We start from the raw sequence: 55,135 nt of genomic DNA on the forward strand, positions 1-55,135 counted from the left end.
CTGGTCGAGGAAGCGGCCGCGGCGGCGGGTTCGCTGCAGGAGCAGGCGCAGCGCCTGGCCGAAGCCGTGGCGGTGTTCAAGATCAATACCGGCGAAGTCATCGAAGTGCCCGCGCAGCAGTTGAGCGGCTACGCAGCGCCCATGGTGGCGCAGGGCTAAGCCGGGCGTGCCCCGCGCGATGCGGGTGCGCGCCACGGGTGCCTGGCTTCCGTGAAGTCAGGCACCGCCGGCACAATGCCCGTCATGGGCAGCGCCGGTCAGCCCAAACCGGCCAGCCTGGCCACCACTTCACCCATCGTATGCAGGCCGTCCCGTATCAGGCCTTCCAGGAATCCCGCAGACTGGGGCAGGACGGCGGTCAGCAGCAACAGGCCGGTGATGAGACTGACCGGGAACCCCACGGCAAAAACCGACAACTGGGGAGACGCGCGATTCAGTATGCCCATCGCCAGGTTGATGGTGAGCAGCGCGCATATCAGCGGCAGGGCCAGCAACAGTCCCGATACGAAGATGGTCTGGCCCCATTGCGCCACGACCGCCCAGCCTTCCCGGTGCAGCGACAGGTCGGCCAGGGGCAGGGTATCGAACGAATGAACCAGCCCCGCCAATACCAGCAGGTGTCCATCGAGCGCCAGGAACACCAGCATCGTCACGATATTGAACAGGCGCGACAGCACGGCAGTATTGGCGCCCGTGCCCGGATCGAAGAACGAGGCGAAGGACAGCCCCATCTGCAGCCCTACGAACTCGCCCGCGGTCTGCACCGCAGCGAACACCACGCGCATGGTAAAGCCCATGGCCAGCCCGATCAGCACCTGCTGCGCCAGCAGCCACAACCCGGCAAACGACCCCGGCGGAATGGGCGGCGGCGCGGGCAGGCCGGGCACGATGGCGACGGTCAGCACGAATGCCAGTCCCACCTTGACCCGCACGGGCACGCTGGATTCGGAAAAAAGGGGAGCCGTGCCCACCAATGCCAGGATGCGCACGAAAGGCCACAGGAATTGCAGCAGCCAGCCATCTAGCTGTTGCTGGGTGAAGGCAATCATCTCTACAGCGCGGACGGCGTGGCGGCGCTACGACACCAGCAACGGAATCTGGCCGATCAGCTGGCGGATGTAGTCCGTCATCAGGCCGAGCAGCCACGGGCCCAGCAGCACCAGTACGCCGCACATGGCCACCAGCTTGGGAATGAACGACAGTGTCATTTCGTTGATCTGCGTCGCGGCCTGGAATATGGCGATCACCAGGCCGACCACCATCGTCACGAGCAGCAGCGGGCCGGCCATGGCCAGCGCCACCTTGAGCGCCTGGTAGGTCATGGACATGACGGTTTCAGGAGTCACGGCTTGCTCCGGTCATTGATAGAAACTGCCGGCCAGCGATCCGAGCAGCAGGTTCCAGCCATCGGCCAGCACGAAGAGCATCAACTTGAAGGGCAGCGCGACCGTGACGGGCGGCACCATCATCATGCCCAACGCCATCAGCACGCTGGCCACCACCAGGTCGATGATCAGAAACGGAATGAAGATCGTAAAGCCGATCTGGAAAGCGGTCTTGAGCTCGCTGGTGATGAAGGCCGGCACCAGGATCTTCAGCGGCACCTGCGAGGGATCCTCCAGCGCGGGCAAGTTGGCCAGATTGGCGAACAGCGTCAGGTCATTCTCGCGGGTCTGGTGCAGCATGAAAGTATGCAGCGGCGCGGCGGCGCGATCGACGGCCGTCTCGAACGGGATCGTTCCCTCGGACAACGGCTGATAGGCCTCGGTATAGATGCGGTCGAACACCGGGGACATCGTGTAGAACGTCAGGAACAGGGCCAGGCCGATCAGCACGTGGTTCGGCGGCGACATGGCGGTGCCCATGGCGCTGCGCAGCAAGCCCAGCACGATGATGATGCGCGTGAAGCCCGTCATCATCAGCAAGGCCGCCGGCAGGAAAGACAGCGAGGTCATCAGCAGCAGCGTCTGCATGCTGAGTGAATACGTTTGCGCGCCCCCGGGGCCCGGCGTGGCGGTCAGGGCGGGCAGGGTGGCCTGCGCTAAACCGCTGGCCGGAAACAGCGCCAGGCCGGCCAGCGCCAGGGCTGCGAGTGCCGGCGGCAGGCCGCGGCGGCGGAGTGAGAATTGCTGCATCATGAGCGGGGGGCCGGCGTCATGCGCGGCGTTTCAATGCCTGGGCCAGTTTGCCGGCGAAAGCGCCGAGTTCGTTGGCCGCCGGCGGCAGTGCGCCGGCTGGCAAGGTGTGCAATGTGGAGATCTGGTTGGGGGTTACGCCCACTACCAGCCAGGTATCCTCGACCTGCAACAGCGCGACGCTCTGGCGCGGCCCGAGCGTCAGGCTGGCCACCTGGCGCAGCGGTCCGCCCTGGGTGCGGCCTGCAAGGCCAGCGCGGCGCGCCAGCCAGGCCGATAGCAGAATGGCGGCCAGGACCAGCAGCAATCCCAGCACCACGCGCAGCACGCCCGATTCGGTCATGGCGCTCAGCGGCGGTTGTTCAGGCGGTTGATGCGCTCGGACGGCGTGATGATGTCCGTCAGGCGTATGCCATATTTGTCTTCGACGACGACAACCTCGCCCTGTGCGATCAAGTAGCCGTTGACGAAGATGTCCATGGGTTCGCCGGCCAGCCCGTCGAGTTCGACGACCGAGCCCTGGCCCAGTTGCAGCAGGTTCTTGATTGTCAGGCGAGTGCGTCCCAGTTCCACAGTCAGTTGGACGGGCACGTCCATGATCAGGTCGATGTCGCTGCCCTTGCCGCCCATGTCGTTGGCCAACGGCTTGAACACCGACCCACCTGCGGGTAGTGCGGCGGGCGACCCCGCGGCCGGCGACCCCGCGGGCATCGTCGCCGGCGCGGCGGCCTGCTCTGCAAGGGCGCCGGCCCAGTCGTCCTGCGGTTTCAGGCCGTCGGCCTGGGTGGGAGGCTGCGCCGCCGCGGATTGCTCGGCGAGCGCATCGGCCCAGTCGTCGGCCGGGTTGGCGGACGAACCGGCGCCGGTCTGGCCGGGCGTGTTCGTGTCAGTCATGATCGGGAGCCTCGTTTGTATCGGTATCGTAGGAAAACAGGTTTTGCACGCGCAGCGCGTATTGCCCGTTGAAGACGCCGTAGGCGCATTCCATCAGCGGCACGCCGTCGACGCTGGCGATCACGGTCTCGGGCACTTCGATGGGCAGTATGTCGCCCACCTGCAGGCGCATCAGTTCGCCTATGGACGAAGGAATCGTCGCGAATTCGGCCGCAAGATCCACATCGGCGCTGCGCACCTGGCGCGACAGCTGCTGAGTCCAGCGCTGGTCGACTTCTTCCAGCGTGGTTTCCTGCAGCGGCCGCGTCAGCAGGTCGCGCACCGGCTCGATCATGGAATAGGGCAGGCAGATGTTCAGCTCGCCGCCCGTCGCGCCGAATTCTATGTGGAATGAAGACACCACCACGACTTCATTGTTGCCGGTGATGCTGGCGAACTTGGTATGCATCTCCGAGCGCACATACTCGAACTCGACGGGGTACACCGCTTCCCACGATTTGCCGTAGCTCTCGAGCGTGAGGTTGAGCAGCCTGCGGATGATGCGCTGTTCGGTCGTCGTGAAATCACGCCCTTCCACCCGCGTGTGATAGCGGCCGTCCCCGCCGAACAGACTGTCGATCACCAGGAAAACCAGCGTCGGGTCGTAGGTGAACAGGGCCGTGCCGCGCAGCGGCTTCATCTGCACCATGTTCAGGTTGCTGGGTACCGGCAGGTTGCGTTCGAAATCGGCGTACTTCAGTATCTTGATCGACCCGACCGTGATGTCGGCGTTGCGCCGCATGAAGTTCAGCAGCAGGCTGCGCAAGTGCCGCGCAAAGCGTTCGTTGATCAGCTCCAGCGTCTGCATCCGCCGGCGCACGACACGATCGGGCGAACTCAGGTCATAGGCGCGAGCGCCATGCGGGTCGGCGGCCTCGCGTTCTTTACTGTCTGCCTCGCCGGTTACGCCCGCCAGCAGGGCATCGACTTCGTCCTGCGAAAGAAACGCCTCGTAGGCCATGCTTACTGAACCACAAAAGCGGTGAACAGGGCGTCGCTGACGTGCTGGCCGTCGGGCAGGGGCAGGAACGGCTGGTTTACCGCGTTGACGATGGCGCGCGCCATATCGGCCTTGCCCTGCAGGGTCTGGACGGCGGCCGGTGACTGCGACGACAGCACCATCAGGATGCGGCTGCGCACTTCCGGCATGTACTTCTCGATGCGCATGCGCGTCTGCTCGTCATTGGCGCGCAGCGTGATGCCCACATGCAGCAGGCGTTCGGTGTCGCCATTGAGCAGCGTCACCGTAAACGCTTCCAGCGGGATGAAGATGGGCGCCGGCACCTGAGCGGGCTTGGCCGGCGGGGCGACGAACACGGTCGGCGTCGGCGCCGATCCGGCGTCGGGCTGGCCGACGCCAAGCCGTACCTGCGCCAGTGTGTCGGCATGCTGGCGCTGCATGATGAACCAGGTCACGGCAACGCTGGCCGAGGCCACGATGGCCAGCGCCAGCAGCCAGAACAGGCCTCGCATGATGGAGCTGCCGCCAGTGGTGCGCAGCGGCAGGCTGGAGCGCGCCGGCATGGAAGGATTCTTGGAAGTGGCCATCAGGGTATCGATGCTAGGAATTGAAGGGATTCTGCCGCAAAGTCCAACGGCGATTGCCCGGGAAAAACAGGATGAAACCCGCGTAACTCAGCCTATTGCGCGCCGGACTGTCATCGGGTCATGACGGGGCCGGCAGCGCCCGCGCCGTGCGCGCGGGCCCGCGCACACGCTAGGCGAAGGTGTCCACCAGTCCATCCGCGCGGTGAGAGGTGACGGGCGCCGTCTGCGTCGTTGCAGGGCCGTCGCCAGACGCAGCCATGGCGTCTCGGCCTTGTCCGCGCTGCTGCGACTGTTGCTGCATGTCGAAACCAGGCTGGCTGCCGTGTTCGCCCACACTGGCCTGGCCGAGCGACAGCCCGGCCTGGGCAAGCGCCTGCTGCAGCTGAGGCAGTGCAGATTCCACCGCGTGGCGCACGGCCGCGTGGGCGGAAACAAAGCTGGCGCTGGCTACGCCGTCGCTAACGCTGAGCGTGACGCGCAGCGGGCCCAGATCGGGCGGGTCCAGCCGAAGCTCGGCGGTGTGGCGGCCTTGCCCCGCGTCGTGACTCAAGGTCACGAGCTGACGCCCCAGGTCGGCTCCCCAGGCAGGCGTGGCCGCCACCGGCGTGAACACGCCCAGCGAGAGCGGCCCGGAGTGGGTCGCCTGGTTCCAGGCCTGGCCAGGATCCGGGCGGGCAGCGGCCTGGCCGGCGCCGACGTGGCTCGCCATTAATTGGTAAGCGTCGGTATTTGCCGGGCCGGTATCCTGCCAGGCGGGTTCCAGCACAGGCGCACGCGCTGCATGGGCCAATTCGGCATCGGCAGCGGCTTCGTCGGGGCCCGGCGGCAAAGGCGTGGGCACGAAGCCGTGCTGCGCATCGCGCGGGGCGGTGACGCTGCGGGCGTCGATAGCAGGCGGCGTCGCCGGCATCACGGGTGGGGCGCCGGCTGCATGCCCGGCCTTCGGTGCCGGGGCGGGTGATGCAGCCGCGGCCGCCAGTTGCTCGGGCCTGGTTGCGGCCGTCTCGGGCGCGGCGGTGTCTGGCAGCGCCATGACGGTTGCCAGGGCCGTATCGCCGCCTTGCGCGGCGGCTGGCAGCGGCGCCGCGGCCAGCTGCTGCAGTTGCGCGGCCTGCGCGGCGATGTCGAGCGCCTGGCCGGGCAACTGCACAGGCAAAGCAGCCGGGGCCGCCGCGGCGGCCAGAGCGCCAAGCTCGGCGGGCGGCGCGACAGCTGCGTCGACGATAGAGTCATGCGGCGAGGCGGCGGGCGCGGAGTCGGCCGCCGGCAGGCCGCTATCCGTCCTGGCAGGCGCGGAAGGCCCGGCCGATGCCGCGGCGCGAGCGTCTTCGTCGGCCGCATGGCGCCGCCGCGCCAGCTGCTGGGCGAAGCTCTCTGCAGTCTTCGCTGCGGCCGGCGTGCCGGGGCGCGATGGCGCGGCCGGGGCGGCGCCGGTAACGGGCAAAGGAGAGGGCGAGGTCGCGGTCATTGATGCATCCTGATCGACGTTCGGTTAAAGCGGAAAGTGGCGGTAGGCCCGGCGTGCGGCGAATTCGTCGCTGGCGCGCTGTTCGCGCCGCGTCTCGCGCAAAGCATGCGCGCGCCGCTCGCGCTGGGCTAGCGCGTCGAATGAGTTCAGTCTCCGCTGTTGCTGCTGCCAATGCAGCTTGCCCTGCGCCAATTGCGCGTCGGCCTGGCGCAGCACGGCCCCCTGCTGGCTGATGGCATCGTCCAGCGTGCCGATAAAGCGTTGATAGTTGTGGCAATCGGCTGCCGACATGCCCGACTGCATTGCGGCCTGCAGGCGTTGCAGGTAGTCCTGGCGGTAGTCCTGCAACATGGCCAGTTGCTGTTCGGCCCGATTGCGTTCGGTGCTGAGGCGGCCCAGCGCGCGGGCGGCATCGTCGGCGTTTTCCTTGGCCAGTTCGATCAACGTATCCAGCGGCAGTTGACTAGACATACACTTCCTTGGTCTCGAATGTGGCGCGCAACTGGTCGATGGCGTCTTCGTACGAGACGCTGTCGCCGATGTTCTGCTGCAGGAAGGCTTCCAGGCGCGGGTACCGTGCGATGGCGTCGTCGAGCTGCGGGTCATTGCCCGCGGTGTAGGCGCCCACCGCGATCAGGTCGCGATTGCGCTGGTAGCGCGACAGGGTCTGCTTGAAGCGCCGTACGGCGGCGTACTGTGCATCGGGAATCAGCGAGGTCATGGCGCGCGATATCGAGGCCTCGATATCGATGGCGGGGTAGTGGCCGGCTTCGGCCAGGTGACGCGACAGCACCACGTGCCCATCCAGGATCGCTCGCGCAGAATCCGCAATGGGGTCCTGCTGGTCGTCGCCCTCGGCCAGCACCGTATAGAAAGCGGTAATGGAGCCCGCCTTGCCCCCCGGGCCCGCCGCGCCCATGCCGGCGCGCTCTACCAGCGCGGGCAGCCGCGCGAACACCGACGGCGGGTATCCCTTGGTGGCCGGCGGTTCGCCAATGGCCAGCGCGATTTCCCGCTGTGCCATCGCATACCGGGTCAGCGAGTCCATGATCAACAGGACGTCCTGCCCCTGGTCGCGGAAGTGCTCCGCCAGGCGTGTGGCATAGGCCGCGCCCTGCAGGCGCAGCAAAGGCGATACGTCGGCGGGGGCAGCCACCACGACGGACCGCGCCAGCCCGTCGGCGCCGAGGTTATGTTCGATGAATTCCTTGACTTCGCGGCCGCGCTCGCCGATCAGGCCGACGACGATGACATCGGCTCGCGTATAGCGGGCCATCATGCCCAGCAGCACGCTCTTGCCCACCCCCGACCCGGCGAACAGGCCCATGCGCTGGCCTCGGCCCACCGTCAGCAGTCCGTTGATGGCGCGCACGCCTACGTCCAGCACCGTGTCGATAGGCGCGCGCGACAACGGGTTGATGGGCTGCGCGGAAAGAGGCGCCAGTTCCGCTCCCGCAAGCGGACCAAGCCCGTCCAGTGGCCGACCCGCCCCGTCCAGCACGCGCCCGAGCAGCGCGTTGCCCACCGGCAGGTGCCGCCCAACCTGCGGTTTGGCATTGCCATTGAGCTCGGCGGTGCGGGGCAGGGGGATGGCGCGCTGCACCGGCGGTTCGCCCGGCACCACCCGGGCCCCGGGCGGCAAGCCGGAAATGTCTGCCTGAGGCATCAGAAAAAGCGTGTGGCCGTCAAATCCGACCACCTCGGCGTCGGCCCACAGATCGTGGCCGCGCGCCAGTTCGATGCGGCACGCCGCGCCCACCGGCAGTCGCAGGCCCGTGGCATGCAGCACCAGGCCCGTGGCCCGGGTGATGCGGCCGCTGGCGAGCCAGGGTTCCGTCGCGGCGGCGCGTATCGACCCGATGCGCAGCTGGGCATCCCAGCGCTCGATCGCCGGCACGCTCGCGGCGACGGCGCTCATGGCGCCGCGTCCCATGTCACGCTGCGGCCAAGCGACGCAGCGATGCGGCGCCAGCGGGTCTGCAGGGTGGCGTCGATATCGCCATACGGCGTTTCGGCGCGGCACCCCCCGCGCGTAATGGACTCGTCGGCCACCACGCGCCAGCCACCCTCGCGCAGTTCGTCGGCCAGGTGCAGGCGCACCAGTTCCAGGTCGGCGGGATGCACCCACAGGCGCATGGCGCCCGTGGACGCCGGATTGATGTGCAGCACTTCGCGCACGCCCGCCAGCATGGCTTCGGGCTGCTCGGCCAGCGTGGTGCGCAGCACCTGGCCGGCAATATCCAGCGCCAGCGTCAGCAACGCCTGCCCCATTTGCGCTTCCAGCGCCGCCACAGACTTCGCGCAGGCATCGGCCAGGCTATGCAGCTGCAGCGCTTCCTGGCGGGCCTGCTCGCGTCCCTGGGCCAGGCCCTCGTCGTAGCCGGCCCGACGGCCGGCCTCCAGGCCTTCGGCGTGGCCCGTCTCGCGCCCTTCGCGCAAGCCCTGTTCCCGGCCTTGCGCCATGCCTGCGCTCAGGCCTTCTTCGCGGGCCTGCGCCAGCGCTTCACGCAGCATGGCTTCACGGTCGGGGCCGGGATCGGGCTCGGGTTCGCTGGTGGCGACCTCGACAATATCCTCGACCGGCAGGTCGAACGACGACATCTGCCACCGCCGCCAGGCAGCGCGCGGCAGCACGTCGTTTCCCGGCCGCCGGGCCTCAGACATACGCGTCGTCTCCCTGGCTGCCCAGCACGATCTGGCCGCTCTCGGCCAGGCGGCGGGCAATCTGCAGGATTTTCTTCTGCTCGCCCTCGACTTTCGACATGCGGATCGGACCTTGCGCCTCCAGGTCTTCGCGCAGGATGTCGGCGGCGCGGCTCGACATATTGCGCAGGAACTTGTTGCGCAGCTCTTCCGATGCGCCCTTGAGCGCCACCATCAGGCTGTCGTTGTCCACTTCCTTGAGGATGAGTTGCAGCGCACGGTCTTCGACATCGATCAGGTTGTCGAAAACAAACATTTCGTCGACGATCTTCTGCGCCAGGTCGCTGTCGCGCTCGCGCAGGCTTTCCACCACGGCTTCTTCATCGGCCGAATTCATCATGTTCAGGATCTCGGCCGCCGTGCGCACGCCGCCCATCTTGCTGCGCTTGGCGCCCTGGCCGGCCAGGACGGCGTTGAGCACATCGGTCAGCTCCGACAGGGCGGCAGGCTGCACGCCGCCGAACGTTGCGATGCGCAGCATGACGTCGTTGCGCAGGCGGTCGGTAAGCAGCGCCAGCACACCGGCGGCGCGGTCGCGTTCCAGGTGTACCAGGATGGTGGCGATGATCTGCGGATGTTCGTCGCCGATCAGCTCGGCCACCGTATGAGGATCCAGCCAGTTCAGTGCGTCGATGCCGCTGGCGCCTTCGCCGGCTTCCAGGATGTCTTCGATCAGCCCCGCCGCGCGATCGCTGCCCAGCGCCTTGGTCAGCACGGTCCGGATGTATTCGTCCGAACCCAGTGTGACGGCCATGAACTGGTCGGCCTCCTGGCGGAACTCTTCGAGCACCACGGCCACGTCCCCGCGGGTCACCTGCTTCAGGTTGGCCATTGACGCGCCGACCTGCTGGACTTCGCGTGCCGTCAGGTACTTGAAGACTTCCGCAGCGGCGTCTTCGCCCAGCGACATCATCAGCACTGCGCTGCGCGTGATGCCGTCCAGCGGTTTTCCATCATTTCTCATCTTTGGTCATCCATGCACGCATCACCATGGCAACCGCGCGCGGGTCCTTGGTGGCCATATCGCGGGCGCGCTGCAGGTTGTCTTCGTAGCGATCCACTTCCTTGGCGCGGGCGGCCGCCTGGGCTTCGCGCTGGGCCTCCAGGCGCCGGGCTTCTGCTTCCTCGGGGTCAACCGGGGGGTTCAGATAGTTGCTGACCATCGGCGCAAACCTGCGGTACAGCCAGATAGCCAGTGCCAGGCCCAGCACCCATGCCAGTACCGTCTTGACCAGATCGATCAGTTCGGCGTCGCGGTAGAAGGGCGGCTGGACAGGCTGGTCGTTGAACTGGCTGTTGACCAGATTCAGGGAATCGCCGCGGGCCTCGGAATAGCCCATGGCCTCGCGTACCAGGTTGGTAAGCTTGCTGAGCTCTTCGGGCGGCAACGGCTTCGGTTCGCCCTGGTCATCGGGCAGGTAGTTCACCACGACGGCGACCGACAGCCGCTTGAGCTGCCCGACGGGCTGCTTCACATGGCTGATGGTGCGGTCGACTTCATAGTTGATGGTGGCGTCGCTGCGGTTGCTGGTGGGCAGCGCCGTGGCCGCCGGCGTGGCGACGGCCTGAGCGGCATTGGGTGCGGCCTGGCCGGGCTGTGCCGGCGGCGGTGGCGGGTTGACGATGGGAGCCTGGGCAGCGGCCGGCGGCTGGTTGCTCAAGGCGCCCGGCACACCGCGCGCCACGTCGTCGCCGGTTTGCAGCGAATCGCTGGTCTGCTTGCTGCGCACCGCAGCCTGCCCGGGTTCCTGATTGGGCCGATAGACTTCGGACGTCTGTTCGCGCCGTGCGAAATCCATTTCGGCGCTGGCCTGGGCCTGCACGTTGCCCGGACCGACCAGCGGATTCAGGATGGTGAGAATGCGCTCGACGGTGCGCTGCTCGATGTCGCGCCGCAGCCGCGACTGGTCGGCGTCCATGCCGCGGCCTTCACCCAGCGGAGCGGACAGCAGGCGGCCATTCTGGTCGACGATGGAAATGTTCTCGGCGGTCAGGTCGGGCACGCTGGAAGCCACCAGCCATGCCACCGCGGCGACTTGCGCGTCGCTCAGGCTGCGGCCCGGATGCAGGTGCAGCAGCACCGAAGCGGTGGGGGCCTGCCGGTCGCGCACAAACAGCGACTGCCGGGGCAGGGCCAGATGCACCCGTGCATTCTGGACAGTATGCATGGCCTCGATGGAACGTGCCAGCTCGCCTTCCAGGCCCCGCTGGTAATTCACTTGTTCCGCAAACTGGCTCGCGCCGAAGCGCGTGTTGTCCAGCAGTTCGAAGCCCACGGAGCCGCCGCGCGGCAGGCCTTGGCCGGCCAGTTGCATGCGCGTGGCATATACGCGTTCGGCGGGCACCATCAACGCGCTGCCATCCGCGCTGAAGCGGTACGGGACGTTCATTTGCCCCAATGCGCTGACAATGGCGCCGCCGTCACGGTCGTCCAGGTTCGAGAACAGCACCTTGTAGTCCGGTTCCCGGCTCCATAGCGCAAGCACGGCAATAACGGCCACCAGCGCGGCCGCCGCGCCCAGCAGCAGGGGCTTGGGCAGGGCGCGCACTTTGTCCAGTGCGGGAAACTTGGTAAGCAGCGAGGCGCCTAGAGTAGCCTGCTGGTTCATCGGGGGCTCCGGCAGGCTTCGCAGAGCGTGAAGTCGGACAACATGGGCAGGTGTGGCAAGTTACGCATGCAACGTGCTTGGTATCGGGGGAGCGTGAATTATGGCGGCGAGCCATCCCCTTCCAATCGACGAAAACAAGCGTTTTTTGGCGTTACTTGTGCCGCTATGCCCTGCATATTTCCGGGGCGCGCCCACCCGGGCGCAACCCCTGCTGCATATGCTGAAGTGCCGGGTGTTTTGCCGGCTATTGCACGCTATGGCGCCAGCCGCGCAGGCGTACCCTTGCAATCTGTTTTGTTATTGACCAGCAAGGAAGCGAGAGGCCATGGCCGTATCGGGTTTGTCAGGTATCGAAAGCATGTTGCAGCAGATGCGCGCCGTAGTGCAGGCTGCCCAGAGCAACGGCGTCACCGCCGCAGACTTGTCGCCCCAGCCCGCCAGCTTCGCCGCCGAGCTGCAACGTTCGCTGCAGCGGATTTCGGCGACGCAGACCTCGGCCAGCAATCAGGCCAAGGCATACGAACTCGGGGCGCCCGACATATCGCTGAACGACGTGATGATCGACCTGCAAAAGAGCTCCATCGCGTTCCAGACGGCAGTGCAGGTGCGTAACCGCCTGGTTGCCGCCTATAAAGAAATATCGTCCATGGCGGTGTAGCGGGGGTTGGGTCGTCAGGCCTCGACCGGTCGTTCGGCGGGCAGATATTGCACGACGTCCGGAAAGCCGCTCAGCAGGGCGGCGCTGCTATCCGGAAAATGCACCGTCATAGAGCGGGCGACGCGGAAACGCACCTCGTCGCCCTGCGGCGTCACTGCCGAGAAGTCCAGCAATATTTCGCCCGCCGGCAGTAAGTCGCGCAGATGGGCCGGACAGTGCCGGATGTCCTCCGGGCGCCAGAAAAAGTGAGGCAGGCGCCAGTCGGGCCCCAGGATGCGCGACTCGCACGCGTCGCTGTCTGGCTCGGCCAGCGCGTTGCACACATATACACGGCTTTGCCGATGCGACAGCGTTCGCAATATCGAGCGTATCTCGTCGGTGCGGCGAAGCAGGGCGGGGGCTGCGGCCGGTGTCATGGATGGGCGGCGGAATCTGGGCCGGGAGGGGCAGGTGCAGCGGGGTCGTCGTCGGCGGCGGCCCCGGTCTCCAGACGATACAGCCAGGCGAGCAGTTCTGCCACTGCGGCGTATAGCTGCGGGGGGATGTGCGCATCCAGGTCCACCTGCATCAGCAAGCTGACCAACTCGCGCGATTCATGGACATACAGCCCATGGTCGCGTGCAGTGCGCACGATGGCGTCCGCGACCCGTCCGTACCCTTTTGCGACCACGCGCGGCGCGGCGTCTTGTTCGCCGTAGCTTAGCGCGACCGCCGAACTGCGCGCGGCGCCGGGATGGTCGTTCGTGCCTGCGCTCATGGCGTGGCCTGCGGCGTGTGCGCGGCCACCGCATCCACCGACAGGTGGGTCAGCGTCAGCCCGGCGCGCTGCAAGTTTGCACGCAGCGCCTGCGCGGCCGCGTTGATCTCGCGCGCACTGCGGGGCGCCAGCAATTGCAGGACCAGCTGGTCATTGGCCAGGGTCAGCCGGGCCTGCACTTGTCCGAGTCGGGGCAGGTCTAGGGTCAGACGGGTGGCCCAGTGCGTGCCGGCCTCGTCGGCCTCGCCATGGCGGTCGCGGCGGACCTCCCATTCCAGGGGCGTGCCCGGCCATGCCTGGCCCTGCCAGACCAACGTCTGATTGGCGAGGATATCGAGTTGCTGGCGCACCAGCGGCGCGGCTTCCGGATGAATACCCGTCGGCCCAGGGGAAGGCGCCTGCGTGCTTGCCGGCGCATCGCCCGGTGTGGCGCCTTGCGCAGGCAAGGGCGGCCGCCCGGCGGATTCATGGGGCGGCAGGGCCGCGCGGGGCAGCAATGCCTGCGGCTGCGCACGCAGCTGGTCGGCGGTGCGCTGGCCGTAGGCCAGATCGCTCAGGTGCGACTCATAGAACAGGCCGCTGTTCTGCAAGGCATGGCGCAGGGCGGCCGCCAGCGTTGCCGCGGCAGGCAGGCGCAGGCCGGTCATGGCCGGCGCCGCAACGCCCGCAACGGGATGGCCGGGCCGCGCGCCTGGCATGGGAGCATTGCCCGCAGCGTCCGGCCGGGCTGCCGCCAGTCCGGCGGCGCCACGAGCCGGTGCGTCGCCGGGCAGCGGAGCGTGGCCGTCGGCCAAACGTGGGGGGGCGGCGCCCTCCGCGGGCGACGTGGGTCCGGGCCATAGCGGGGCCTGGCCCCGCGCCGGCGGCGGCCGGTCGGGGTACTGGGCCAGCAGCGCCAGGATGGTGCGGGCCGTCTGGCCCAGCGTGGTGGGCGCGGAGGCAGTCGCATCGGTACGCGTGACCTGGCTGCGCGCCGGCTGCCCGGATGCTTCCGCGTCTTTCGAATTTGCGACGGTGGCATCCCGCTGTCCGCGCGCGGCGGGGTCCAGCGGCTGGCGGGGCGAGCGGCCGGCATGCTCTGCCTGCCCGGGCCGCACGGCCTCGCCGGGCTGGGCGACGGCATCGGGCCGCGCGCCGGAAACCAGGTTGGCATGCGCGGCCATGGTGGTGCCCAGCACGGCGTCCAGCCGTTGCACCAGCACTGTGCCCAATGCAGATGGGCCGATACTCATACAGGCCCCCGGTCATGCCGGTATGCGACCGCCAGCGCGCTCATGCGGCCGGGGCGCGCGTGCCGTAAGCCGACAGCAGCGATCGCTGGCGCTTCAGGCGACCCAGCAGATCGCTCAGGCGCGCCATCTGGGGAATCGCCAGGTCGCGTGTCGCCGCGTCGTTTTCCAGGATGCGCACCAGCAGTTCATATTTGGTCTCCCGGCCAGCGTCGTCCAGCGGGGGCTTGGGTTCGAGGCCGCGCAGTCGTTCGACACATTCGCAATAGCGTTGGCCCTGCGCCAGCACAGCGCTCCAGTCGCCCGACTGGGCCGACGAGAGCATTGCGTCTGTGAGATCGGCGATCTCCCGGTAAATGTCCAGGATCGATGGGTGCTGGGGGGACGTCATAGAGGTCTCGCGCAGGTGGCGATACGGCCGTGGGAAGCGGCCCTGCGGGTCAGGCCGGCACGGGGCCGGCAGAGGTGTCGGTGGCGGCTTGCCAGGCTTGCGCCAGGTCTGACAGCAGGCGGTCGGCTGTTTCCAGCTGAGCCGCGTCGCCCTTCAAGTTGGCCTGTAGCAGAGCGCGGACGATATAGTCGTACAGATCGGCCAGGTTGGCCGCCATGTCGCCGCCGGCCTCCATGTCCAGGCCCATCTTCAGGCCTTCGTCCACGATGCGGATGGCCTTGGAAATGGCCGCGCCGCGCTCGGCGATGCGGCCCGATTCCAGATGCAGGCGGGCCTGCGCGATGGCTGCCCGTGCGCCATTGAACAACAGGGTGATCAGACGTTCGGGGCTGGCGCTCATGACCTGGGTTTCCAGGCCGATATCGGTGTACGAGCGGGCCGAATATCCGGCAGGGCGGCGTGCGGCGTAGGTCATGGTTGCGGACCCGAAAGGTTACTTGTTGCTGTTGCCGCTGAGCGCGGCAAACTGTTGGGTCAGGTACGTGCTCATGCTGTTCATCTGGGTGACCAGGGCGTCCAGGCGCGTGAACTGGGCTCGATAGATGCTCATCGTCGCCTCGATCGATTCCTTGGTGCTGTCGTACTGGCTCTGCAGGGTGTCCACGGTTTTCTGCAGGCCTTCGCTGCGTGTCTTGATCGATCCGTTTGCGCCCAGGATGCCGTCCGTGGCGGCCTTGAATTTCTCAGCCAGGCCGCCCGTGCCGCTCAGCACGCGCGCCACATCCCCGGGGTTGGCCGCCAGGGCTTCGTCCAGCTTGGCCTGGTCCAGCTGCAGGTTGCCCGAGGTCGGATTGGTGGTCACGCCCAGCTGGGTCAACGTGCGCAGCGCGCCTTCGCTGGTCGCCACGCGCAGCGCCGCGGCCAGCGACGACTGAATCGCGCGCGTGGTGCTGTCGCCGGTGAGCGCGCTTTGCGTCTGTTCTTCGACATCAAATGCCGTCAGGCTGCCGATCGTGGCTTGCAGGCCGTTGTAGGCATCGACGAACCCCTTGACGGCCTTGGACAGGGCCGCAGGGTCGCTCGTGACCGACACGGTGACGAACTCGCCAGGCTCGGTGGTATCCGCGAGTTCCAGCGTGACGCCGTCGATGGCGTCGGCGATGGTGTTCGACTGGCTTTCGACCGCAATGCCATTGATCGTGATAAGCGCGTTTTTCGCTTCCTGCTGCTCGCTCATGGGCGAGGCCGCGCCAGCCTGATAACCCACCACCCCCTGTACGGCGGTGTTGTCCGAGGTGATGCTCTGCACGGCCGCCTTTTCGCCGGTGGCCTTGCTGGTAAGCATGAGGTAGCTTTCGCCGTTGCCGTCGGTAATGATGGTGGCGCGCACGCCCACGTCGTCGCTGCCGTTGATGGCTTTGGCAATCCCGTTCAGGGACGTGTCGGTGCCCAGCTCTACCTTGGCGCTTTCGCCATTCTGCAGAGCGATCTCGATGGCGCCTCCGGAACCCAGCTGCGTGGTGCGGCTTTCCACGGCGCCCGATTTCAACGTCTGGGCGACAGCCAGCTGGCTGATGGCGATCTTATAGTCGCCCGCTACGGCGCCGGCCGCCGTTTTCACGGTCAGGCCATCGCCGCTGACGGTATGCTTGACTGCGCCCAGCGTCGCCGGATCGGCCAATGCCGCAGCCGCCTTCTGTACGGCCTCGACGCCTCCCTGGATCTTGCTGAACGCCGAAATGCGCGATTTATAGCTGTTCTGTTGCGACGTGATGCGGTTCAGGCGCAGTTCTTCGGATGTGCGGAGATTTTTGAGCAGGTCTTCCAGGTTGGTCAGACCCGAACCGACGCCCAATGAGGTAATAGAGGCCATATCGTTCCTTGCGAGCTAGCTGATTGTTTCAAAGCGGCGCGTCATGCGATTGGCCGGGCAAAGGCCGAACGCCTGCCTAATTTGGCGTTTCACGCCGTGGTCTGCACGGCGTTGCCCTGCATCTGCACGATCATCCGGGCGACCCGCAGCAGCGTTTCCGAAGGGATGGTCCGGATGGCTTCGCCGGTTTCCGAATCGACGATGGTGACCACCACCTGGTGCACGTGGGGGTCGATCTCGAACTGCAGCTGGGTTTTCCAGGCGCGCAGCTGGTCATTCAGTTCGTCCAGCACACGCTCCAGGGGCAGTGCAGGCCGGCCAGGATGTGCCGCCGCATCCTGCGCGCCGCCGCTGTCGGCGGACGCGGCTGCCGGCGTGACAGCAATGGCCGGCTCTGCCGGAGCCGGCGGGACAGTCACGGTGGGCAGCGCAACAAGCGCGGGGGCGAGCGGGCTGACAGCCATGTTCACTCCATTGGACCGGCGCGTATGCGCCGCGCGGGGTTATATGGGAAATTCTCAGCTACCATTACGGCACCCCCACGGGGAACTTTAGGCCGCGGCCCCTTTTTTCGGTTTGATTCACCCATGAGCGTCAAGACGGCCCTGCGCGTCATCGAAATCATCGAGACCTACGCCCGCGAACGGCGGCCCCTGCCGCTGTCCGAGCTGGCGCGGTTGCTGGGCGTGCCGGTATCCAGTTGCCTGGCGCTGATCCGCACCCTGTCCCAGCTGGGCTACCTTTACGAAACCGGCCGGCGCCAGGGCTATTACCCCACCGGCCGCCTGCTGGCCATGGCGCAGCGCATCGCGCGCGCCGATCCGGTGCTCGACCGCGTTTATCCCAGCCTGTTGGAACTGCGCGACGCCACCCAGGAAACCATTGTGTTCGGCAAGCTGAGCGAAGCCAGGGTCGTATACCTGGATGTGCTCGATTCCCCGCACACCATCCGTTATGCGCCCGTGGCGGGCGAGTTCCGGGAATTGCACGCCAATTCCCTCGGCAAGGCGCTGATGTCCATGCTGGAGCCGGATGCGCGTCATGCCCTGCTGGGGCGCAGCCCCCTGACGCGCCACAACGAACGCACGCTGACGACCGTACAGGCCCTGGAGGCCGATCTCGAGTTGTCGCGCCAGCGCGGCTGGTTCATGAACCTGGGCGAGTCCATCCCCGACGTATGCGCCATTTCATGGCCCGTGACGCTGTCCGGCGAAATCTACGCCATATCGGTGGGCGGCCCCATCTATCGCATCGAGCCGCAACAGCAAGAGTATGCGCGCATTCTGCGCGCGGCATGCACCGCGCTGGAGCAACGCGGTTGACCCGCGTGCGATACCCGCTGCCGGTCAATACGACTTGGGCAGGCCCAGCACCTTTTCCGCAATGAAGCACATGATCAGTTGCGGACTCACGGGCGCGATGCGCGCAATGTAACTTTCGCGCAGCAGGCGCTCCACGTGATATTCCTTGGCATAGCCCATGCCACCCAGGGTGAGTACGGCGGTCTGGCAGGCGTTGTGGCCGGCTTCTGCGCCCAGGTATTTGGCGCTGTTGGCGTAAGGGCCGCAGGGCAGGCCGGCGTCGTACAGGCTCGCCGCCCGGTACACCATCAGATTTGCGGCTTCCAGCTGCATCCACGCCTGGGCCAGCGGATGCTGCACCCCCTGGTTCTGCCCGATGGGCCGGCCGAATACGGTGCGCTCGCCGGCGTACTGCACCGCGCGGGCCAGCGCCGCCTGCCCGATTCCTACCGCTTCCGCGGCAATCAGGATGCGTTCGGGGTTCAGGCCGTGCAGGATATATTCGAAGCCCCGGCCTTCCTCGCCGATGCGGTCGGCAACCGGAATACGCAGCCCGTCGATGAACAGCATGTTCGAATCGACGGCCTTGCGGCCCATCTTGTCGATTTCGCGGACCTCAACCTTGTTCCGGTCCAGGTCGGTATAGAACAGCGACAGCCCCTCGGTGGGTCTGGATACCTGGGCCAGCGGCGTGGTGCGCGCGAGCAGCAGCATCTTGTGGGCGACCTGCGCGGTCGATATCCATATCTTGCGGCCATGCACCACGTATTGGTCACCCTCGCGGCGAGCCAGCGTCGACAGCCTGGTGGTGTCCAGCCCGGCATCGGGCTCGGTGACGGCGAAACAGGCCTTTTCGCGTCCGGCGATCAGGGGCTCCAGCCAGCGGCGGCGCTGCGCATCGGTGCCGAACACGACAACGGGGTTAAGCCCGAAGATGTTCATGTGCACGGCTGAGGCACCCGCGAACCCTGCGCCCGAGGCCGCAATGGTCTGCATCATGAGCGCGGCTTCGGTCATGCCCAGGCCGGCGCCGCCATACTCCTGCGGCATGGCGATGCCCAGCCAGCCGTCGCTGGCCAGCGCCGCATGGAATTCGTGCGGGAAACCGCCTTCGCGGTCGCGCGTGAGCCAGTAATCGTCGGGAAATCGTTCGCAGACCCGGCTGATCGCATCGCGCAATGTCAGCTGGTCCGAAGAAAACTCAAAATCCATCAGGCAGATCCTTCCAGAGTGGCGCGCGCGGCAATCATGGCGTCGATTTCTTCGTCGGTACAGCCGGCCTCGCGCAGAATTTCGCGGCTGTGCTCGCCCAGCCGTGGCGCGGGCCGGCGGATGGCGAGCGGGGTGCGGGCGTAGCGTCCTAGCGGAGCAGGGGTGCGCAGTCGTCCCTCGCTGGGGTGCTCGACCTGGCGCACGAAATCGGTGGCCTGCAAGTGCGCATCGTCGAGCAGATCGTCGACGGAATACAGGCGCGCCGCCGGAATGTCGACGCGCGCCAGATCGTCCAGCCATTGGCTGGTGGTGCGCGTGCGGATGACTTCCGCCACGAAGGCGTATGCCTCGTCGATATGACAGGCCCGCGCCGTATGCGAGCAGAAACGCGGGTCGTGTTCCAGCTCGGGGCGGCCGATCAGGGTAAAGAAGCGGCGCCAGTGTTTGTCGTTGTAGATCAGCAGGCACAGGTAGCCGTCGGCGGTGGCATAGGGACGCCGATGTGCCGAAAGCAGGCGCGCATAGCCCGTTGGCCCCAGCGGCGGGTCGAACGTCTGGCCGCCCAGGTGGTCGCCCAGCACCATGTGGGCCATGCCTTCGAACATGGGAATCTCCACCGCCTGGCCATGCCCCTGGCCGCGCGCGTGCAGCACGGCCGACACCAGCGCGACCGCCACCTGCAGGCCCACCGCACGATCGGCCAGCGTCAATGGGGCGTAGCGCGGCAGGTCGGCCCCCTGGCGCCGGAACAGGTGGGCAATGCCGGTCTGTCCCTGGATCAGGTCATCGTAGGCGGGCCTGCCGGCATAGGGGCCGGCTTCGCTGAATCCGTAGGCGCCGATATACACAATGCGCGGGTTGCGCGCGGCCACTTCCTCGTACGATAGCCCCAGCCGCGCCATGGCGCGGGGGCGGATGTTATACAGCAGCGCATCGCAGCCTTGCGCCAGCTTCAGGCAGGCCTCGCGCCCGGCGGGCGTTTTCAGGTCCAGCACGATGGACCTCTTGTTGCGGTTCAGGTGCAAGTACAGATGCCCCATGCCGCTGTTGCGCATGGGGCCCACCGCGCGCATGTTGTCGCCCGACGGAGATTCGACCTTGATCACGTCGGCCCCCAGGTCCGCCAGTACCTGCGTGCAGTAGGGGCCCATGACAACGGAACTCAGATCCAGTATGCGTACGCCGGCCAAGGGGCCGGCGGTATCGGCGGATGTAGTCATTGTGGCTGGATACCTGCGTCCTTGATCAACGTACCCCAGAGGTCGAGCTGCTCGGACACGAACGTCGCAAAACTCTCGCGCGTGCCGCTGAAGGCATCAAAACCCAGGCCCGCCAGGCGTTGCCGCACCTGAGGGTCGGACACGATCTGGTTGATCGCCGCATTCAGCCGGGCCACGATTTCCGGAGGCATGCCGGCCGGCCCGAAATAGCCGTTCCAGGAATTCAGGTCGAAGTCTTTTACTCCCGCTTCGCGCATCGAAGGCAGATCGGGCGCGATGCTGCTGCGCTGCGCCGTCGATACCGCCAGCGCGCGCAGTTGCCCCGACTGCACGAACGGCAGGCCGGACGCCAGGTCGGTGAACATGAAGTCCACCTGCCCGCCGACCAGGTCGGTCAGGGCCTGCGGCGTGCCCTTATAGGGCACGTGCAGAATGTCGATGCCGGCGCGGCGGGCCAGCGTGGCGCCGGCCACAATGCCCGTGCTGTTGCCGGTGGCGTAGGTCACCCGCCCGGGGTTCTCGCGGGCATGGCGTATCAATTCCTGCACGCTCTTGTAGGGGCGCTGGGGGTTGACCACCAGCAAAAAGGGCAGGTTGCCGCCACGCGCAATGGGCGTGAAGTCTTTTACCGGGTCGTACGATACGTTCTTCATCAGGAACGGGACGGCCGAGTGCGACGTGTTGGTCGTGACGAACAGCGTGTATCCGTCCGGCTTGGCGCGCGCGACATACTGCGCGGCAATCGTCGCGTTGGCGCCGGGCTTGTTTTCCACCACCACCTGCTGGCCCAGAATGTTGCCCAGTTCGGCGGCAAAAATGCGGCCCACGGCGTCGGTGCCCGAGCCTGCCGGAAAAGGCACCACCAGGCTGATCGGTTTGTCAGGGTAGGCCGCCGGCGCGGGGCCGGCCGCCGCCAGGGCCGCGCCGGCAAGGGCGGCGGCGCGCAACGTGCGTAAAAGCATGGTGAGTCTCCTGATATGGGCGGCGTCTGTCGGCCGCCTGTCTGGCAGGGGCGCGGGGGTCAGGCCGCGCCGGCGGGCGCCGCGTTGCCGCGCATGACGCGGTCGGGCGATTCTTCATAAGGGGGCGCATAAATCACCAGCAAGCGCGCGGGCTGTTCGCTGGTAACGGTGAATACGTGGGGAATATCGGGCGGGAAATAGCAGCAATCGCCGGGCACCATTTCGGCCGACTCGTCGCCAACCTGAGCGCGCGCCGTGCCCGATAGCAGGTAGCACACCTGTTCGATGCCCGGGTGCGAATGAGGCAGCGCGCCTTGTCCCTTTTCTATCACTCCCACAAGCACTTCGAGCTGGCGGGCGCCTACCGTATCGGCGCCGATCAGGCGGCGGTTCAGGGTGCCGGTGTGGTTGGCGGGGTGGTAGCCCGGCACGTCGGACTCGCGCACCAGCCAGCGGGGATAGTCGGGCATACCCAGTCTCCTGTATTCGATACTGTGAATTTATTTTCATGCATGTGAAAACACATGGCAAGTAGATTTTTCCTGATGGCAGGGTCGGCGTGCGGGGTATCGCGGGGGCAGGCCCTGCCTGGCTGCTAAACTGCCGCGTCTGCCATTTATGTGTGTTGTCATGTCTGCCCCCTGTCTCGATGCCACATCTCCGTTGCCGCAGTGGCTGCAGTATCTCGAGTCCATCCATGGCAAGGCCATCGACCTGGGGCTCGATCGAGTCAGGCAGGTGGCCGATCGCCTGGCGCTGCGGCTCGATGCCGTGAAGTTCGTGGTGGGCGGCACCAATGGCAAAGGCTCCACCTGCGCGATGCTCGAATCCATGCTGCTCGCGGCGGGCTACCGGGTCGGCCTGTACACATCGCCGCATCTCATCGATTTCAACGAGCGCGCCCGCATCAACGGGCAATTGGCCAGCGACGCCGAACTTGCCGAACAGTTCGCGGCGGTCGAGGCGGCGCGCGGCGCCGTCACGCTGACTTACTTCGAATTCACCACGCTGGCCATCCTGCGGCTGTTCTCGCAGGCGCGGCTGGATGCGGTGGTGCTCGAAGTCGGCCTGGGCGGGCGACTCGATGCGGTCAATATTGTCGACGCCGACTGTTCCATCATTACCAGCGTCGATATCGACCATACAGACTACCTGGGCGACACGCGCGAACAGATCGGTCTCGAAAAGGCGCACATCTATCGCGCCGGCAAGCCGGCCATCTGCAGCGACCCGCAGCCGCCGCAGTCGCTGATCGACCACGCACAGGCCATCGGCGCCGACCTCTGGCGGTTCGGCCACGATTTCAATTATTCGGGCGACCGCCAGCAATGGGCCTATGGCGGCCGCGGCCAGCGTCGCAACGCGCTTGCCTACCCGGCCTTGCGCGGCGCCAACCAGCTGCTCAACGCCGCGGCAGCGCTGGCGGCGCTCGAAGCCGTGCGCGATCGGCTGCCGGTGCCCCAGCAGGCAGTGCGCGTCGGCCTGCTGCAGGCTTCGCTGCCCGGCCGCTTCCAGATTCTGCCGGGCCAGCCTGCGGTCATCCTGGACGTGGCGCACAACCCGCATGCCGCCGCCGTCCTGGCGCAGAACCTCGACAACATGGGTTTTCACCCCTATACCCATGCGGTGGTGGGCATGCTCAACGACAAGGATATCGATGGGGTGATCGCCAAGCTCGCCAGCCGCATCGATCACTGGTATTGCGCCGCGCTGCCTGGTGCGCGCGGCGGCTCGGGCGAAGCGCTGGCCTCGCATGTCTCGGCCGCCCTCCGGAACGCACCCGCCGCCGACGAGGCCCCCACCGTGCAGACCTATCCAGACCCCGCGGCGGCCTATGCCGCGGCGCGCGCCCGGGCGGGCGAGGGTGATAGAATCGTGGTGTTCGGCTCATTTCTCACCGTTGCCTCGGTTTTGCAGTCGTTGGGCCGCAAACCATAGGTCTCGGGCAGGCGGGGCGCCGGCCTCGCCCAGGTCAAGGAATTCCTGTCCATGGGATTGTTTTCTCGCAAAGATTCCGCCTCGCAGGCATCGCCAACCCGGCCGCGTCCGTCGGTCTCCAGCGAAGCCCAGGCGGCGGAACTCCGTGCGCGCGCCCGGCGCCGGCTGGCGGGCGCCGTCGCTCTGGTGCTGGCCGCCGTCATCGTGCTGCCCATGGTGCTCGACTCCGAGCCCGTGCCCGTGGCCGATGACATTCCCATCCGCATTCCCGACCGCAATACGCCGTATCAGCCCAATGTGTCGCCGCCCGTAGTGGCCGACGCCGGCACCCCCGAGGCCCCGGGGCCGCAGCAGGGGGAATCCTCCGGTGCGCAGCCGTCGGCCGAGCCGCCGGCGCCGCCCGACCTGGCCTCGCAACCTGTCCCGGCCGCGCCGCCGGCTTCTGCGCAGGCGCAACCCGAACAACCGCCGGCAGCCCCGCCTGCGGCGCCGCCCAAGCCGCCTGCCAAACCGCCGCGCGACGACGATGGAGCGCGCGCACTGGCGCTGCTTGAAGGCCGCGCGCCCGAGTCGGCCAGCCAGCCGGCCAGCCGCACCGCCAAAGGCAACTACGTTCTGCAGATAGCCTCGTACAGCAGCCAGGCCGACGCGCAGTCGCGCCGCACCAAACTGCACCAGGCAGGCGTCACCAATGCATTTGTCGAGCAGGCGTCGGTGGGCGGCAAGCAGCAGTACCGCCTGCGTGTCGGGCCGTTCCCCTCGCGCGATGCCGCGCAGGCGGCCCAGGCGCGCCTGCGCACCCTGGGCTACGACAACGGTTTCATTGCCAGCCAGTGACCGGCTTCGACTTCGTCGTCCTGGTCATCCTCGCAGTGTCGGCGCTGCTGGGCCTGGTGCGCGGCCTGCTCAAAGAAGTGCTGTCGCTGCTGGCCTTCGTGCTGGCTTTCGTGGCCGCCATCTGGTGGGGTCCTACCGTGTATGGCTGGCTCGAAACCTATATTGAAACCGCGATGCTGCGCATGGGCGTGGCTTATGCGGCGGTGTTCATCGTGGTGCTGCTGAGCGTAGGGCTGGTCAACATGACCCTGGCCGCGCTTATCCGCACCACGGGGCTCACGCCCGCCGACCATGGCCTGGGAGCCATCTTCGGGTTGGCGCGCGGCCTGCTGTTCGTGCTGGTCCTGGTGGCATTGGGCGGATATACGCCGCTGCCGCAAGAACCCTGGTGGCAGGACGCCATGTTTTCGCATTCGGCCACCGAGGCCGTCAGGCATATCAAGTCATGGCTGCCCCCGTCGCTTGCGACGTGGCTGCCATACTAAGTTTCGTTAAACGGGAAATCACCATGTGTGGAATCATCGGGGTCGTGGGGCGCGGGCCAGTCAACCAGCTGCTCTACGATGGTTTGCTGCTGCTGCAGCATCGTGGCCAGGACGCGGCCGGCATAGCTACCTCGCACGGCAGCCACTTCAATATGTTCAAGGCGCATGGCCTGGTGCGCGACGTATTCCGCACACGCAACATGCGCTCGCTTCCCGGCACCAGCGGCCTGGGTCACGTGCGTTATCCCACTGCGGGCTCCAGCCAAAGCGAAGAAGAAGCGCAGCCGTTCTACGTGAATGCGCCATTCGGCATCACGTTCGCCCACAATGGCAACCTGACCAACTGGCGCGAGCTGCGTGAATCGCTGTACCGGGTGGACCGCCGCCATATCAACACCAATTCCGACTCCGAAGTCCTGCTCAACGTGCTCGCCCACGAGCTGCAGCTGGCGGCCAACGGCGTATCGCTCGACGAGGACGCGATGTTCCGCGCGGTGGCGGCGCTGCACAAGCGCGTGCGCGGCGCCTATGCAGTCGTGGCGCAAATTTCCGGCTACGGCATGCTGGCATTCCGCGACCCGCATGGCATCCGGCCCTTGTGTATCGGCCGCCAGGAAACCGATGAAGGCGTCGAATGGATGGTGGCTTCCGAGTCCGTGGCCCTGGAGGGCAGCGGGTTCGAGTTTCTGCGCGATGTCCAACCGGGCGAAGCCGTGTTTGTCGACCTGGACGGCCGCATGGTCAGCCGCCAGTGCGCCGACAGCCCGCAACTGGTGCCGTGCATCTTCGAATATGTGTACTTTGCCCGGCCCGATTCGCTGATCGACGGCGTGTCGGTGTACGGCGCGCGCCTGCGTATGGGCGAGTACCTGGCCGACAAGGTGGCTCGCAGCATGCGCCTGGGGGACATCGACGTGGTCATGCCCATCCCCGATTCGTCGCGGCCGGCCGCCATGCAACTGGCCGCGCGCCTGAACCTCGACTACCGTGAAGGGCTGATCAAGAACCGCTATGTCGGTCGCACCTTCATCATGCCGGGGCAGGCGGTGCGCCGCAAATCGGTGCGCCAGAAGCTCAACGCCATAGGCGTGGAATTCAAGGGCAAGAACGTGCTGCTGGTCGACGATTCCATCGTGCGGGGCACGACCAGCCGCGAGATCGTCGACATGGCGCGCGCTGCCGGCGCCAACAAGGTTTATTTCGCCTCTGCCGCGCCGCCGGTGCGCTTTCCGAACGTGTACGGCATCGACATGCCCACGCAGAGCGAACTCATCGCCACGGGCCGTTCGGACGAAGAGATCGCGCGCACCATAGGCGCCGACGGGCTCATCTACCAGGACCTGCGCGACATGCAGCAGGCCGTGACCGATATCAATCCGGCCCTGGCCCGCTTCGAGGCTTCTTGCTTCGACGGCCAGTACATTACCGGTGACATCACGCCCGAGTACCTCGAACGCCTGGGCCAGGCGCGCGGCAGCTCGAGCGACGAAGAATCCGCCGGCGGCCTGCAGTTCAACCTGGGGTACCGGTCCAACGGCAGCTGAAGGCGCGGCCCGCCCGCGCCGCCGGGCGCGGTTCCCGGCCCGGCGATCCGTTTTACTTACCACGGTCTACATCATGCTTATCCCTGGCCAGCGCCTGTTGCTGCTTATCGCTCTGCTGTGCTTTGGCGCTGTTGCGGCGGCGCTGGTATCGCAGCACGTATTCGACATGCCCCCGTGCGCATGGTGCGTGCTGCAGCGCCTGATCTATCTGGTCATCGGGGTAGTGGCCCTGGCGGGGGCGTGCGCAACGGCGCTCGCACGCGTCTGCGCGGCCGCTTGCGCCGTGCTGGCTGCCGGGGGCATTGCCGCGGCCTGGTATCAGTACGACGTCGCGGCGCGCATGTTTTCGTGCGACCAGACCTTCGCAGACCGGTTCATGAGCGGCACGGGGCTGGACGGGGCGGTGCCGTGGCTGTTCGGCATCTATGCCACCTGCATGGATGCCAGTGTCGAAGTGCTGGGCATGGAGTACGCCTTGTGGAGCCTGGCGCTTTTCGGTGTGCTGGTAATACTGGGGGCGCGCGGCGCGTTGGGGCGCCGCTGACGCCGGCCGCGGCGGCCGGCGGTCAGGCTGCCCGATGCTGCAAGGTGAACGATGCGCGGTCGTCCTGCGCCAGCAGCCGGGTAAGCACCGGCATGGCTTCGTGCAGGGCGGCGTGCAGCGTCCAGGGCGGGTTCACCAAGTACATGCCGCTGCCATGCAGCCCGAAGCCGTCGCCCGACGGCTTTTTTACTGTGAGCGTCACGTGCAGCCAGTTCTTGACCGGCAGGCTTTCCAGGTGTCGGGGCAGCTCGGTGGCCTCGCGCCGCTGCACCAGCGGGTACCAGACGGCATAAGTGCCGGTGGCAAAACGCTTCAGGCCTTCTTTTACGGCATTGAGCGTGCGCTTGTAGTCTTGTTTGTCTTCATAAGACGGATCGATCAGCACCAGGCCGCGCCGGGTAGGAGGGGGCAGCAGCGCCTTCATGCCCTCGAACCCGTCCGCGCCATATATGGTGGTCTGGCGCAGCGCCGTCCTGCCGAGCTGCTCCAGGTTCTTGACCAGCACCTCGGATTCGGTGGGGTGCATCTCGAACAGGCGCAGGCGGTCGCGTTCGCGCAGGGAATCCAGGGTCAGCCAGGGGGAGCCGGGGTAATGCCGCAGCCGCTGGCCCGGGTTGTAGCGGCGGATGCGTTGCACGTACTCATGCAGCAGCGGCGGCAGTCCGTCGCTTTGCCACAGCCGGCCGATTCCGTCTTCGAATTCCGCGTTCTTGCCGGCCCATTCGCCATCCAGCGCATAAAGGCCCGCGCCGGCGTGCGTATCCACCACCCAATAGGGCGCATCTTTGCGGTTCAGGTAATCAAGGCTATGGACCAGCACGGCATGCTTGAGCACGTCCGCGTGATTGCCGGCATGAAAGGCGTGTCGGTAACTGAACAAATTAATATCCTGCGCTTATTTGGGCGGGGCGATATCGGCCAGTGCGTCGGTGAAAATGCCATCCAGGCCCCAGGACAATAGCAGCCGGGCGCGCGCTGGGTCGTTGATGGTCCAGGCTGCAATGCGAAAGCCGGCCTCGTGTACAGCATCGATGAGCGCGGGCGTGGCATCGCGGTGGTTGATATTCAGCGCAACGCATTCGTAGCGGCGCAGCCGCTGCAGCCAGTCTTGCGGCACTTCCTCTACCAGCAGCGCACGGGGCAGTTCCGGGGCCGCCACGCGCGCCGCTTCCAGCGCGGCCTCGGAAAACGATGACAGCAATGGAGCGGGGCCGACATCTTGCCACAATTGCCGCGCGGCCATCGCGACGGCCGTGCCGGTCTGCGTGTCCTGGCCGGGATTCGGCTTGATCTCGACGTTGCACGCAATGCCATTGGCGATGGCGTAGCGCGCTACGGCGCGAAATGTGGGCACGGGCTCGCCCGTGTAGGCAGGCGAATGCCAGCCGCCCGCGTCCAGGCGAGCCAGGTCGGCATACGCGAGCCCGGCGGCGGGCCCTTGGGCATCGGTGGTGCGATCCAGCGTATCGTCATGCAGCAGGAAGGGCACCCCGTCGCGGCTGAGCTTTACGTCGAACTCGACCATGCGGAAGCCGTGCCGGGCGCCGGCGCGCATGGCGGCCAGGGTATTTTCGGGGGCCAGTAGGCCGCCGCCGCGATGGGCGATATGGGATGGGTAGGGCCAGGGAGCGGGCATGCCGTGGACGGTGATCAAGTATTTTCGAAGGCGGCTGTCAAGAATAACCCCTTTGCCGCCTGCCGGTGCGGTCGTGGCGGCCACCTGTAGCGCCAGGACGAAAATGGTAAACTCCGGCCGCTGAGCAGGTGCGGTTCCGGCACCCGGCAGGGGCGATCAGATTCGCCTTTTTTTATGCATTTTCATGCGGCGCGGGGCGTCTGGCCTGTGCGCGCATACGGCAACCAGGGAATCCATGTTCGATCTATTTCGCAATCACCGCCGTTGGATGCAGTTCATTCTGCTGATCCTGATCGTGCCGTCGTTTTTCCTGGTCGGCATACAGGGCTACGACAGCTTCATGAGCCGCGAGCCCGAGCTGGCCACGGTTGCCGGCCAGCCCATCACGCGGGGCGAATTCGATATGGCCCACCGCAACCAGCTCGAGCAGTTCCGCCAGCAGCTCGGCAGCCAGTTCGACCCGGCCCTGGTCGACACGCCGGCCATGCGTGAACAACTGCTCAACCAGCTTATCGACCAACGGCTGCTGCTGCAGGTGGCGGCGGACAACCGGTTCTCGGTATCCGACGGCACGCTGCGCAATACCATCGCCGCGATCCCGCAAGTGCAGGACAACGGCCGCTTTTCGCCGGAGCGTTACCGCCAGGTGCTGGCAGCCCAGGGCATGACTCCCTCGTCGTTCGAGGCCGGCTTGCGCCGCGACCTGGCCATGGCCAGGGTGCTCGACCCCATCTCGCAGTCGGCCGCCGCTCCTGCCACGGTCATTGCCTCGCTCGAGTCCGCCCTGACGCAGCGCCGTACCGTGCAACTGCGCCGCTTTGACGCCGCTGCCTATCGTTCCCAGGTGTCGGTGTCCGAACAGGATATCCAGGCCTGGTACGACGCGAACCAGCAGCAATTGGTCGTCCCCGAGCACGTCACCGCACAGTACCTGGTGCTCGACGAGGCGGCCGCCACGCAAGGCGTGCAGGTAAACGACGAAGACATCGCCAGCTATTACGAGCAGAACAAGCAGCGCTTCGGGCAGCCCGAGCGCCGTCGCGCCAGCCACATCATGATCGAAGTGCCGGCGGGCGCGTCCGAAGACGTGCGCAAGGCCGCGCGCGCCAAAGCCGAAGCCCTGGCCAGCCAGGCGGCGGCAGATCCCGCCCGGTTTGCCGAACTGGCGCGCGCCAATTCGCAGGACGCAGGGTCGGCCGACAATGGCGGCGACCTGGGCTGGCTGGCGCCTGGCATGCTCGCGGGGGCGCTCGAAAAAGCCATCTGGAGCCTGTCCAAAGACCAGGTGTCCGGCGTGGTCGAAAGCCCGTCCGGCCTGCACATCGTCAAAATCACCGAAGTGCAGCCTGCTGCCCTCAAGCCGCTGGACCAGGTGCGCGACGAAATCACCGCCGAAATCCGCAAGCAGATCGCGGCCTCGCGCTTTGCCGAAATGGCCACCAAGCTCACCGAAACCGTGTACGACCAGCGCGACAGCCTGCAACCGGCTGCCGACGCACTGGGCCTGAAACTGCGCACCGCCACGGGCATCGCGCGTGACGGCCTGTTGCCCGCCGAGCAGGCAGGCGAAGGCGCCGCGGCGGCCAGCCCCGATGCGCAACTGCTCGACAATCCGCGCGTGCGCCAGGCGCTTTTTTCGTCCGAAGTGCTGCGCGAAAAGCAGAACTCCGGCGTGATCGAGCTGTCGCCCGACACGATGCTGGCGGTGCGCGTCAGCGAATCAAAGCCCGAGCACGTTCCGCCGCTTGAAAAAGTCAGCGAGCTTATCCGCGACCGCCTGGTCGACGAGCGGGCCGCCGAAGCGGCGCGCCAGGCCGCCACGGCCGCGCTCGAGGGCTGGAAGGCCGACCCGGCCGCCGTGCCCGAAGGTTTTTCAGAAGCCACCGTGGTGTCGCGCCAGCAGCCCGCCCAGCTCTCGCAATCCGTGCTGGAGGCCGCCATGCGGTTGCCGGCCCAGCCCTTGCCCGCCTACACCGGCGTGGCCGATGGCGACGACTACGTTGTGGTGCGGCTGGACAAGATCGAGCCCGGCACCGCCGACGCAGCCGCGCGCGATATGCTGGCGCGCCAGCTGGGCGCCGCATGGGGCCAGGCCGAAGACGCCGGGGTCATGAAGATGCTGCGCGACAAATACCAGGTGAAGATCCTGCCGGAGGCGGCCTCGGCGCTGCAAAGCTCCGATCAGTCTGCCGGCTGATCCTGGGCTAGCATGGGCCGCAACGCGGCCCATACGTTTTCCAGCAGGGCCGGCTGCGCCTGTTCGTTGGGATGAATGCCGTCGGCCTGGAACATGGCCCGATCGGTCGCCATGCCGTCCATCAAGAACGGCACGAGCGCTGCCTGCTCGGCCTTGGCCACGGCCGGGAACAGATCTGCAAAGCGCTGGGTGTAATCGCGCCCGTAGTTGGGCGGGATCTGCATGCCCACCATCAGCACCCGGGCGCCGGCGTCGCGCGAGCGGCGCGCCATGTTGCGCAGGTTCTGTTCGGTCATCTGCAGCGACAGGCCTCGCAGGGCGTCGTTGGCGCCCAGTTCCAGGATGACGATGGCGGGCTGATGGCGGTCGAGCAGGGCGGGCAGGCGGCTGGCGCCGCCGCTGGTCGTGTCGCCGCTGATGCTGGCGTTCACAATCCGGTAGTTGGGGTATTGTTCTGCCATGCGCGCGGCAAGCAGCGCCACCCACCCCGTGCCGCGGGCCAGGCCGTACTCGGCCGAAAGGCTGTCGCCCACTACCAGCAAGGTGCGGGCTGCGGAACCGGGCGCGTCATTGGCGGTCTGAGCCTGGGCGGCGGGAACGGCAAGGGCGGCGGCCATGGCGGCGGCGGCAAACAAACGGAAAAATAATCGCATGGATAGTAAGGTCTCGATCGAAGTCGCAGGGCTGGGCAAGCAGGTATCCGACGCTGGCGGCACGCTGTCGATCCTGGAAGGAATCGATTTTACGGTGGCCGCCGGCAGCGCCGTGGCCATCACCGGCAGTTCGGGGTCCGGCAAGTCCACTCTGCTGGGACTGATGGCGGGCCTGGATGTTCCGTCTTCGGGCACGGTGCGCCTGGCCGGCCAGGACCTGTTCGCGCTGGACGAAGACGGCCGGGCGCGCCTGCGGGCTCGTCACGTGGGCTTTGTATTCCAGTCGTTCCAGCTTCTGCCCAACCTTACCGCGCTCGAGAACGTCATGCTGCCGCTCGAGCTGGCGGGCCAGCCTGCCCGCGAAGCGGCGCAAAGCATGTTGCAGCGCGTCGGGCTGGGCGAGCGGCTGCATCACTACCCCCGCACCTTGTCGGGCGGCGAGCAACAGCGCGTTTCGCTGGCGCGCGCGTTCGTCGTGCAGCCCGACCTGCTGTTCGCCGACGAGCCCACGGGCAGCCTGGACGCCGCCACCGGCGCCACCGTCATTGACCTGATGTTCGATTTGCACCGAGAGCACGGCACCACGCTGGTGTTGGTTACCCACGATGCGCAGCTGGCCGCGCGCTGCGGCCGCCAGCTGGTCTTGGCGGCGGGGCGGCTGGCCGCCTGACGCGCGGCGGTGCGTCGGCCTGCCGCTTGCGGGCGCGCTATGCCTGAACCGGGTCAGGCCGCCTGGCGCAGGGCGGCGACGCGGCTGCGCCGCCATTCAAGCACGCCGATGCCGATTCCGCTGGTGCAGATGATGGCGATGCCCAGCCAAGTCAGCGAATCGGGAAAATGCCCCCAGAACATCCAGCCCACCGCGGTGGCGCTGACAATCTGCAAGTAGACAAAGGGCGCAAGCGTCGAGGCAGGCGCGTTGCGGTACGCCCCGATCTGCAACAGGTGGCCCAGCGCGCCGGACACGCCCGTGGATATCAGCAACAGCCAGTTCACGGCGCTGAGCTCGGCCAGCACCGGCAGGGCGGGCGGCAGGATGACCGGCAGGGCCAGTGTCAGACACACCGTGCCTACCGCGCCGCTCCAGATCAGGGACGTGTAGGGGTCATCGCGGGCCACGCGGCGGGTGGCGATGAATTGCGCCGCGAAGCAGCACGCCGTCAGCAAGCCGAACATCACGCCCAGCGGATGCAGGCCGCCACCGGGCCGCACGATGATCAGCACGCCGCCGAAGGCGATGGCCGCGGCCACCCACCGGGAAATGCGGGGCGGTTCTTTCAGTACCCAGGGCGCCAGCGCCAGCACGAGCAGCGGGGCAAGAAAGTTGATGGCCGTGGCTTCGGCCTGCGGCATGTAGCTCAGGGTCGTGAAGAACGCCAGAGTGGCCAGCAGCATCGATCCCCCGCGCAGTAGCTGTTCGCGGGGGCGCACACTGCGCAGCACCCCCAGGCCACGGCGGGGCAGCACCAGCGCAAGCACCAGCAGCAGGTGCACCAGGTAACGCACCCAGCACAGCAGCCACAGCGGCACGCCGGCTTCCATTACCCATTTGCCGCTGGCGTCCAGGCAGGACAGCACCCAGGCCGACAGAATCAACAGTACGATGCCCACCAAGGGGCGAGTGGGTCGGGCGCCGGAATGCGGGCCGGTCGGGGCGGGCGCGGTAAAAGCCCGTGTCATGCGGTCTCCTGGAGCAAAGGGCGGGGCGGCGGCAGCCAACCCATGCAAGGCGGTGCACATGATACGCTGATCGCCGCGACACGGAACCGGGCAATGCTAGATCTGCGAAACATCGAGACCTTTTTTTGGGTGGCCACGCTGGGCAGCTTCCGCGCGGCATCGGAAAAACTCAACACGACGCAGCCTGCCGTGTCGCAGCGCATCGCGTCGCTCGAGCGTGACCTGGGTGTGCGCCTGTTCGAGCGCGATGCGCGGGGCGTGACGCTTACCGCCAAGGGGCACGAACTCGTTTCGCATGCCGAGCGCATGCTGCAATTGCGCCGCGACATGCTGCAAGCCGCGCGTGAACAGAACGTGATGCGCGGGCCGATGCGCATCGGCGTGGCCGAAACCATTGTGCAGACCTGGCTGCCCCGGCTTGTCGAGCACCTGCATGCAGCCTATCCGGCCCTGGTGCTGCAGATCGAAGTAGACACGACACCGGTGCTGCGCAATCACCTGACGTCCCGGCAGATCGACCTGGCCTTCCTGATGGGCCCGATACACGAGGCCAGGTTCGAGAACGTACCGCTATGCGCCTATCCGCTGGCCTGGGTGGCGAGCCCGCGGCTTGCGCTCGGGCCCGAGCCCATAAGCTTGCAGCGCATAGGAACGTTGCCTGTCATCACCTACCCGTCGAGCAGCAGCCCGTATCTGTTCGTGCGCGATATGTTGACCCGTGCCGGCGTGCAGTCGCCGCGCATGTACGGCAGCGCATCGCTATCCATGGTGGTGCGCATGACGCTGGATTGCATCGGCACCAGCGTCATCGCGCCTGTATTCCTGGACAAAGAGCTGGCCAGCGGCGAATTGCGCCTGTTGAAGGTGCAGGGCGATCCTCTGCCCGATCTGGCCTTTACCGCTACCTGGGTGCAGGGCCCCGACAGCCACATGGCGCGCACCATTGCGCAGTTGGCCCAGCATGCCGCCGTGGGGCGGCTGACGCGGATCTCGCCGCCTCTGTAGCGCGGCCGGCAGGCTAGGGCTTTCCCTGATGGGCGGGTACTGCGTCTCGGCCGGAGGCCCTGCAACGGCGCTGCGTCAATAGTCGCTTGTCGTCCCGCAACCCGCATGAATGCTGGCTTTGCGGCGGTGGGCATTGCTGGGGGCCGGTAGGCATAAAGATTATTTATGTCTCGACATCGCAACTTACGATTGGACAGCCCTGCGGCCGCCCGGTGCAATGCGCGGCATGGGCTCGCATCTGTCCGGACATGGACGGCGAGGCCCTGATCAGTCCGCAGCGCGCCACCAGGTAACGGGGCCCGGCGCGCGATCGAACCCCGCCTGCAAGGAGAATCCTCCATGAAGAAGTCCTTGATCATCGCCGCCCTGGCAATACTGGGAACCGCCGCTCATGCGCAAGACCTGCCCAAGACCCACCTCAAGGTGGTGGGCGGGCTGAGCAATCTGACGGCCTATAACGATTACGAAAAACCTTTCTGGACCAAGACCGTGCCTGAACTGTCCAACGGGCAGGTCACCGCCGAGATCAAGGGCTTTAACGAAATGGGCCTGAAGGGCCCGGAACTGCTGCGCCTGATGTCGCAAGGCGTCATCGAATTCGGCACCGCCACACTGTCGTACTTCGCCAGCGATAATCCCATCAACGAGGCTATCGACCTGGCAGGCCTGGCGCCCGACGTCAAGACGGCGCGCGCCGTCACCAAGGCATTCGAGCCGGTGTACGCCCGCGTGTACGGCGATGGCGCCAATGTGAAGCTGCTGGGCATTTCCACCTATCCCGCACAAGTGCTGTTCTGCAACGCCGAGATCAACAGCCTGGCCGACGTCAAGGGCAAGAAGGTTCGCACCAGCAGCCGCACGACCGCCGAACTGGTCGAGGCCCTGGGCGGCGCCAGCGTCACGATGGCTTTCGGCGAAGTGGTGCCGGCGCTTCAGAACAAGGTGGTCGATTGCGCCATCACCGGTTCGTTGTCGGGTTATTCGGCCAAATGGTATGAGGTGTCGACACACCTGTACGCGCTGCCCATCAACTGGAACCAGCAGATCCACGCCGTCAACCAGAAAGCCTGGGACAAGCTTGATCCCAAGGTGCGCAGTTTCCTGCAGACCAATATCCAGACGCTGGTCGACGACATCTGGGATGCGGCTGCGCGCCAGACGCAAGAAGGCTATGACTGCAACACCGGCGCGGATGCCTGCCCGTATCCGGTCAAGGGCAAGATGAAGCTGGTGCAACCCACTGACGCCGATCGCGAACTGCTGAAGAAGGCGCTCAACGATGCCGTGCTGCCGAAGTGGGCCGCGCGCTGCTCCGCGCAATGCGTCCAGGACTTCAACGCCACCATCGGCAAAGAACTGGGCCTGCAGGCCAAGAAGTAATTCACCGCGTCAAGGCGTACGCCGCGCAGGACCCTCGGGCCCTGGCGCGGCGTACGCAGCCTCAAGGGCATGACTATGACTGAACCTGAAAAAATCCGGGCGCTCGGCGCCTTGCTGCGCCGCGCGGAGTCCTTCTCGCGCGTGGCGGTCTGGGCAGGGGGCGCGCTTACCGTGGCCAGCGTGCTGTTGATCTCATTCGATGTGCTGGCACGCAAGTTCTTTGGTTTTACCACCGGTGGAGCCGATGAATTGTCCAGCTATGCGTTTGCGATCAGCACGTCGTGGGCGCTGGCGTTTGCCACCTTGCAGCGCGCCAACGTGCGCGTGGACGTGCTGTACCAGTATTTCCCGGTGCGGGTATCGGCCGTGCTGGACTGGCTGTCGCTGGTCGCATTGGGCATTTTCATGGTCTACCTGACCTACTTCGCCATGGGCATGGCACAGACGTCATGGGGGCAGAATTCCGCGGCCAATACGCCGCTGGCCACGCCCTTGTGGATACCGCAGGGGCTCTGGGCGCTGGGTCTGCTGTGGATGTGCATCACGGTTGCGCTGATGCTGGTGCGCGCCTCGATCGCGCTGGTCACCGGCGACATCGACCTCGTCAAGCAGATATGCGGCGTGCGCTCGGCGCAAGAGGAGGCCGATGACGAGGCCGCCGCCGGCGAACGTATGGTCAAGGGGGGCGCAGCGTGATTTCCACCGCTCTTATCCTGTTGCTGGTGCTGATCGGCATTTCCATCCCCGTAGGCGCGGCCCTGGGGTTGCTGGGGCTGATCCTCGATCCGCTGTATTCGATGCTGCCGCTTACCCGGGCCATCGGCGAAATTTCCTGGAGCACGAACAACGAGTTCCTGCTGGTGGCGATTCCGCTGTTCATCATGCTCGGCGAAGTGCTGCTGCGCTCGGGTTTCGCCGAACGCATGTACAGCGCCATGAGCCTGTGGCTGTCCTGGCTGCCGGGCGGCCTGATGCACGCCAACATCGGCGCATCCACCTTGTTCTCGGCCACATCCGGTTCGAGTGTCGCCACGGCCGCCACGGTGGGCACCGTGGCCCTTCCGCAGATCAAAAAGTACGGCTACAACGAATCGCTGTTCCTGGGCAGCCTGGCCGCCGGCGGCACGCTGGGCATTCTGATTCCGCCTTCGATCAACCTGGTCATCTACGGCGTGTTGACCAATTCGTCGGTTCCCAAGCTGTACCTGGCCGGCATACTGCCCGGCCTGGGGCTGGCGGCGCTGTTCATGCTGACCGTGGCGGTCGCGTGCATCATCAAGCCGCAGTGGGGCGGCCATAAGATCCGCGCCAGCCTGGCGCAACGCCTGGCCAGCCTGATCCACCTGGCGCCGCCCATGGGCATTTTCCTGCTGGTGGTGGGGTCGATCTATGCGGGCCTGGCCACGCCGACCGAAGCGGCGGCGCTCGGCGTGCTTGGGGCGTTGATCCTTGCAGCCTGCTTTGGCCGGCTGACGTGGACCATGCTGCGCGAAGCCATCGAAGGCACCATGCGTTCCACGGCGATGATCATGCTGATCGTGATCGCGGCCAGTTTCCTGAATTTCGTCTTGTCGGCCACCGGCATCACCGACGCGCTGACGCAGTCGATCACGGGCCTGGGCCTGTCGCCTGGGTGGATGCTGCTGATCCTGGTGCTGTTCTATCTTGTGCTGGGCTGCTTCATGGAAACGCTGTCCATGATGATCACCACGATTCCCATCGTGGCGCCCATCATGATTGCGATGGGGTACGACCCGATCTGGCTGGGCATCGTCATCATCGTGCTGGTCGAGGCCGCCTTGATCACGCCGCCAGTGGGCCTGAACCTGTTCGTGGTGCAAAGCCTGCGCAAGAGCGGCAACATGGGCGCCGTCATCGTCGGCAGCCTGCCGTTCGTGCTGGCCATGTTCGTGTTGCTGGGCCTGCTGGCGGTGTTCCCCGACCTGGCCTTGTGGCTGCCGCGCGTATTCGGCTGATGCCGCGGCGGATTTCTTTATCGAGTTTCATCCAGGATTCATCATGAAAGCTGTATTTCAAGTGGAGTCGGACGGCGCCACGCGCACGGTCGAGACCGACATCCGCAGCCTGGTGGTCGCCGGCTGGGCCGGGCGCGACCGGGAGGCCATCGAACACCATATCGAAGAGCTTGCTGCTCTTGGCGTGCCGCGGCCCAGCAGCGTGCCGCTGTATTACCGCATCGCAGAGAACCAGTTGACGCAGGCCAGCCGCATCCAGGTAGTAGGGGACGCGTCTTCGGGCGAGGTCGAGACCTTCGTCTTCGCCGCCGGCGGTGACATGTTTGTCAGCATTGCGTCCGATCATACCGATCGCAAGCTCGAAGCGCACAGCGTCGCGCTGTCCAAGCAAGTATGCGCCAAGCCCGTGGGAACCACGGCATGGCGCCTGGCCGATGTGGCCGAGTACTGGGACGAGCTGGTGGTGCGCGCCTACATCGTCGAGAACGGCGCCGAGGTGCTGTATCAGGAAGGTCCGCTGGCCACGCTGCGCACGCCCGGCGAATTGATCGCCGGCTACACGCAGGGCCAACCGCTGCCCGAAGGCACGGGCATGACCTGCGGCACCGTCGCGGCCATCGGCGGCATCCGTCCATCCACTACCTTCATCATGGAGCTGGCCGACCCGCGCCGCCAGCGTGTGCTGCGTCACCGCTATGATGTCGAGGTGCTGCCCGAAGTCGCCTGAAGCGGCGGCTGCCGGCACTTATTGTGTATCGACCAGCCCGCCCGCACGGCGGTACGAGGACTTCATGCTTCCTACCTTGAACGACACCGCAGCGGCCCTGCACCAAGGCCGCTCCAGCTCTGCTGAATTGACTGAATCCGCCCTGGCGCGCGCGCAGGATCCGGCGGGCGAGGGCGCCCGCGTATACACGCGCCTGTACGCCCAACAGGCGCGCGCCGCGGCGCAGGCCTCCGACACCTTGCGTGCGGCCGGATTGTCGCGCTCGCCCATCGACGGGCTGCCCATTTCCATCAAAGACTTGTTCGATGTGGCCGGCGAAACCACGCTTGCGGGTTCGGTGGCGCGCCAGGGTGAGCCGGCGGCCGATGAGCACGCCGTGGTGGTGCAGCGCCTGCTCGCGGCCGGCGCGGTCATCATCGGGCGCACCAACATGGTGGAGTTCGCCTATTCCGGCCTGGGCATCAATCCGCACTACGGCACCCCGCTCAATCCCTGGGATCGCGCCAGCGCGCGCATCCCGGGCGGATCCTCGTCCGGCGCCGCCGTATCGGTCACCGATGGCATGGCGCTGGGCGCCATAGGCTCGGACACCGGGGGGTCCGTGCGCATCCCGGCCGCGCTGTGCGGCCTGGCCGGGTTCAAGCCCAGCGCCTGGCGCGTGTCCATGGCCGGCGTGCTGCCGCTGTCGACCAGCCTGGACTCCATCGGCCCGCTTGCTCCCACGGTGCGCTGCTGCGCGACGCTGGACGCCATCCTGGCGGGCGACGAGGTGGCCGATTGGCAGCCCGCCATGCTCGAAGGCCTGCGACTGGCAGTCCCCACGACGCTGGCGCTCGATGGCGTTGACGAGCACGTGGGCAGGTCGTTCTCTGCCGCGTTGTCGCGTCTGTCCGAAGCCGGCGCGCGTATCGACGAGATCGAAGTGCCGGAGTTTGCGCAGTTGGCCGCCATCAATGCCAAGGGCGGTTTCACGGCCTCGGAAGCCTGGGCCTGGCACCGCGACCTGATCGCGCGCGCGGCCGATCGCTACGACCCTCGCGTCGTCTCGCGCATACGCCGCGGCGCCGAGATGTCGGCGGCCGATTACCTGGACCTGCTCGATGCGCGCGAAGCCTGGGTCGCGGCGGTGGAGCACCGTATCGCGGCATACGACGCGGTGCTGATGCCCACCGTACCCGTGGTCGCGCCCAAGGTGGCAGACCTTGCCGCCAGCGACGACGCCTACTACGCGGCCAACGGCCTGATACTGCGCAACCCGACTTTCATCAACTTCCTGGATGGCTGCGCCGTGTCGGTGCCTTGCCATGAACCAGGCACGGCGCCCGCGGGCTTGATGATTGCCGGCGCCAATGGCGCTGACCGCCGCATTCTGTCGATCGGCATGGCGGTCGAAGACCTGCTGCAACTGTAGTTTCTCTGACGCGGCATGCATGGCATGCCGCAGGAATACCCCGTATGACGCAATCCCTAGACCTCGGCGCGGCCCATCGGGTGCGCCTCGATGCGCGGGCCGGCAAGCTTACCGGCCCCACGGCCAATCTTGCCCCGGGGCATGTGCAGGCCAACCTGGCCATCCTGCCCGCCGACGTGGCCAATGATTTTCTGCGCTTCTGCCAGCGCAATCCCAAGCCATGCCCGCTGCTGGCCGTGTCCGAACCCGGCGATCCTTCTCTGCCTGCGCTCGGAAAGGATATCGATGTGTGCAGCGACATTCCGCGCTACCGGGTGTGGCGCGACGGCCATCTGGTCGACGAGCCCACCGATGTCCGCGCGCTGTGGCGCGATGACCTGGTGGCCTTCCTGATCGGCTGTTCGTTTTCGTTCGAAGAAGCCATGATCGACAACGGTCTGCCGGTGCGCCATATCGAGCAAGGCTGCAACGTGCCCATGTATCGCACGTCCATAGCCACCGAGCCGGCGGGGCCGTTCCATGGGCCGCTGGTTGTGTCGATGCGCCCGCTCAAGGCCGCGGATGCGATCCGCGCCATCCAGGTCACCTCGCGCTTTCCTTCGGTGCACGGTGCGCCCGTGCATCTGGGCGACCCATCCCTGATCGGCATCCGCGATATCCACCAGCCCGATTATGGCGACGCGGTAGAGATACGGCCCGGTGAAATTCCGGTGTTCTGGGCCTGCGGCGTCACGCCGCAGTCGGTAGTGGCCGCCGTGCAGCCCGAGTTCTGCATCACGCACGCCCCCGGGCACATGCTGGTAACCGACCTGCTCAACAGCCGCATGGCCGTGCTGTAGCGGGGCAGGGGCATCGCCGACGTCCGGATTCTGCCCCCGCATGCCGGCGGCCCACGTCGTTTCTTCAGCCGTGATGGTGTCTGACACCCTGCGGGAGTCAGACACCTGCAAGCCCATCAGTGCAGCCCCAAAACAAAGGTGTCTGACTCCCGCAGGGAGTCAGACACCCCCAAGCCCATCGCTGCAGCTCCAAAAGAAAGGTGTCTGACTCCCACAGGGTGTCAGACACCCGCAAGCCCATCACTGCAGCCCCAAAAGAAAGGTGTCTGACACCCACAGGGTGTCAGACACCCGCAAGCCCATCACTGCAGCCCCAAAAGAAAGGTGTCTGACACCCTGCGGGAGTCAGACACCTGCAAGTCCATCCCTGCAGCCCCAAAAGAAAGGTGTCTGACTCCCTGTGGGTGTCAGACACCCGCAAGCCCATCGCTGCAGCCCCAAAAAGAAAGGTGTCTGACTCCCTGTGGGTGTCAGACACCCGCAAGCCCATCACTGCAGCCCCAAAAGAAAGGTGTCTGACTCCCGCAGGGAGTCAGACACCCGCAAGCCCATCACTGCAGCCCCAAAAGAAAGGTGTCTGACTCCCGCAGGGAGTCAGACACCCGCAAGCCCATCACTGCAACCTCAAAAGAAAGGTGTCTGACTCCCGCAGGGTGTCAGACACCCGCAAGCCCATCGCTGCAGCCCCAAAAGAAAGGTGTCTGACTCCCGCAGGGTGTCAGACACCGGGACATGCAATGATGCGCGTGGCGGACGGCCTGCTTACATCCGCATATGCTGAGGCAGCCAGGTGGCGATGCCCGGCACGATATACAAGAGCAGCACGGCCACGATCATCAGCGCGAACATCGGCAGCGACGCTCGCGCGATGTAGGGCAGTTCGCGGCCGGTCATGCCCGACAGTACGAACAGGTTGAAGCCCACCGGCGGCGTGATCTGCGCCATTTCTACCACGAACACCACGAATATGCCGAACCAGATCAGGTCGATGCCCGCCGCCTGCACAGTCGGCAACAACACCCCCATGGTCAGCACCACGATGGAAATTCCGTCGAGGAAGCAGCCCAGCACGATGAAGAACACCATCAACGCTACGATCAGCCAGAACTGCGACAGGCCCAGGCCGCCGATCCACTCGGCCAGCGTGCGCGGCAGGCCGATGTAGCCCATGGCCAGGGTCAGGAACTGCGCGCCGGCCAGAATCAGCGCGATCATGCAGTACAGGCGCGTGGCGCCGGACAGTGACTGCGTGAATGACTTGATCGTCAGCGACCCTTGCGTAAGAGACAGCAGCAGCGCGCCCACCACGCCGATGGCTGCGGCCTCGGTGGCGGTGGCAATGCCCATGTAGATCGAACCCAGCACTGCCGCGATCAGCAACAGCACCGGTATCAAGTGTCGTGCCTGATACAGCTTCTGGCCCAGCGTCATGGACTGGTCCGCGGCAGGGACCTTGTCCGGGTTGCGCCATGCCCACCACGCGATATAGCCCATGAACAAGGCGGCCAGCACGATGCCCGGCACGATGCCCGCGATGAACAGCCGCGCAATGGACACGTCGGCCGCCACCCCATACACGATCATGATGATCGACGGCGGAATCAGCAGCCCCAGCGTGCCCGCGCCGGACAGCGTGCCCAGGACTTTGTCTTCGGGGTAGCCGCGGCGCTTGAGTTCCGGAATGGTCATCTTGCCCACGGTAGCGACGGTGGCTGCCGAGGAACCCGATACCGCTGCGAAGATCGCGCAGCCGATCACGTTGGTATGCAGCAGCCGGCCGGGCAGGCGATTGAGCCATGGAGCCAGGCCCTTGAACAGGTCTTCGGACAACCGGGTTCGGAACAGGATCTCGCCCATCCAGAGAAACAGGGGCAGGGCCGTCAACGTCCAGCTCGATGCCGCGCCCCAGATCGTGACCGCCATGGCGTCTCCGGCCGGGCGGCTCGAAAAAATCTCCATGCCTATCCACGCGGTGCCGGCCAGCGTCAGCCCGACCCACACACCGCATCCCAGCAAAGTGAAGATCGAAATGACCAGCAGGGTAATTACCAGGACTTCATTCATGGGTTTGCTGAGATGAGGGGGCGGGCAGGCCCCGCAGGCGGCGCACCAGTTCGTCGACCAGCGATACCAGGAACAGGAAGGTGCCCACGGCCATGGAGATCTGCGGAATCCAGAGCGGCGTGGCGTCGTTGGCGGTGGAAATGTCGTTATAGAGGTGCGAGTCGTAGACCAGCTTGGCGCTGAAATACGCGAACGCAGCTGCCAGCACGGTGCCCACCGCCAGGGCGAAGATATCCAGGCGCCGGCCGTTGCGCTCGGCCAGCGAGTTCAACAGCAGGGTGACGCGGATATGTTCGCCGTGCTTGAAGGTGGTGGCCAGCGCCAGGAAACCGGCGGCGGCCATGAAGTAGCCCGCGTAGGCATCGGTGCCGGGAATGTTCCAGCCCATCTGGCGCGCCACGATGGCGGCCAGCACCGAGGCCAGCACGCCGATCATGCATACGCCGGCCAACAGGCCGGCGATGCCGTACAAAGTGTCGAGAAATCGGCGCATGGGTGATTACATCTTGCGATACGCGTCGACCATGGCTTTGCCGTCCGGGCCGGCGCGCTGCAGCCATTCTTCGATCATGCGTTCGCCCACCTTGGTCAGGGCCGATTGCAGCTCAGGCGTGGGGGTGATGATTTCCAGGCCGTTCTTGGTCAGCTCTTGCTGGTACCACTTGTTCTTTTCTTCCGACATCTTCCAGCCGCGCTCTTCAGCCTGTGCGCCGGCCTTCTTCAGCGCTTCCTGCGTGGCGGGATCCAGCGCGTCGAACGCCTTCTTGTTGACGATGATGGCGTTCTTGGGCAGCCAGGCCTGCGTGTCGTACCACTTCTTGATGTATTCGTAGGTCTTGGTGTCGTATCCGGTCGAAGCAGACGACATGTACGAATCGATCACGCCGGTGGCCATGGCCTGGGCCAGTTCGGCCTGTTGCACGGTAACGGGCTGGGCGCCGACCAGTTCGGCGATCTTGGCCGTGACCGGGCTGTAAGCGCGCCACTTCAGGCCTTTCAGGTCATCAATGGTCTTGAGGTCTTTGTTGGCGAAGATGCCCTGCGGGGGCCAGGCCACCGCGTACAGCAGCATCATGCCCTGCGACGCCAGCTTCTTTTCCAGGAAGGGCTTCTGGGCCTGGTACAGCTTGTACGACGCGGGGTAACCGGTGGCCAGGAACGGCAGGCCATCCAGCGCGTACACCGGGTCTTCGTTGGCGAAGTTGGTCAGCAGGATTTCCCCGATCTGCGCCTGGTTGCCTTGCACTGCGCGCTTGATCTCGGGCGCCTTGTACAGCGACGCGTTGTTGTGCAACGTGATCTTCAGCTTGCCGTTGGACAGCGAGTCCACCTCTTTGGCGAATTCGACCAGGTTCTCGACGTGGAAGTTGCTGGCAGGGTAGGCCGTGGGCAGGTCCCAGGTGGTCTGGGCGGCGGCGCCGGCACTGAAGGCCAGCGCAATGCTGCCGGCGAACAGGGAAAGAAATTTTTTCATGAGAAATCCCCTTATAGCGACTCATGGGCGCATGCCTGGCGGCTTGCGCGAAAGACCCCGTGGCATGCCTGCCGCGGTTTTGTAGAAACCGTGCAATTCTAAGGCGCACACAGCGCGCACAGGCCGCAGATTGGCGCGCTTAGGGTAATTCCTAGGGGCTGGCCGTGTGCGCCGCGCGCACGCCACGAGCCTTGTCGCCAATGCTTGATGCTTGAAGCAAGCGGCCAGGCGCCAAAATTATATGTTGATAAAACGTTGATAAATTATTAGTATTTTCTCTGCATCGATTTCGCGGAAATTTCGCTTATGCCCAATCAGATCATCGCCTCGTCCGCCCACCTGGTCAGCCGCCGTGCGCCTGACCTGTCCGAAGTGGAATTCGGCCTGATGATTGCGGGCCATGCGTTCGAACGCTGGATCGTGCGCTGCATGGCGGCGGCGGGTTTGCCCGACCTTACCGCCAACGACGTCATGGTGCTGCACCACGTCCATCACCGCCAGCGCAGCAAGAAGCTCGCCGACATCTGCTTCACGCTCAACATCGAAGACACGCACATCGTCAACTATTCGCTCAAGAAGCTCGAACGCCTGGGCATCGTCGCCGGCGAGCGCAACGGCAAGGAAGTGTTCTACAGCGTGACCGACGAGAGCGCGTCCTATATCAAGCGCTATACCGAGATCCGCGAACAATGTCTGATCGACGGGCTGGAGGCGGGCTCGCCATCGGGCGTGGAGTTCAATCGTCAACTGGCCAAGACGCTGCGCGCGCTGTCGGGGCTGTATGACCAGGCCGCCCGCGCGGCGACCTCGCTTTAATCATCAGGCAACCCGGTGGCGCAGCGTGCGCGGCCGGGGATATCTACCTTCTGAGGACACTATGAAGTGGCAATTCTGGATTGACCGTGGGGGCACGTTTACCGACATCGTGGCCCGCCGCCCCGACGGCGGCACCGCGACGGCAAAGCTGTTGTCGGAAAACCCCGAGCAATACCGCGACGCGGCCGTGGCGGGCATCCGCCGGCTGCTGGGGCTGTTGCCCGGTCAACCGGTGCCCGCCGAACAGGTCGAATGCGTGAAAATGGGCACCACCGTGGCCACCAACGCGCTGCTCGAACGCAAGGGCGAACGCACGCTGCTGGTGACCACCCGCGGGTTCCGCGACGCTTTGCGCATTGCGTACCAGAACCGGCCGCGCCTGTTCGACCGCAACGTGTTGTTGCCCGAGATGCTGTACGAAAGCGTGGCCGAGGCCGACGAGCGCGTCGATGCCGACGGCACGGTAGTGCGCGGCCTTGACGAAGACGGCCTGCGCCAGAGCCTGCGGCAAGCGTATGACAGCGGCATACGTGCCGTGGCCATTGTGTTCATGCATGCCTGGCATGCGCCGGCGCACGAACAGCGCGCCGCGGCGCTGGCCCGCGAGATCGGCTTTACGCAGGTGTCCGCGTCGCACGAAGTCAGCCCGCTGATCAAGTTCGTGTCGCGGGGCGATACGACCGTGGTCGATGCTTATCTTTCGCCCATTCTCAAGCGCTACGTCGACCAGGTGGCGTCCGAGCTGCCCGGCATCCGCCTGATGTTCATGCAGTCCAGCGGCGGCCTGACCGATGCACATCGCTTCCGCGGCAAGGACGCCATCTTGTCCGGCCCGGCGGGCGGCATCGTGGGCATGGTGCGCACCAGCGAACTGGCGGGCTTCAAGCAAGTTATCGGCTTCGACATGGGCGGCACGTCCACCGACGTATCTCACTATGCCGGCGAGTTCGAGCGCGAGTTCGAAACCCTGGTGGCCGGCGTGCGCATGCGCGCGCCCATGATGAGCATCCACACCGTGGCGGCGGGCGGCGGTTCGATCCTGCATTTTGACGGCGCCCGCCTGCGCGTGGGGCCTGATTCGGCGGGCGCCAACCCCGGTCCGGCGTGCTATCGCCGGGGCGGGCCTCTGGCCGTCACGGACTGCAACGTGCTGTTGGGCAAGATCCAGCCTGACTTCTTTCCCCGCGTGTTCGGGGCGGGCGCCGACGAGCCGCTGGACCGCGAGGCCGTGCAACGCGGCTTCGAGGCCATGGCAGCCGAGGTGCGCACCGCCACGGGCCGCGACATGACCCCCGAGCAATTGGCCGAAGGGTTCCTGGAAATTGCCGTAGGCAATATGGCAGAGGCCATCAAGCGCATTTCGGTGCAGCGCGGCCACGACGTGACGGAATACGCGCTCACGGTGTTCGGCGGCGCGGGCGGCCAGCATGCCTGCCTGGTGGCCGATGCGCTGGGCATGACCACGGTGTTCGCGCACCCCCTGGGCGGCGTGCTGTCGGCCTATGGCATGGGGCTGGCCGACCAGGCCGACATGCGGCAGAAAACGGTAGAGAAAGTGCTGGACGAGGCGCTGGTGGCGCAATTGCAGGCCGAACTGCAAGAACTGGCCGATCAGGCGCGCGGCGAATTGCTGCGCCAGCACGTGCCGGCAGAGCAGATCCGGGTGCAGCACCGCCTGCACGTCAAATATCGCGGCACCGACACCGCGCTCGAAATACCCTATGGCAGCCTGGCGCAGGTGCGGCAGGACTTCGAGTCCGCGTATCGCCAGCGCTACTCGTTCCTGATGCCCGATCGCGAACTGGTGGTCGAGACGATTTCGGTCGAAGCCACCGGCGGCGGAGAGGCCGCGCACGAGACACCGCCGCAGCGCCAGCGCGCCGGCGCGCCGCAGCCGCGCCAGACCGTGCAGATGTACGGGCAGGGCGCATGGCGCGACACGCCGCTGTATGTGCGCGCAGACCTGGTGCCCGGCGACGTGCTGCCGGGGCCTGCGATCATCTCCGAACCGAACCAGACCACCGTGGTCGAGCCGGGCTGGCAGGCGCACCTTACCGAGCTGGACCACATCGTGCTCCGGCGTGTCCAGGCGCGTCCGGAACGCCGCGCCGTGGGCACGCAGGCCGATCCCGTCATGCTGGAAGTGTTCAACAACCTGTTTATGTCCATTGCCGAGCAGATGGGCTACCGGCTGCAGAACACGGCGTACTCGGTCAACATCAAAGAGCGCCTGGATTTTTCCTGCGCCATTTTCGACGCCGATGGCAACCTGATCGCCAACGCCCCGCACATGCCGGTGCACCTGGGCTCGATGGGAGAATCCATCAAGACCATTATGCAGGCCAACGCGGGCCGCATGCAGCCCGGCGACGCCTACGTCGTGAACGATCCATACCATGGCGGCACGCACCTGCCCGACGTAACGGTCATCACGCCGGTGTTCGATCGGGATGGCCGCGAGATTCTGTTCTTCGTGGGGTCGCGCGGCCACCATGCCGACATCGGCGGCACCACGCCCGGCTCGATGCCCCCCGATTCCAGGACGGTGCAAGACGAGGGAGTGCTGTTCACCAACTTCCAGCTGGTGCGCGATGGCGAGTTCCGCGAAGCCGCCGCGCGCGAGATCCTTGGCTCGGGCCGCTGGCCGGCGCGCAATCCCGATCAGAACATCGCCGACCTGCACGCGCAGATCGCCGCCAACGAGAAGGGCGTGCAGGAACTGCTGCGCATGTGCGAGCACTTCGGGCTGGACGTGGTACGCGCCTACATGGGTCATGTGCAGGACAACGCCGAAGAGGCTGTGCGCCGCGTGATTTCCGTCCTGAAGGACGGCAGCTACGAGTACCCGCTGGATAATGGCGCGGTCATTCGCGTGGCGGTACGGGTCGACCGGCAGGCGCGTACTGCGGTGGTCGATTTCACCGGCACGTCGGCGCAATTGGACAATAACTTCAATGCGCCCGGCGCCATCGCCGTGGCCGCCGTGCTGTATGTGTTCCGCACCATGGTCGATGACGATATTCCGCTGAACGCCGGCTGCCTGAAACCGCTGGAGATCATCGTGCCGGAAGGCTCGATGCTGCGTCCCAAGCCGCCGGCCTCCGTGGTGGCGGGCAACGTCGAAACCTCGATGTGCATCGTCAATGCGCTGTATGGCGCCTTGGGGGTGTTGGCCGCCAGCCAGGGCACCATGAACAACTTCACGTTCGGCAACGCACGCTACCAGTACTACGAAACCATCTCGGGCGGCACCGGCGCAGGCCCCCTGCGCATCGACGCAACAGGCCCGCGCGACGAGGGTTTCGGGGGGACGTCCGTGGTGCAGGCGCACATGACAAACTCGCGGCTTACCGATCCCGAAGTGCTGGAACTGCGCTTTCCGGTACGTCTGGAATCGTACGAGATCCGTCCCGGTTCGGGCGGCGCAGGCAGGTATCGGGGCGGCGACGGCGGTGTGCGGCGTGTGCGCTTTCTGGAAGACATGACCGCCGCCATCCTGTCCAACAACCGCGTGCACGCGCCGTTCGGCCTGGCCGGCGGCAGCCCGGGGCAGGTGGGCCGCAACTACATCGAGCGCGCCGATGGCAGTGTGCAAGTCCTGGGCCCTCAGGACAGCGCCGAACTCAAGGCCGGCGACGTATTTGTCGTCGAAACCCCGGGAGGCGGCGGGTACGGGCAGCCATAGACACGCCGGCTCGCCTGCCGGGCAGAGTCAGGCATCCAGGGCGGGGAGGAGCATCGTCAGGTGTCTGACACCGCCGGTGCCTGGATGGTATCTGACACCCTGGCGGGAGTCAGACACCGACGGCAGGGGCGGGGCATGGTCAGGTGTCTGACTCCCGCAGGGTGTCTGACACCGCTGGTACGTGAGTGGTGTCTGACACGCGCCGGGACCTGAATGGTGTCTGACACCCTGGCGGGAGTCAGACACCGAGGGCGGGGCGGGGGCATGGTGAGGTGTCTGACTCCCGCAGGGTGTCTGACACCGCTGGTACGTGAATGGTGTCTGACACGCGCCGGGACCTGAATGGTGTCTGACACCCTGGCGGGAGTCAGACACCGAGGGCAGGGGCGTGGGCATGGTCAGGTGTCTGACTCCCGCAGGGTGTCTGACACCGCTGGTACGTGAATGGTGTCTGACACCGGGCGTCAATTTACGCGACGACGATTTCCTGTGTGGCTTTGGGCTTGCGGTCGTAGATGCGCAGGGTGACGTGATCGTCGTCCAGCTCGAACACGGCGGTGGCCAGGGTATTTTCTTCGTCGGGGTCGTCGGGCGCGCGGCGCAGTATGGGCAGCGGGCCTTCGCAGTCATGCAGCGCGCCGACCAGTTCGGCTTCGCCCGATTGCTCGTTCCACGTGTCCACCAGCGTATCGATGCGATTCTGCCGCGCGCGCGACGACTCGGTGATGAGCTGCGGAACATCCTGCGTGCCCTGGTGGATGGCGTGATTGGCATGGCCGTAGCGGCGTGCCACGGTCTCCACCGAACACGCGCCCGGCGTAGCTTCCACGCTGAGCAGGCGGTCGTCGCCCGCCGCGCCCAGGGTATGGTGAAAGCCGCCCGCGCGGGGCATATGCGCCAGCAGATCGGCCGCCTGATCCAGGCTGGTGCAGTCGAGCACCGCCCGCGCCAGGAACATGCGGGGCACCCCTGCGCGGCGAGCGCGGATACGCAGGTTATTGATCGTTTGCACCACCCCTGCGCGGCTGGCGCCGAACGTGTGTCCGGGCAGCGAGCCCGGGTAGTAAAAACTGACATAGCCCGGCGCCCCCGCCGGCCGTACGTCCACGACGTGGCAACGCCCATACAGATACGGGTCGCCGTCTTCGTTGTGTGCGATCCAGCGTTTGCCGCCGGACGATTGCAGGGCCACCGACGTGCAGCCGTCGGCGCTCTTGTGCAGCAGGTCGCCGCGGCAATGCCACAGCAACAGATCGTCGGCCGGCATGCGCAGCCCCTCGGCCAGGCCTTCGAACTCTTCCCAGATCTCGGGCAGCGCCTCCTGCACATGGCCCGCCAGTTCCTGCAGATACGCATGGCCGCGCCACGGGCGCAAGGCGTGCCACGTGGCGTTCTGCTCCAGGTATGCGGACATCAGCGGACGAGCCAGCTTGCCCAGCGCCTGGCCGGTTTCACGGCGGGTGCCGGCGATGTGTACAGGTTTGTATGGCATGGCGAATCTCCCGGGGATGATCCGATTGTAATTATCGTAGCCGTGCCTGCCATGGGGACAGATGAGTTAAGATGAACCGCCGGGCGCCCGGTGATCCGCTTGTGGCGCCCTCTGTGCGGGCCGGCAGGGGCCGGCCCTCTCTATGCCTCTACAGGAGAATATCGATGATCAAGCGCAAAATCGCTGCTGCGCTGGTAGGCCTGGGCCTGATCGGCATCATGGCTACTGCCTCCGCGCAAGACAAGGAACTGATCGTGGCGACCGACACGGCCTTCGTTCCCTTCGAGTTCAAGCAGGGCAATACTTATACCGGCTTTGACATCGATCTGTGGGCCGCCATCGCCAAGGAACTGAACCTGAAGTACAAGCTTCAGCCGATGGACTTCAACGGCATCATTCCGGGCCTGCAAACCCGCAACATCGACGTCGCGCTGGCCGGCATCACGATCCGCGACGACCGCAAACAGGTCATCGATTTTTCCGATCCCTATTACGAGAGCGGCCTGGCCATCCTGGTGGCCGACAATAACAACGACATCAAGGCCGCCAAAGACCTGGCCGGCAAGGACGTGGCCGTGAAAACCGGCACCGCCACCGTCGACTTCATGAAGAAGCAGGTTCCCGAGGCCAAGCTGCGCCTGTTTCCGAATATCGACAACGCGTATCTGGAACTGGCAACGGGCCGCGTGGATGCGGCTGTGCACGATACGCCCAACGTGCAGTATTACGCCAACACTGCCGGCAAGGGCCGCGTGAAAGTGGTGGGCACCGTCAAGAGCGGCGACTTCTACGGTATAGCCTTTCCCAAGGGCAGCGACCTGGTGGCCAAAGTGAACCAGGCGCTCGCCACCCTGAAGTCCAACGGCCAGTACGACGCCATCTATACCAAGTGGTTCGGCAAGCAGCCCTGAGCGCTGTTGTTGCGGCATAACCGGCCGGCGTAGCCGCTAGCGTATGCGCCGACCCCCCCGGGGCGCCGTGGGCGTCCCGGGGACACCATACAAGGGAACGAGCGTGCAATTCGACTGGTCTGTCATCTGGGCATCTATGCCCAATCTGCTTGACGGCACACTGATGACCGTCAAGATCACGTTCTGGGGGCTGGTGGGCGGTTTCGTGCTTGGCGCCGTGGCGGGCGTATGCCGCGCCTATGGGCCGCGCCTGCTGTCGGCCGTGGCGCAAGTCTATGTCGCGGTCATCCGCGGCACGCCCATCGTCGTGCAGGTCATGTTCATTTATTTCGCGCTGCCGCTGATGGTGCCCGGATTGCGCATCGATGCAGTGTGGGCAGCCATCGCAACCCTGATCATCAATTCGGGGGCCTATATCGCCGAAATCGTGCGCGGCTCGCTGCTGTCGGTGCACAAGGGCCTGAAAGAAGCGGGGCAGGCCATGGGCCTGCCGTTCTACAAGATACTGCTGCACATCATCGGGCCGGTGGCTTTCCGCCGCATGATTCCGCCGCTGGGCAACCAGTGCATCATCAGCCTGAAAGACTCGTCGCTGTTCATTGTGATCGGCGTGGCCGAACTGACCCGCCAGGGTCAGGAAATCATGGCAAGCAACTTCCGCGCGGTCGAGATCTGGTCCGCCGTGGCCATCATCTACTTGATCCTCACCGGCGCACTGGCCCTGGCCCTGCGCCTGGTCGAGAAAAGGATGCGCATTCTATGAGCATGGTCGAATTCCGCAACGTCACCAAACGCTTTGGCGAGTCCACCGTGCTCGACGGCATCTCTTTGAATATCGATGCCGGCGAAGTCGTGGTGGTGGTGGGGCCGTCCGGTTCGGGCAAGTCGACGTTCCTGCGCTGCATCAACGTGCTGGAAACCATCGAGGGCGGCGACCTGCTGGTGGATGGCCAGAGTGTCAAGGGGCCGGCCGCCCAGGTGCGTGCCATTCGCCGCGAGGCCGGCATGGTGTTCCAGCAGTTCAATCTGTTTCCGCAGATGACCGCGCTGGAAAACGTCATGTTCGGGCCCGTGCACACCCGCGGCGCTACGCGCCAGGAGGCGCGCCGGCAGGCCGAGGAACTGCTGGGCAAGGTGGGCCTGGCCGAGCGCATGAACCATTATCCGTCGGAGCTCTCGGGCGGCCAGCAGCAGCGCGTGGCCATTGCCCGGGCCCTGGCCATCAAGCCCAAGCTGATGCTGTTCGACGAGCCCACGTCCGCGCTCGACCCCGAATTGCGTCATGAAGTGCTGAAGGTGATGCGGGATCTGGCCGAAGAAGGGATGACCATGGTGGTCGTCACGCACGAGATGGAGTTCGCGCGCAGGGTAGGCAGCCGGCTGATTTTCATCGACGGGGGCAAGGTGGCTCATGACGGGCCGCCCGCCGAATTGCTGTCCAACCCGCCGAGCCAGCGCCTGCGCGATTTCCTGCAGCACGTGGCGTAAAGGCGCAAAGGCCGCGGCGTACGCGGCTAGCCCTTCACGCGCACTATTTTCTGTACCTGGGGCACATGCCGGATGGCGCGGATGACTTGCGCCAGATGCTTGCGGCTGTCGACCTGGATGGTCAGGTGCAGCGACACGGTAGACACGGCATCGTCGTGCATGGTGATCTGCACGATATTGGCGTCGGCCGCCGTGACTTCCGCAGCCAGCCTGCCCAGCACGCCGCGCTCATTGCGGGTGATGACGTCGAGCCGCGTTGAAAGGTGCTTGGCGGTCTGAGAGTCCCATGCCACCCCGACCCAGCGTTCGGGTTCGCGCGAGCGCTGGCGCACGGCGATCGGGCAGTCGGCGGTATGCACCACCAGCCCGTGGCCCAGGCGCAGGCCGCCCACGATGGGGTCGCCCGGCAGGGGGCCACAGCATGGCGCCAGTTGCACGGCCTGGCCTTCGTTGCCCTGGATCAGAATTGGCGCGCTGCGCGCAGAGGTTATTTCGTCTACGTCGGCGGCAGTGGTGGCCACCAGTTGGTGCTCGGGCGCAAAGCGCCGCGCCACCACCGTGGCCAGCCGCTTGCCCAGCCCGATGTCGGCCAGGATCTCGTCGCGCGAACTCGCGCCCGTACTGCGCGCCAGCTTTTGCCAGGTGGGGTCGTCGGCGGCCGGCAGTTCCAGGTGCAGTTCCTGCAGGGCCTGCTCGAGCAGGCGTTCGCCGAACGCCACGGACTCTTCGTACTTGACCGTGCGCAGGTAATGGCGGATTTCCGAACGCGCGCGGCCGGTGCGCACGTAATTGAGCCACTGGGCATTGGGGCGGGAAGCAGGCGAGGTGATGATCTCGACTGCGTCGCCACTGCTCAGCTCGGTGCGCAGCGGAACGAATTCGTTGTTGACCTTGGCCGCCACGGCCTGGTTGCCGATATCGGTATGGATGGCATACGCGAAATCAACCGGCGTGGCGCCACGCGGCAGCGAGATGATCTTGCCGCGCGGGGTGAATACATAGACGGCATCCGGGAACAAGTCGACCTTGACGTGCTCGAGGAATTCGCCGGAATCGCCAGTCTGGCTCTGGATGTCGAGCAGCGACTGCAGCCACTGGTGCGTGCGCTTCTGAAGGTCGTTGAGCGACACGTCGGCGCTTTTGTACAGCCAGTGCGACGCCACGCCTTCTTCGGCAATGTGATGCATGTCGCGCGTGCGGAACTGGAATTCCACGGGCGTGCCGTACGGCCCCACCAGCGTGGTGTGCAGCGACTGGTAGCCGTTGACCTTGGGAATGGCGATGTAGTCTTTGAACTTGCCCGGCACCGGCCGGTACAGCTGGTGCAGCGTGCCCAGGGCCAGGTAGCACTCGGGCAGCGTGTGCACGATGACCCGAAAACCGTAGATGTCGAGCACTTCGGAAAACGACTTTTTCTGCTCGACCATCTTGGAATAGATGCCGTACAGCGTTTTTTCGCGCCCTGTAACCTCGGCTTCGATGCCGGCGGCGGGGAGGGCGGCGCATACCGCGTCGCCGATCTTGCTGATGACTTCGCGGCGGTTGCCGCGCGCGGCCAGCACCGCCTTGTACAGTACTTGGTAGCGGTTGGGATACATGGCCGCGAAACACAAGTCCTGCAGTTCGCGAAACAACACGTTCAGGCCCAGGCGGTTTGCGATGGGCGCGTAGATTTCCAGTGTTTCGCGGGCGATGCGGCGGCGCTTTGCCGGATTGACTGCATCCAGCGTGCGCATGTTGTGCAGGCGATCGGCCAGCTTGATGAGGATGACGCGCACGTCGCGCGCCATGGCCAGGAGCATCTTGCGAAAGCTCTCGGCCTGCTGCTCGGCCTTGGTGGCGAAATCGAGCCGGTCGAGCTTGGACAGGCCATCTACGAGTTCGGCGACTTCGGGGCCGAACTTTTCTGCCAGTTCCTGCTTGGTGACGCCCTGGTCTTCAATGACGTCGTGCAACAGCGCGGCCGAGAGTGCGTTGGCGTCGAGCTTCCAGCCTGCGCAGATTTCGGTGACCGCGATGGGGTGCGATATATAAGGAGACCCGCTGGCCCGGAATTGCCCCAGGTGCGCCTGGTCGGCATAGCGGTACGCCTCGCGCACCCGTTCGACATCTTTTTTGTCGAGATAGCTCGAGATGATTTCGGTAAGCGGCGCCAGCGAGGCGACGGGCGACGAACCCGCCGCAGCGTCGTCGGGCGCATCCGCAGGCGCGGTCCGGGCAGCCGGTGTGCCTTTTTTGCCGGGGCGCCGCCCCAGCCGGGACCCTGCGCGCAATGCCGCGAGCAGGCCCGTGGAAGCATACTTCAGCCGGGGAAAAGCCATGTTGCCGCCCCCTGGCCTCGATCAGGTCGGGACTTTACGCAGCATTTCCAGGCCGGTGTGGCCGCCGGCGATTTCGCGCAAGGCGGTGACGGTGGGCTTGTCTTTGCTGTCGATGCGCGGGGCATGGCCTTGCGCCAGTTCGCGGGCGCGATAGGTGGCCGCCAGCGTCAGCTTGAAGCGGTTGGGAATCTGGTTCAGACAGTCTTCGACGGTAATTCGGGCCATGGATTGCACCTGGAACGTTTTCTGGAAATGAGTAAGTCGCTTCAGTGCGCCGCCGGAATGCCCAACTGGGCGAACAGGGGCGCGTGGCGGACCGCCTGAGACGAAAAACGTAGCCGGGCGGCGCTGATGATCTGCGAAAGTTCCGCCAAGGCTACGCTAAATTCTTGATTAATAATAACATATTCGCATTCCGGCGCGTGAGCGATTTCGCCGCCCGCCGCCAGCAGGCGGCGCGCTATCACCGAGGGGGCGTCCTGGCCCCGCGCCTTCAGGCGATTTTCGAGTTCTTCGATTGACGGAGGCAGGATGAAGATGCCGATGGCCTGCGGATATTGCTGGCGAACCTGGCGCGCGCCCTGCCAGTCGATTTCGAGCAGCACGTCTTTGCCCGCACGGGTGGACTGCTCGATCAAGTCGCGCGGCGTGCCGTAGAAGTTGCCATGGACTTCTGCCCATTCCAGCAACTGGTGGTCGCGACGCAGTGTTTCGAACTGCTCGACGGAAATGAACCGGTATTCCCGTCCGTCGACCTCGCCCTGGCGAGGCGCGCGCGTGGTGCACGACACGGACAGGACCAGGGACTTGTCGCTGTCGAGCAGCGCCCTGACCAGGCTGGACTTGCCGGCGCCGCTGGGGGCCACGACCATGAAAACGTTGCCGGGGTGTTCGGACATGAGTAGGAAGGCAGACAGATAAGAGGCGAAGAATAGCAAACCATGCCGGCGACAGGGCGATCGCGCCTGTGGGCGGCAACCCAAATATTATAGGCAGTGCCCGGGCCGCCCGGCCGGGGCCGGTCAAGGGCGCT

Annotated in this window: 56 protein-coding genes; 21 read left to right on the plus strand and 35 right to left on the minus strand. The window is 65.9% G+C overall.

What is annotated here, in order from left to right; translation table 11 throughout:
- Window positions 1–257 precede the first annotated feature (257 nt).
- The 13 genes from fliR to fliF all read right to left on the minus strand — a co-directional run bounded on the left by fliR (window position 258) and on the right by fliF (window position 11,396).
- Window positions 258–1,049, minus strand: coding sequence for a flagellar biosynthetic protein FliR (gene fliR / locus CAL18_RS05820; protein WP_026639654.1), 792 nt, complete (start codon window positions 1,047–1,049; stop codon window positions 258–260).
- 27 nt (window positions 1,050–1,076) lie between these two features.
- Window positions 1,077–1,346 (minus strand): flagellar biosynthesis protein FliQ, encoded by a 270-nt coding sequence (gene fliQ, locus CAL18_RS05825; RefSeq protein WP_026639653.1) that lies wholly within the window; start codon window positions 1,344–1,346, stop codon window positions 1,077–1,079.
- 12 nt (window positions 1,347–1,358) lie between these two features.
- Window positions 1,359–2,138 carry a flagellar type III secretion system pore protein FliP gene (gene fliP, locus CAL18_RS05830; RefSeq protein ID WP_094796436.1) on the minus strand — a complete coding sequence of 260 codons (780 nt, stop codon included), beginning with the start codon at window positions 2,136–2,138 and terminating at the stop codon, window positions 1,359–1,361.
- Between the two features lie 16 nt (window positions 2,139–2,154).
- Window positions 2,155–2,478, minus strand: coding sequence for a flagellar biosynthetic protein FliO (gene fliO, locus CAL18_RS05835; RefSeq protein WP_026639651.1), 324 nt, complete (start codon window positions 2,476–2,478; stop codon window positions 2,155–2,157).
- Window positions 2,479–2,483: 5 nt separating this feature from the next.
- Complete coding sequence (fliN, locus tag CAL18_RS05840; protein ID WP_026639650.1) at window positions 2,484–3,029, minus strand: flagellar motor switch protein FliN; 546 nt, start codon at window positions 3,027–3,029, stop codon at window positions 2,484–2,486.
- Entirely contained in the window at window positions 3,022–4,029 is a 1,008-nt protein-coding gene (gene fliM, locus CAL18_RS05845) for a flagellar motor switch protein FliM (RefSeq protein ID WP_026639649.1), read from the minus strand. Before fliM ends, fliN begins: the two co-directional genes overlap by 8 nt.
- A 2-nt stretch (window positions 4,030–4,031) precedes the next feature.
- Window positions 4,032–4,616, minus strand: a complete 585-nt coding sequence (locus CAL18_RS05850) for a flagellar basal body-associated FliL family protein (protein WP_094796437.1) — start codon at window positions 4,614–4,616, stop codon at window positions 4,032–4,034.
- A 169-nt stretch (window positions 4,617–4,785) separates the two neighbouring features.
- Window positions 4,786–6,084: a flagellar hook-length control protein FliK gene (locus CAL18_RS05855; protein ID WP_094796438.1), complete on the minus strand. Its 1,299-nt coding sequence runs from the start codon at window positions 6,082–6,084 to the stop codon at window positions 4,786–4,788.
- 24 nt (window positions 6,085–6,108) lie between these two features.
- Window positions 6,109–6,555: a flagellar export protein FliJ gene (gene fliJ / locus CAL18_RS05860; protein ID WP_094796439.1), complete on the minus strand. Its 447-nt coding sequence runs from the start codon at window positions 6,553–6,555 to the stop codon at window positions 6,109–6,111.
- On the minus strand, window positions 6,548–8,002 hold the full coding sequence (fliI, locus tag CAL18_RS05865; RefSeq protein WP_170940294.1) for a flagellar protein export ATPase FliI: 1,455 nt from the start codon (window positions 8,000–8,002) through the stop codon (window positions 6,548–6,550). The genes fliJ and fliI overlap by 8 nt, the downstream gene beginning before the upstream one ends.
- Window positions 7,999–8,748, minus strand: coding sequence for a flagellar assembly protein FliH (gene fliH / locus CAL18_RS05870; protein WP_094796441.1), 750 nt, complete (start codon window positions 8,746–8,748; stop codon window positions 7,999–8,001). Before fliH ends, fliI begins: the two co-directional genes overlap by 4 nt.
- Window positions 8,741–9,751 carry a flagellar motor switch protein FliG gene (fliG, locus tag CAL18_RS05875; RefSeq protein ID WP_026639643.1) on the minus strand — a complete coding sequence of 337 codons (1,011 nt, stop codon included), beginning with the start codon at window positions 9,749–9,751 and terminating at the stop codon, window positions 8,741–8,743. Before fliG ends, fliH begins: the two co-directional genes overlap by 8 nt.
- Window positions 9,741–11,396 carry a flagellar basal-body MS-ring/collar protein FliF gene (fliF, locus tag CAL18_RS05880; protein ID WP_094796442.1) on the minus strand — a complete coding sequence of 552 codons (1,656 nt, stop codon included), beginning with the start codon at window positions 11,394–11,396 and terminating at the stop codon, window positions 9,741–9,743. The genes fliG and fliF overlap by 11 nt, the downstream gene beginning before the upstream one ends.
- 325 nt (window positions 11,397–11,721) lie before the next feature.
- Here fliF and fliE point away from each other — a divergent pair, with 325 nt between their 5' ends.
- Window positions 11,722–12,054: a flagellar hook-basal body complex protein FliE gene (fliE, locus tag CAL18_RS05885; RefSeq protein WP_026639641.1), complete on the plus strand. Its 333-nt coding sequence runs from the start codon at window positions 11,722–11,724 to the stop codon at window positions 12,052–12,054.
- 14 nt (window positions 12,055–12,068) lie between these two features.
- Here fliE and CAL18_RS05890 read toward each other — a convergent pair whose 3' ends face one another.
- The 7 genes from CAL18_RS05890 to CAL18_RS05920 all read right to left on the minus strand — a co-directional run bounded on the left by CAL18_RS05890 (window position 12,069) and on the right by CAL18_RS05920 (window position 16,768).
- Window positions 12,069–12,470, minus strand: coding sequence for a hypothetical protein (locus tag CAL18_RS05890; protein WP_094817507.1), 402 nt, complete (start codon window positions 12,468–12,470; stop codon window positions 12,069–12,071).
- Window positions 12,467–12,811, minus strand: a complete 345-nt coding sequence (locus CAL18_RS05895; protein WP_094796444.1) for an EscU/YscU/HrcU family type III secretion system export apparatus switch protein — start codon at window positions 12,809–12,811, stop codon at window positions 12,467–12,469. The genes CAL18_RS05890 and CAL18_RS05895 overlap by 4 nt, the downstream gene beginning before the upstream one ends.
- A complete protein-coding gene (locus tag CAL18_RS05900; protein ID WP_026639638.1) occupies window positions 12,808–14,043 on the minus strand; it encodes a flagellar hook-length control protein FliK in 1,236 nt (411 codons plus the stop codon). The genes CAL18_RS05895 and CAL18_RS05900 overlap by 4 nt, the downstream gene beginning before the upstream one ends.
- A gap of 40 nt (window positions 14,044–14,083) precedes the next feature.
- Window positions 14,084–14,431: a flagellar protein FliT gene (locus CAL18_RS05905; protein ID WP_026639637.1), complete on the minus strand. Its 348-nt coding sequence runs from the start codon at window positions 14,429–14,431 to the stop codon at window positions 14,084–14,086.
- Between the two features lie 49 nt (window positions 14,432–14,480).
- A complete protein-coding gene (gene fliS, locus CAL18_RS05910; protein ID WP_026639636.1) occupies window positions 14,481–14,906 on the minus strand; it encodes a flagellar export chaperone FliS in 426 nt (141 codons plus the stop codon).
- Window positions 14,907–14,924: 18 nt separating this feature from the next.
- On the minus strand, window positions 14,925–16,304 hold the full coding sequence (gene fliD, locus CAL18_RS05915) for a flagellar filament capping protein FliD (RefSeq protein WP_026639635.1): 1,380 nt from the start codon (window positions 16,302–16,304) through the stop codon (window positions 14,925–14,927).
- A gap of 89 nt (window positions 16,305–16,393) precedes the next feature.
- Window positions 16,394–16,768, minus strand: a complete 375-nt coding sequence (locus tag CAL18_RS05920) for a flagellar protein FlaG (RefSeq protein ID WP_026639634.1) — start codon at window positions 16,766–16,768, stop codon at window positions 16,394–16,396.
- 123 nt (window positions 16,769–16,891) lie between these two features.
- On the opposite strand from CAL18_RS05920, the gene CAL18_RS05925 reads away from it, so the two are divergent.
- On the plus strand, window positions 16,892–17,626 hold the full coding sequence (locus tag CAL18_RS05925; RefSeq protein ID WP_026639633.1) for an IclR family transcriptional regulator: 735 nt from the start codon (window positions 16,892–16,894) through the stop codon (window positions 17,624–17,626).
- A gap of 24 nt (window positions 17,627–17,650) precedes the next feature.
- On the opposite strand, the gene CAL18_RS05930 is transcribed toward CAL18_RS05925, so the two are convergent.
- Genes CAL18_RS05930 through CAL18_RS05945 form a run of 4 tightly spaced genes read right to left on the minus strand, consistent with a single transcriptional unit; the run spans window position 17,651 to window position 21,469 of the window.
- The gene (locus CAL18_RS05930) at window positions 17,651–18,817 is read right to left on the minus strand and encodes an acyl-CoA dehydrogenase family protein (protein ID WP_026639632.1); all 1,167 of its coding nucleotides are present in this window, start codon (window positions 18,815–18,817) and stop codon (window positions 17,651–17,653) included.
- Window positions 18,817–20,037 carry a CaiB/BaiF CoA transferase family protein gene (locus tag CAL18_RS05935; protein ID WP_026639631.1) on the minus strand — a complete coding sequence of 407 codons (1,221 nt, stop codon included), beginning with the start codon at window positions 20,035–20,037 and terminating at the stop codon, window positions 18,817–18,819. Before CAL18_RS05935 ends, CAL18_RS05930 begins: the two co-directional genes overlap by 1 nt.
- Window positions 20,034–20,999, minus strand: coding sequence for a Bug family tripartite tricarboxylate transporter substrate binding protein (locus CAL18_RS05940; protein ID WP_094817508.1), 966 nt, complete (start codon window positions 20,997–20,999; stop codon window positions 20,034–20,036). The genes CAL18_RS05935 and CAL18_RS05940 overlap by 4 nt, the downstream gene beginning before the upstream one ends.
- 59 nt (window positions 21,000–21,058) lie before the next feature.
- Complete coding sequence (locus CAL18_RS05945) at window positions 21,059–21,469, minus strand: cupin domain-containing protein (RefSeq protein ID WP_094796445.1); 411 nt, start codon at window positions 21,467–21,469, stop codon at window positions 21,059–21,061.
- Window positions 21,470–21,629: 160 nt separating this feature from the next.
- Between CAL18_RS05945 and folC the strand changes: the two genes are divergently transcribed.
- From folC to CAL18_RS05970, 5 genes are all read left to right on the plus strand, one after another.
- Window positions 21,630–22,937 carry a bifunctional tetrahydrofolate synthase/dihydrofolate synthase gene (folC, locus tag CAL18_RS05950; protein ID WP_026639628.1) on the plus strand — a complete coding sequence of 436 codons (1,308 nt, stop codon included), beginning with the start codon at window positions 21,630–21,632 and terminating at the stop codon, window positions 22,935–22,937.
- 51 nt (window positions 22,938–22,988) lie between these two features.
- Complete coding sequence (locus CAL18_RS05955) at window positions 22,989–23,774, plus strand: SPOR domain-containing protein (protein ID WP_026639627.1); 786 nt, start codon at window positions 22,989–22,991, stop codon at window positions 23,772–23,774.
- Window positions 23,771–24,259 (plus strand): CvpA family protein, encoded by a 489-nt coding sequence (locus CAL18_RS05960; RefSeq protein ID WP_094817509.1) that lies wholly within the window; start codon window positions 23,771–23,773, stop codon window positions 24,257–24,259. Before CAL18_RS05955 ends, CAL18_RS05960 begins: the two co-directional genes overlap by 4 nt.
- 23 nt (window positions 24,260–24,282) lie before the next feature.
- Window positions 24,283–25,803, plus strand: a complete 1,521-nt coding sequence (gene purF / locus CAL18_RS05965; protein ID WP_026639625.1) for an amidophosphoribosyltransferase — start codon at window positions 24,283–24,285, stop codon at window positions 25,801–25,803.
- A 73-nt stretch (window positions 25,804–25,876) separates the two neighbouring features.
- Entirely contained in the window at window positions 25,877–26,347 is a 471-nt protein-coding gene (locus CAL18_RS05970) for a disulfide bond formation protein B (protein WP_094817510.1), read from the plus strand.
- 22 nt (window positions 26,348–26,369) lie between these two features.
- On the opposite strand, the gene CAL18_RS05975 is transcribed toward CAL18_RS05970, so the two are convergent.
- Both CAL18_RS05975 and ugpQ read right to left on the minus strand, forming a co-directional pair.
- Complete coding sequence (locus tag CAL18_RS05975) at window positions 26,370–27,227, minus strand: 23S rRNA (adenine(2030)-N(6))-methyltransferase RlmJ (RefSeq protein WP_094817511.1); 858 nt, start codon at window positions 27,225–27,227, stop codon at window positions 26,370–26,372.
- Window positions 27,228–27,242: 15 nt separating this feature from the next.
- On the minus strand, window positions 27,243–27,983 hold the full coding sequence (gene ugpQ / locus CAL18_RS05980; protein ID WP_094817543.1) for a glycerophosphodiester phosphodiesterase: 741 nt from the start codon (window positions 27,981–27,983) through the stop codon (window positions 27,243–27,245).
- Window positions 27,984–28,218: 235 nt separating this feature from the next.
- Between ugpQ and CAL18_RS05985 the strand changes: the two genes are divergently transcribed.
- Window positions 28,219–30,180, plus strand: a complete 1,962-nt coding sequence (locus tag CAL18_RS05985) for a SurA N-terminal domain-containing protein (RefSeq protein WP_094817512.1) — start codon at window positions 28,219–28,221, stop codon at window positions 30,178–30,180.
- Here CAL18_RS05985 and CAL18_RS05990 read toward each other — a convergent pair.
- Entirely contained in the window at window positions 30,165–30,833 is a 669-nt protein-coding gene (locus CAL18_RS05990; protein ID WP_170940295.1) for an arylesterase, read from the minus strand. The two genes, CAL18_RS05985 and CAL18_RS05990, sit on opposite strands and share 16 nt — an antisense overlap.
- On the opposite strand from CAL18_RS05990, the gene CAL18_RS05995 reads away from it, so the two are divergent.
- Window positions 30,832–31,503 (plus strand): ABC transporter ATP-binding protein, encoded by a 672-nt coding sequence (locus tag CAL18_RS05995; RefSeq protein ID WP_038852327.1) that lies wholly within the window; start codon window positions 30,832–30,834, stop codon window positions 31,501–31,503. The two genes, CAL18_RS05990 and CAL18_RS05995, sit on opposite strands and share 2 nt — an antisense overlap.
- A gap of 53 nt (window positions 31,504–31,556) precedes the next feature.
- Here the strand turns inward: CAL18_RS05995 and CAL18_RS06000 are convergent, their stop codons facing one another.
- Window positions 31,557–32,513, minus strand: a complete 957-nt coding sequence (locus CAL18_RS06000) for a DMT family transporter (RefSeq protein WP_026639619.1) — start codon at window positions 32,511–32,513, stop codon at window positions 31,557–31,559.
- 93 nt (window positions 32,514–32,606) lie between these two features.
- On the opposite strand from CAL18_RS06000, the gene CAL18_RS06005 reads away from it, so the two are divergent.
- From CAL18_RS06005 to CAL18_RS06035, 7 genes are all read left to right on the plus strand, one after another.
- The gene (locus CAL18_RS06005) at window positions 32,607–33,518 is read left to right on the plus strand and encodes a LysR family transcriptional regulator (RefSeq protein ID WP_094796449.1); all 912 of its coding nucleotides are present in this window, start codon (window positions 32,607–32,609) and stop codon (window positions 33,516–33,518) included.
- Between the two features lie 339 nt (window positions 33,519–33,857).
- Window positions 33,858–34,898: a TRAP transporter substrate-binding protein gene (locus CAL18_RS06010; protein WP_026639617.1), complete on the plus strand. Its 1,041-nt coding sequence runs from the start codon at window positions 33,858–33,860 to the stop codon at window positions 34,896–34,898.
- Window positions 34,899–34,973: 75 nt separating this feature from the next.
- A complete protein-coding gene (locus CAL18_RS06015; protein WP_094796450.1) occupies window positions 34,974–35,594 on the plus strand; it encodes a TRAP transporter small permease subunit in 621 nt (206 codons plus the stop codon).
- Window positions 35,591–36,874 carry a TRAP transporter large permease gene (locus CAL18_RS06020; RefSeq protein ID WP_094796451.1) on the plus strand — a complete coding sequence of 428 codons (1,284 nt, stop codon included), beginning with the start codon at window positions 35,591–35,593 and terminating at the stop codon, window positions 36,872–36,874. Before CAL18_RS06015 ends, CAL18_RS06020 begins: the two co-directional genes overlap by 4 nt.
- 43 nt (window positions 36,875–36,917) lie before the next feature.
- Window positions 36,918–37,601 carry a DUF2848 domain-containing protein gene (locus tag CAL18_RS06025; protein WP_094796452.1) on the plus strand — a complete coding sequence of 228 codons (684 nt, stop codon included), beginning with the start codon at window positions 36,918–36,920 and terminating at the stop codon, window positions 37,599–37,601.
- A gap of 64 nt (window positions 37,602–37,665) precedes the next feature.
- Window positions 37,666–39,012 (plus strand): amidase, encoded by a 1,347-nt coding sequence (locus CAL18_RS06030; RefSeq protein WP_094817514.1) that lies wholly within the window; start codon window positions 37,666–37,668, stop codon window positions 39,010–39,012.
- 44 nt (window positions 39,013–39,056) lie between these two features.
- Window positions 39,057–39,851: a putative hydro-lyase gene (locus CAL18_RS06035; protein WP_094817515.1), complete on the plus strand. Its 795-nt coding sequence runs from the start codon at window positions 39,057–39,059 to the stop codon at window positions 39,849–39,851.
- 762 nt (window positions 39,852–40,613) lie between these two features.
- Here CAL18_RS06035 and CAL18_RS06040 read toward each other — a convergent pair.
- Genes CAL18_RS06040 through CAL18_RS06050 form a run of 3 tightly spaced genes read right to left on the minus strand, consistent with a single transcriptional unit; the run spans window position 40,614 to window position 43,389 of the window.
- On the minus strand, window positions 40,614–41,915 hold the full coding sequence (locus CAL18_RS06040) for a TRAP transporter large permease (RefSeq protein WP_094817516.1): 1,302 nt from the start codon (window positions 41,913–41,915) through the stop codon (window positions 40,614–40,616).
- Window positions 41,908–42,408, minus strand: a complete 501-nt coding sequence (locus CAL18_RS06045; RefSeq protein ID WP_094817517.1) for a TRAP transporter small permease — start codon at window positions 42,406–42,408, stop codon at window positions 41,908–41,910. Before CAL18_RS06045 ends, CAL18_RS06040 begins: the two co-directional genes overlap by 8 nt.
- Before the next feature lie 6 nt (window positions 42,409–42,414).
- On the minus strand, window positions 42,415–43,389 hold the full coding sequence (locus CAL18_RS06050) for a TRAP transporter substrate-binding protein (protein WP_094817518.1): 975 nt from the start codon (window positions 43,387–43,389) through the stop codon (window positions 42,415–42,417).
- Window positions 43,390–43,695: 306 nt separating this feature from the next.
- Between CAL18_RS06050 and CAL18_RS06055 the strand changes: the two genes are divergently transcribed.
- Together CAL18_RS06055 and CAL18_RS06060 are read left to right on the plus strand one after the other, a co-directional pair.
- A complete protein-coding gene (locus CAL18_RS06055) occupies window positions 43,696–44,205 on the plus strand; it encodes a winged helix DNA-binding protein (protein WP_094817519.1) in 510 nt (169 codons plus the stop codon).
- 61 nt (window positions 44,206–44,266) lie between these two features.
- Window positions 44,267–47,890 carry a hydantoinase B/oxoprolinase family protein gene (locus tag CAL18_RS06060; protein WP_094796459.1) on the plus strand — a complete coding sequence of 1,208 codons (3,624 nt, stop codon included), beginning with the start codon at window positions 44,267–44,269 and terminating at the stop codon, window positions 47,888–47,890.
- Window positions 47,891–48,359: 469 nt separating this feature from the next.
- On the opposite strand, the gene CAL18_RS06065 is transcribed toward CAL18_RS06060, so the two are convergent.
- A complete protein-coding gene (locus CAL18_RS06065; protein WP_026641266.1) occupies window positions 48,360–49,382 on the minus strand; it encodes a C45 family autoproteolytic acyltransferase/hydolase in 1,023 nt (340 codons plus the stop codon).
- A gap of 164 nt (window positions 49,383–49,546) precedes the next feature.
- Between CAL18_RS06065 and glnH the strand changes: the two genes are divergently transcribed.
- From glnH to glnQ, 3 genes are all read left to right on the plus strand, one after another.
- On the plus strand, window positions 49,547–50,293 hold the full coding sequence (glnH, locus tag CAL18_RS06070; protein ID WP_026641267.1) for a glutamine ABC transporter substrate-binding protein GlnH: 747 nt from the start codon (window positions 49,547–49,549) through the stop codon (window positions 50,291–50,293).
- 103 nt (window positions 50,294–50,396) lie between these two features.
- Window positions 50,397–51,056: a glutamine ABC transporter permease GlnP gene (gene glnP, locus CAL18_RS06075; RefSeq protein ID WP_026641268.1), complete on the plus strand. Its 660-nt coding sequence runs from the start codon at window positions 50,397–50,399 to the stop codon at window positions 51,054–51,056.
- Window positions 51,053–51,781 carry a glutamine ABC transporter ATP-binding protein GlnQ gene (glnQ, locus tag CAL18_RS06080; protein ID WP_026641269.1) on the plus strand — a complete coding sequence of 243 codons (729 nt, stop codon included), beginning with the start codon at window positions 51,053–51,055 and terminating at the stop codon, window positions 51,779–51,781. Before glnP ends, glnQ begins: the two co-directional genes overlap by 4 nt.
- Before the next feature lie 26 nt (window positions 51,782–51,807).
- On the opposite strand, the gene CAL18_RS06085 is transcribed toward glnQ, so the two are convergent.
- From CAL18_RS06085 to gmk, 3 genes are read right to left on the minus strand one after another with little or no spacing between them, the layout of a single operon-like run.
- On the minus strand, window positions 51,808–54,102 hold the full coding sequence (locus CAL18_RS06085) for a RelA/SpoT family protein (protein ID WP_094817520.1): 2,295 nt from the start codon (window positions 54,100–54,102) through the stop codon (window positions 51,808–51,810).
- Window positions 54,103–54,123: 21 nt separating this feature from the next.
- Window positions 54,124–54,327, minus strand: coding sequence for a DNA-directed RNA polymerase subunit omega (gene rpoZ, locus CAL18_RS06090; RefSeq protein WP_026641271.1), 204 nt, complete (start codon window positions 54,325–54,327; stop codon window positions 54,124–54,126).
- Window positions 54,328–54,368: 41 nt separating this feature from the next.
- Window positions 54,369–55,001: a guanylate kinase gene (gmk, locus tag CAL18_RS06095; RefSeq protein WP_094796461.1), complete on the minus strand. Its 633-nt coding sequence runs from the start codon at window positions 54,999–55,001 to the stop codon at window positions 54,369–54,371.
- Window positions 55,002–55,135: the final 134 nt, after the last annotated feature.

Source organism: Bordetella genomosp. 7, assembly GCF_002261415.1.
GTDB lineage: Bacteria > Pseudomonadota > Gammaproteobacteria > Burkholderiales > Burkholderiaceae_B > Bordetella_A.

Coding starts and splice junctions, on each gene's coding strand:
- fliG (WP_026639643.1), bottom strand. CDS start 9,751: ATGAGAAATGATGGAAAACCGCTGGACGGCATCACGCGCAGCGCAGTG.
- purF (WP_026639625.1), top strand. CDS start 24,283: ATGTGTGGAATCATCGGGGTCGTGGGGCGCGGGCCAGTCAACCAGCTG.
- CAL18_RS05940 (WP_094817508.1), bottom strand. CDS start 20,999: ATGCTTTTACGCACGTTGCGCGCCGCCGCCCTTGCCGGCGCGGCCCTG.
- glnH (WP_026641267.1), top strand. CDS start 49,547: ATGATCAAGCGCAAAATCGCTGCTGCGCTGGTAGGCCTGGGCCTGATC.
- CAL18_RS05930 (WP_026639632.1), bottom strand. CDS start 18,817: ATGGATTTTGAGTTTTCTTCGGACCAGCTGACATTGCGCGATGCGATC.
- CAL18_RS06085 (WP_094817520.1), bottom strand. CDS start 54,102: ATGGCTTTTCCCCGGCTGAAGTATGCTTCCACGGGCCTGCTCGCGGCA.
- CAL18_RS05905 (WP_026639637.1), bottom strand. CDS start 14,431: ATGACGTCCCCCCAGCACCCATCGATCCTGGACATTTACCGGGAGATC.
- fliR (WP_026639654.1), bottom strand. CDS start 1,049: ATGATTGCCTTCACCCAGCAACAGCTAGATGGCTGGCTGCTGCAATTC.
- fliJ (WP_094796439.1), bottom strand. CDS start 6,555: ATGTCTAGTCAACTGCCGCTGGATACGTTGATCGAACTGGCCAAGGAA.
- fliP (WP_094796436.1), bottom strand. CDS start 2,138: ATGATGCAGCAATTCTCACTCCGCCGCCGCGGCCTGCCGCCGGCACTC.
- fliO (WP_026639651.1), bottom strand. CDS start 2,478: ATGACCGAATCGGGCGTGCTGCGCGTGGTGCTGGGATTGCTGCTGGTC.
- CAL18_RS05935 (WP_026639631.1), bottom strand. CDS start 20,037: ATGACTACATCCGCCGATACCGCCGGCCCCTTGGCCGGCGTACGCATA.
- rpoZ (WP_026641271.1), bottom strand. CDS start 54,327: ATGGCCCGAATTACCGTCGAAGACTGTCTGAACCAGATTCCCAACCGC.
- fliF (WP_094796442.1), bottom strand. CDS start 11,396: ATGAACCAGCAGGCTACTCTAGGCGCCTCGCTGCTTACCAAGTTTCCC.
- CAL18_RS05995 (WP_038852327.1), top strand. CDS start 30,832: ATGGATAGTAAGGTCTCGATCGAAGTCGCAGGGCTGGGCAAGCAGGTA.
- CAL18_RS06045 (WP_094817517.1), bottom strand. CDS start 42,408: ATGCGCCGATTTCTCGACACTTTGTACGGCATCGCCGGCCTGTTGGCC.
- CAL18_RS05900 (WP_026639638.1), bottom strand. CDS start 14,043: ATGAGTATCGGCCCATCTGCATTGGGCACAGTGCTGGTGCAACGGCTG.
- fliN (WP_026639650.1), bottom strand. CDS start 3,029: ATGACTGACACGAACACGCCCGGCCAGACCGGCGCCGGTTCGTCCGCC.
- fliS (WP_026639636.1), bottom strand. CDS start 14,906: ATGACCTACGCCGCACGCCGCCCTGCCGGATATTCGGCCCGCTCGTAC.
- gmk (WP_094796461.1), bottom strand. CDS start 55,001: ATGTCCGAACACCCCGGCAACGTTTTCATGGTCGTGGCCCCCAGCGGC.
- CAL18_RS06050 (WP_094817518.1), bottom strand. CDS start 43,389: ATGAAAAAATTTCTTTCCCTGTTCGCCGGCAGCATTGCGCTGGCCTTC.
- CAL18_RS06035 (WP_094817515.1), top strand. CDS start 39,057: ATGACGCAATCCCTAGACCTCGGCGCGGCCCATCGGGTGCGCCTCGAT.
- CAL18_RS05955 (WP_026639627.1), top strand. CDS start 22,989: ATGGGATTGTTTTCTCGCAAAGATTCCGCCTCGCAGGCATCGCCAACC.
- CAL18_RS06000 (WP_026639619.1), bottom strand. CDS start 32,513: ATGACACGGGCTTTTACCGCGCCCGCCCCGACCGGCCCGCATTCCGGC.
- CAL18_RS06040 (WP_094817516.1), bottom strand. CDS start 41,915: ATGAATGAAGTCCTGGTAATTACCCTGCTGGTCATTTCGATCTTCACT.
- CAL18_RS05945 (WP_094796445.1), bottom strand. CDS start 21,469: ATGCCCGACTATCCCCGCTGGCTGGTGCGCGAGTCCGACGTGCCGGGC.
- CAL18_RS06025 (WP_094796452.1), top strand. CDS start 36,918: ATGAAAGCTGTATTTCAAGTGGAGTCGGACGGCGCCACGCGCACGGTC.
- CAL18_RS05890 (WP_094817507.1), bottom strand. CDS start 12,470: ATGACACCGGCCGCAGCCCCCGCCCTGCTTCGCCGCACCGACGAGATA.
- fliM (WP_026639649.1), bottom strand. CDS start 4,029: ATGGCCTACGAGGCGTTTCTTTCGCAGGACGAAGTCGATGCCCTGCTG.
- fliH (WP_094796441.1), bottom strand. CDS start 8,748: ATGTCTGAGGCCCGGCGGCCGGGAAACGACGTGCTGCCGCGCGCTGCC.
- fliE (WP_026639641.1), top strand. CDS start 11,722: ATGGCCGTATCGGGTTTGTCAGGTATCGAAAGCATGTTGCAGCAGATG.
- CAL18_RS05895 (WP_094796444.1), bottom strand. CDS start 12,811: ATGAGCGCAGGCACGAACGACCATCCCGGCGCCGCGCGCAGTTCGGCG.
- fliI (WP_170940294.1), bottom strand. CDS start 8,002: ATGAGCGCCGTCGCCGCGAGCGTGCCGGCGATCGAGCGCTGGGATGCC.
- CAL18_RS05990 (WP_170940295.1), bottom strand. CDS start 30,833: ATGCGATTATTTTTCCGTTTGTTTGCCGCCGCCGCCATGGCCGCCGCC.
- CAL18_RS06065 (WP_026641266.1), bottom strand. CDS start 49,382: ATGCCATACAAACCTGTACACATCGCCGGCACCCGCCGTGAAACCGGC.
- folC (WP_026639628.1), top strand. CDS start 21,630: ATGTCTGCCCCCTGTCTCGATGCCACATCTCCGTTGCCGCAGTGGCTG.
- CAL18_RS05970 (WP_094817510.1), top strand. CDS start 25,877: ATGCTTATCCCTGGCCAGCGCCTGTTGCTGCTTATCGCTCTGCTGTGC.
- CAL18_RS06005 (WP_094796449.1), top strand. CDS start 32,607: ATGCTAGATCTGCGAAACATCGAGACCTTTTTTTGGGTGGCCACGCTG.
- CAL18_RS05920 (WP_026639634.1), bottom strand. CDS start 16,768: ATGGCTGTCAGCCCGCTCGCCCCCGCGCTTGTTGCGCTGCCCACCGTG.
- CAL18_RS05925 (WP_026639633.1), top strand. CDS start 16,892: ATGAGCGTCAAGACGGCCCTGCGCGTCATCGAAATCATCGAGACCTAC.
- CAL18_RS06015 (WP_094796450.1), top strand. CDS start 34,974: ATGACTGAACCTGAAAAAATCCGGGCGCTCGGCGCCTTGCTGCGCCGC.
- CAL18_RS05850 (WP_094796437.1), bottom strand. CDS start 4,616: ATGGCCACTTCCAAGAATCCTTCCATGCCGGCGCGCTCCAGCCTGCCG.
- glnQ (WP_026641269.1), top strand. CDS start 51,053: ATGAGCATGGTCGAATTCCGCAACGTCACCAAACGCTTTGGCGAGTCC.
- CAL18_RS05985 (WP_094817512.1), top strand. CDS start 28,219: ATGTTCGATCTATTTCGCAATCACCGCCGTTGGATGCAGTTCATTCTG.
- CAL18_RS06010 (WP_026639617.1), top strand. CDS start 33,858: ATGAAGAAGTCCTTGATCATCGCCGCCCTGGCAATACTGGGAACCGCC.
- ugpQ (WP_094817543.1), bottom strand. CDS start 27,983: ATGCCCGCTCCCTGGCCCTACCCATCCCATATCGCCCATCGCGGCGGC.
- CAL18_RS06060 (WP_094796459.1), top strand. CDS start 44,267: ATGAAGTGGCAATTCTGGATTGACCGTGGGGGCACGTTTACCGACATC.
- CAL18_RS06030 (WP_094817514.1), top strand. CDS start 37,666: ATGCTTCCTACCTTGAACGACACCGCAGCGGCCCTGCACCAAGGCCGC.
- fliD (WP_026639635.1), bottom strand. CDS start 16,304: ATGGCCTCTATTACCTCATTGGGCGTCGGTTCGGGTCTGACCAACCTG.
- CAL18_RS06055 (WP_094817519.1), top strand. CDS start 43,696: ATGCCCAATCAGATCATCGCCTCGTCCGCCCACCTGGTCAGCCGCCGT.
- CAL18_RS05855 (WP_094796438.1), bottom strand. CDS start 6,084: ATGACCGCGACCTCGCCCTCTCCTTTGCCCGTTACCGGCGCCGCCCCG.